The organism is Pseudomonas fuscovaginae SE-1 (assembly GCF_000364705.1).
GTDB classification, from domain to species: Bacteria; Pseudomonadota; Gammaproteobacteria; order Pseudomonadales; family Pseudomonadaceae; genus Aquipseudomonas; species Aquipseudomonas fuscovaginae_A.
Map to the genome: position 1 here is coordinate 1 of NZ_AQOH01000003.1, position 40,820 is coordinate 40,820.

The following is a 40,820-nucleotide window of genomic DNA, read 5'->3' on the forward strand; positions in this document are numbered from 1 at the left end:
GCTCCGCGTGGGAATGCATCACCCGACGCTCCGCGTCACAGGGCATGTTTTCTATGCAATGAACCGGCTCATGGCTATCATGCGTGCCTCATTGTGAGGCGAGATCTGCATGCTGACCTTGTTAAAACTCCTGAAAGACGGCCGGTTTCATTCCGGGGAGGCGCTTGGGGCGGCGTTGGGCGTTAGTCGCAGTGCCGTGTGGAAGCAGCTTCAGCAACTGGAGGCCGAACTCGGGCTGACGATCCACAAGGTCCGTGGTCGTGGCTATCAATTGGCCTCTCCCCTGGTCCTGCTCGATGAGCAGGCAATTGCCGCGACCGGGTCTGTCCCCGCCTGGCCTGTACGCATTTACGACACCATTGACTCGACCAATGCCGAGGCGCTGCGGCTGGTCGAGCAGGGTGTTCCTGCGCCTTTCATTGTTGTCGCCGAGCGGCAGACCTCCGGTCGCGGTCGCCGCGGGCGCCAGTGGGTCAGTCCGTTCGCGGAAAACATCTATTACAGCCTCCTGCTCAGGATCGATGGCGGCATGCGCCAGCTGGAGGGCTTGAGTCTTGTGGTGGGGCTGGCGGTTCTGCATGCCTTGCGTGAGCATGGGCTCCCGGGGGCGGGGCTGAAGTGGCCGAACGACGTCCTGGTGGGGCGCAAGAAGATTGCCGGCATCCTGCTGGAGCTGGTCGGTGATCCGGCGGATGTCTGCCACGTGGTGCTGGGTGTCGGTATCAACGCCAACATGCAGGTCGCGGAACAGATCGATCAGCCATGGACGTCCGTGCGGGCTGAAGTGGGGCGTCCGCTGGATCGCAATCGGTTGATCTCCTCTTTGGGTAAAAAGCTTCAGGAGTACCTGGAGCGGCATCGTGAGGCGGGGTTTGCCGCCATACAGGCGGAGTGGGAGCAGAATCACCTCTGGCAGGGCCGGGAAGTCTCCCTGGTTGCCGGCGTCAATAGCATCGATGGCACTGTGCTGGGAATCGACCGGCAGGGTGCGCTGCGTCTGTCGGTCGACGGCGTCGAGAGGGTCTTCAGTGGCGGCGAGCTCAGCCTGAGGTTGCGCGATGATTCTTGAGCTCGATTGCGGTAACAGCTTCATCAAGTGGCGCATTATCCAAACGAGTTGCCAGGATGTAATGGCCGGTGGTGTCGTTGACTCCGATCTGGCTCTGCTGCAGCGTTTGCGCGAAGTGCCTGGGCTCGCTCTGAAATGGTCTCGCCTGGTCAGTGTGCGCACCGAGGAAGAGACTCTGCGTCTGGTTGCTGCGCTTTCCGATGCCTTTGGGGTCGAGGTTGCGCGCGCGCGGCCTGCGGAGAAGATGGCGGGGCTGCGTAATGGATACAAGGAGCATGATCGGCTGGGCCTGGACCGATGGCTGGCGATGTTGGGCGGTTTCCAGCTGGCCGGTGGGCGATGCCTGGTGCTGGATCTCGGCACTGCGGTCACGGCCGACTTCATTGATGCGGATGGTTTGCATCTGGGCGGCTTCATTTGTCCTGGAATGCAGTTGATGCGTAACCAGTTGCGTACCCATACTCGACGCATCCGCTACGACGATGTGGCTGCCGAGCGTGCATTGACCAGCCTGGTTCCGGGGCGGGAAACGGTCGAGGCGGTGGAGCGTGGCTGTCTGTTGATGCTGCGTGGTTTCATTCTGACCCAGCTGCAGCAGGCCCGAGAATACTGGGGGAGTGATTTCAAGGTGTTTCTCACCGGAGGCGATGCGCCGCTGGTCAGCGAGATGGTGCCTGACGCCCACTGGGCGCCAGACCTGGTATTTGTCGGCCTGGCGATAGCCTGCCCATTGAGTTGAGGTTTCTATGCGTTGGTTGTTTCTGCTGTTGCTGGTGCTCAATGGTGTCTATTACGTCTGGCACCAGCAGGAAGCCCCCCTGAAGGCGAAGGAGGTGGCTCCCTTGTCGCTCTACCGCAGTGCCCACCAGGATATCCAGTTGCTGAGCGAGTCGGATAACGCCGCCGCCCGCAAGACAGCGGCGAAGGACCAGGAGAGTGAGTCCGAGTGCCTTTACCTGGGCGGCGTACCGCGCCAGGAGACCGCTCAGTCGATCCTGCAGCGTCTGCAGGGGATGGATATCAAGGCGCGCGTACAGCGTGTGAACGTTTCCGACGCACCTGGCTATTGGGTGCGTATCGCCCCCGAGAGCCGGCGTTCGCTGGACGATGCGCAGCTGCAGAATCTTGCTAAGGAATTCAATGAGTTAAAACATAAAATAATGTTGTGCGAGGGTATTGCAGGTGTCGAATAGTTTGCATAGAATGGCGCCCGCTCCGCAGCGAAGACCTCTTGAGGGATTAGTCACGAAGCAGCGTCAATGCAACTAACCTCATAATTTTAAATGAGAAATTGCTTGACAGAGGTTCAGCATGATGTAGAATGCGCCTCACATTGGAGGGGTTCCCGAGCGGCCAAAGGGATCAGACTGTAAATCTGACGTCTCAGACTTCGAAGGTTCGAATCCTTCTCCCTCCACCATAATTTCAGCGGAAGCAGCAGGCTCCGCGGGTATAGTTTAGTGGTAGAACCTCAGCCTTCCAAGCTGATGATGCGGGTTCGATTCCCGCTACCCGCTCCAAGTTTGCTGATTTTGCAAAGTGTTTCGCTCTTGTAGCTCAGTTGGTAGAGCACACCCTTGGTAAGGGTGAGGTCAGCGGTTCAAATCCGCTCAAGAGCTCCATACAGACAAGGCGGATATGCAAATATCCGCCTTTGTTTTAAGTGGTTGTAGTTGTTGCAATGTCTCTGTCTGGTCGGCATAATGGTCGGCCTGATTCAAGTTTTAGGTCAGTAGCTCAATTGGCAGAGCGACGGTCTCCAAAACCGTAGGTTGGGGGTTCGATTCCCTCCTGACCTGCCAGATTCACTCGATGTGTCTGGCTTTCTTCTCACAGGATCCTCGTAGATGACCACCAACACTGAAGCCCAAGGCTCTCGCTTAGATCTTCTCAAGTGGCTCGTTGTAGTCGCGCTGGTGGTTGTTGGTGTCGTGGGTAACCAGTATTACGCTGGTTCGCCAATCCTGTATCGCGTACTTGCGCTGCTCGTCATTGCTGCTGTCGCTGCCTATGTGGGTTTGCAGACTGCCAAGGGCAAGTCGTTCTTCGTATTGCTCAAGGAAGCCCGCACCGAGATTCGTAAAGTCGTATGGCCGACTCGCCAAGAAACCACGCAGACCACGCTGATTGTCGTGGCTGTGGTCCTGGTTATGGCGCTGCTGCTGTGGGGTCTCGACTCCCTGCTCGGCTGGATTGTTTCCTTGATTGTTGGCTAAGGGTGTCCCGTGGCTAAGCGTTGGTACGTTGTGCATGCTTACTCCGGTTACGAGAAGCATGTCATGCGCTCGTTGATCGAGCGAGTAAAGCTGGCAGGCATGGAAGATGGCTTCGGCGAAATTCTGGTCCCTACTGAAGAAGTAGTGGAAATGCGTAATGGCCAGAAGCGCAAGAGCGAGCGCAAGTTCTTCCCTGGCTACGTGCTGGTACAGATGGATATGAACGAGGGTACTTGGCACTTGGTCAAGGATACTCCTCGGGTGATGGGCTTCATTGGTGGTACTGCCGACAAGCCTGCGCCAATTACCGACAAAGAGGCCGAGGCCATTCTGCGTCGCGTCGCTGATGGTAGCGACAAGCCCAAGCCGAAGACGCTTTTCGAGCCGGGCGAAGTGGTGCGTGTTACCGACGGTCCGTTCGCAGATTTCAACGGTACGGTCGAAGAGGTCAACTACGAAAAGAGCCGGATTCAGGTCGCGGTGCTCATTTTCGGTCGCTCTACTCCGGTGGAGCTGGAGTTCAGCCAGGTCGAGAAGGTCTAGCTGGGCAAGCATCCCAACCCCACAGTCTTAGGCTGTGGGGTTTTGTCGTCACTGGGATAAAACGCAAGTCATCCGGGGAGCCATCTGGCGTTCGTACCCGATTTTGGAGTAGCTCATGGCTAAGAAGATTCAGGCTTACATCAAGCTGCAAGTTAAGGCCGGCCAGGCCAACCCAAGCCCACCCGTTGGTCCAGCACTGGGTCAGCATGGTGTGAACATCATGGAATTCTGCAAGGCTTTCAACGCCCGTACCCAGGGTCAGGAAGCAGGTCTGCCGACTCCAGTGATCATCACTGTCTACAGTGACCGCAGCTTCACTTTCGAAACCAAGTCCACCCCGGCTTCGGTTCTGCTGAAAAAGGCCGCCGGCCTGACCAGCGGTTCCGCTCGTCCGAACACCGTTAAGGTTGGCACCGTTACCCGTGCTCAGCTGGAAGAGATCGCGAAAACCAAAAACGCTGATCTGACTGCAGCTGACCTGGATGCAGCCGTGCGTACCATCGCCGGTTCTGCTCGTAGCATGGGCCTTAACGTGGAGGGTGTGTAATGGCTAAGCTGACCAAGCGCCAAAAGGCTATTGCCGGCAAAATCGAAGCAGGCAAGGCCTACAGCTTTGTAGACGCCGCTGCTCTGTTGACCGAGCTGTCGACTGTCAAGTTCAGCGAGTCCTTTGACGTTGCTGTAAACCTGGGCGTTGACCCACGTAAATCCGACCAGGTCGTACGTAGCGCTACCGTGCTGCCACATGGCACCGGCAAAACCGTTCGCGTTGCCGTGTTCACCCAGGGGCCGGCTGCTGAAGCCGCTCTGGCTGCCGGCGCCGACCGCGTTGGCATGGACGACCTGGCTGCCGAAATGAAAGGCGGCGACCTGAACTACGACGTGGTCATTGCCTCTCCGGATGCAATGCGCGTTGTGGGTCAGTTGGGTCAGGTTCTGGGTCCACGTGGCCTGATGCCTAACCCGAAAGTCGGTACCGTAACTCCTGACGTCGCTTCCGCCGTCAAGAACGCCAAGGCCGGTCAGGTTCGCTACCGCACCGACAAGAACGGTATCATCCACACCTCCGTTGGCAAGATCGGTTTCGACGCCGTCAAGCTGAAGGAAAACGTTGAAGCCCTGATCGCTGACCTGAAGCGTATCAAACCAGCTTCGGCGAAAGGTATCTACGTCAAGCGCGTTACCCTGAGCACCACCATGGGCCCAGGCCTGGTCATCGACCAAAGCTCGCTGGACGCGTAACACACGCGTGGGTGCAAGCGATTGCACCCATTGAAAAATTGGGGTCCCTGCCTGGCGGGGGCTATCCAAGACCGTAGGCGGCGCAAGCCTTAAACCCCAAGCCTACGCAGATGGTGCTCCCGGTTCCTTACCGAATCAGACACCAAAACGACATCAGGCTCTGGCCTGGTGAAACGGTAACAAGCAGGAGTTAAACCCGTGGCAATTAATCTCGAAGACAAGAAGGCCATCGTCGCTGAAGTCAACGAGGCTGCCAAAGTCGCTCTGTCCGCTGTCGTGGCCGATGCCCGTGGCGTAACAGTAGGCGCAATGACCGGACTCCGTAAAGAGGCTCGTGAAGCTGGCGTATACGTACGTGTCGTACGTAACACCCTGCTCAAGCGCGCCGTTGCCGACACTCAATACAGTGTCCTCAACGACGTGTTCACCGGCCCGACCCTGATCGCGTTCTCCAACGAACATCCGGGCGCTGCTGCCCGTATCTTCAAAGAGTTCGCCAAGGGTCAGGACAAGTTCGAGATCAAGGCAGCTGCGTTCGAGGGCAAGTTCCTCGCAGCCAATCAGATCGACGTACTGGCAACTCTGCCGACCCGCGACGAAGCAATCGCACAGCTGATGAGCGTGATTCAAGGCGCTACCAGCAAGCTGGCTCGTACTCTGGCGGCAATTCGCGACCAGAAGGAAGCGGCTGCAGCCTGAGGCTGAGCACTTCATCTCTCGCGTATTTTTGTTTATTTCGATGGCCTTGCAGGCTGTCCCCCAATTCAGGAATTGAGTCATGTCTCTGACTAACGAACAAATCATCGAAGCGATCGGCCAGAAATCCGTAGTGGAAATCGTTGAGCTGATCAAGGCGATGGAAGAAACCTTCGGCGTTACCGCTGCTGCCGCTGTTGCCGCTGGCCCAGCTGTTGCTGCCGCTGCTGCTGAAGAGCAAACCGAGTTCAACGTTGTCCTGGTTGAAGCTGGCGACAAGAAAGTCAACGTCATCAAGGCTGTTCGTGAACTGACCGGTCTGGGCCTGAAAGAAGCCAAAGAGAAAGTTGACGGCGCTCCTCAGGTCGTTGCTGAAGGCGTTTCGAAAGAAGCTGCTGAAGACGCCAAGAAGAAGCTGGAAGAAGCAGGCGCCAAAGTCGAGCTCAAGTAAGCTCAGACCTTGCGTCTTTGGCCCAAGCGTTAAGCGAAAGGCTGATGGCTGGTGGCTTTTGCCACCGGCCTTTTTCCGTTATTGGCGGCCGGCTCGGTCGGCGCCTCTAACGTGCTTCACCCACCCGAGGCGGTGGCGCAGACCAAGGGGTCTGCAAGATTTTCTGGCTGCTCCCGTCGGGAGAAGCCAAACAAGCAGGTGACCAAGCTGGGGAACGCTGATGGCTTACTCATATACTGAGAAAAAACGTATCCGCAAGGACTTTAGCAAGTTGCCGGACGTCATGGACGTACCGTACCTCCTGGCTATCCAGCTGGATTCGTATCGCGAATTCTTGCAGGCGGGCGCGACCAAGGACCAGTTCCGTGACGTCGGTCTGCATGCGGCCTTCAAATCCGTTTTCCCGATCATCAGCTACTCCGGCAACGCTGCTCTGGAGTACGTTGGCTATCGTTTGGGCGAACCGGCCTTTGACGTCAAGGAATGCGTATTGCGCGGTGTGACCTACGCGGTTCCGCTGCGGGTGAAAGTGCGCCTGATCATTTTCGACAAAGAATCGTCGAACAAAGCGATCAAGGACATCAAAGAGCAAGAAGTCTACATGGGTGAAATCCCCCTGATGACTGAGAACGGTACCTTCGTTATCAACGGTACCGAGCGCGTAATCGTTTCCCAGCTGCACCGTTCCCCGGGCGTGTTCTTCGACCACGACCGCGGCAAGACGCACAGCTCCGGCAAACTGCTGTACTCGGCTCGCATCATTCCTTACCGCGGTTCGTGGCTGGACTTCGAGTTCGACCCGAAAGACTGCGTGTTCGTGCGTATCGACCGTCGTCGCAAGCTGCCAGCTTCCGTGCTGCTGCGCGCGCTGGGCTACAGCACCGAAGAAGTCCTCGACGCCTTCTACACCACCAACGTCTTCCACGTTAAGGGCGAGAGCCTGAGCCTGGAGCTGGTGCCTCAGCGCCTGCGCGGTGAGATCGCTGTTCTCGACATCCAGGATGGCAACGGCAAGGTTATTGTCGAGCAGGGCCGTCGTATCACCGCTCGTCACATCAACCAGCTCGAAAAAGCCGGTGTCAAGGAGCTGGAAGTACCGCTGGACTACGTCATCGGCCGTACGACCGCCAAGGCTATCGTGCACCCGGCCACCGGTGAAATCCTGGCCGAATGCAACACCGAGCTGAGCACCGAGCTGCTGGCCAAGATGGCCAAGGCCCAGGTCGTTCGCATCGAGACGCTTTACACCAACGACATCGACTGCGGTCCGTTCATCTCCGATACCCTGAAGATCGACTCCACCAGCAACCAACTGGAAGCGCTGGTCGAGATCTATCGCATGATGCGTCCTGGCGAGCCGCCAACCAAGGATGCCGCCGAGACCCTGTTCAACAACCTGTTCTTCAGCGCCGAGCGTTACGACCTGTCCGCCGTGGGCCGCATGAAGTTCAACCGTCGTATCGGTCGCACCGAGATCGAAGGTTCGGGCGTGTTGTGCAAGGAAGATATCGTCGAGGTTCTCAAGACCCTGGTCGACATCCGTAACGGCAAAGGCATCGTCGACGACATCGATCACCTGGGTAACCGTCGCGTGCGTTGCGTCGGCGAGATGGCCGAGAACCAGTTCCGCGTTGGCCTGGTGCGTGTGGAGCGCGCGGTCAAGGAACGCCTGTCCATGGCCGAAAGCGAAGGCCTGATGCCGCAAGACCTGATCAACGCCAAGCCAGTGGCCGCGGCGGTGAAGGAGTTCTTCGGTTCCAGCCAGCTGTCGCAGTTCATGGACCAGAACAACCCGCTCTCCGAGATCACCCACAAGCGTCGTGTCTCCGCACTCGGCCCAGGTGGTCTGACCCGTGAGCGTGCTGGCTTCGAAGTTCGTGACGTACACCCGACCCACTACGGTCGCGTATGCCCGATCGAAACCCCTGAAGGTCCGAACATCGGTCTGATCAACTCCCTGGCGGCCTATGCCCGCACCAACCAGTACGGCTTCCTGGAAAGCCCGTATCGCGTGGTGAAAGAGGGTGTGGTGACCGACGATATCGTGTTCCTGTCCGCTATCGAAGAAGCCGATCACGTGATCGCGCAGGCTTCGGCGACCATGAACGAACAGAAAGTGCTGGTCGACGAGCTGGTAGCCGTTCGTCACCTGAACGAATTCACCGTCAAGGCGCCGGAAGACGTCACCCTGATGGACGTTTCGCCGAAGCAGGTAGTTTCGGTCGCTGCGTCGCTGATTCCGTTCCTCGAGCACGACGACGCCAACCGTGCGTTGATGGGTTCGAACATGCAGCGTCAGGCTGTACCTACCCTGCGTGCCGACAAGCCGCTGGTCGGTACCGGTATGGAGCGCAACGTTGCCCGTGACTCCGGCGTTTGCGTCGTGGCTCGTCGTGGCGGCGTGATCGACTCCGTCGATGCCAGCCGTATCGTGGTTCGTGTTGCCGATGACGAAGTTGAGCCGGGCGAAGCCGGTGTCGACATCTACAACCTGACCAAATACACCCGCTCGAACCAGAACACCTGCATCAACCAGCGTCCGCTGGTGAGCAAGGGTGATCGCGTTCAGCGTAGCGACATCATGGCCGACGGCCCGTCCACCGACATGGGTGAGCTGGCTCTGGGTCAGAACATGCGCATCGCCTTCATGGCGTGGAACGGCTTCAACTTCGAAGACTCCATCTGCCTGTCGGAACGCGTTGTTCAGGAAGACCGCTTCACCACGATCCACATCCAGGAACTGACCTGTGTGGCCCGTGACACCAAGCTCGGCCCAGAAGAGATCACCGCGGACATCCCGAACGTGGGTGAGGCTGCGCTGAACAAGCTGGACGAAGCCGGTATCGTCTACGTCGGTGCCGAAGTCGGCCCGGGCGACATCCTGGTCGGCAAGGTCACTCCGAAAGGCGAGACCCAGCTGACGCCGGAAGAAAAACTGCTGCGCGCGATCTTCGGTGAGAAGGCCAGCGACGTTAAGGACACCTCCCTGCGCGTGCCAACCGGCACCAAGGGTACCGTCATCGACGTCCAGGTCTTCACCCGTGATGGCGTCGAGCGCGACAGCCGTGCCCTGTCCATCGAGAAGAGCCAGCTCGACGAGATCCGCAAGGACCTCAACGAGGAGTTCCGCATCGTTGAAGGCGCGACCTTCGAGCGTCTGCGCTCCGCCCTGGTCGGCCACACCGTCGAAGGCGGCGCTGGCCTGAAGAAAGGCCAGGAGATCACCAACGAAGTCCTCGACGGTCTTGAGCACGGCCAGTGGTTCAAGCTGCGCATGACCGAAGATGCTCTGAACGAGCAGCTCGAGAAGGCCCAGGCCTACATCGTTGATCGTCGCCGTCTGCTGGACGACAAGTTCGAAGACAAGAAGCGCAAGCTGCAGCAGGGCGATGACCTGGCACCGGGCGTACTGAAGATCGTCAAGGTCTACCTGGCAATCCGTCGTCGCATCCAGCCGGGCGACAAGATGGCCGGTCGTCACGGTAACAAGGGTGTGGTCTCCGTGATCATGCCGGTCGAAGACATGCCGCACGACGCCAACGGTACTCCGGTCGACGTGGTTCTCAACCCGCTGGGCGTACCTTCGCGTATGAACGTCGGTCAGATCCTCGAAACCCACCTGGGCCTCGCGGCCAAGGGCCTGGGCGAGAAGATCAACCGCATGCTCGAAGAGCAGCGCAAGGTCGCCGACCTGCGCAAGTTCCTGCACGAGATCTACAACGAGATCGGCGGTCGCAACGAAGAGCTGGACAGCTTCTCCGACCAGGAAATCCTGGACCTGGCGAAGAACCTCAAGGGCGGCGTACCTATGGCCACCCCGGTGTTCGACGGTGCCAAGGAAGTTGAAATCAAGGCCATGCTGAAACTGGCTGACCTGCCAGAAAGCGGCCAGATGCAGCTGTTCGACGGTCGTACCGGCAACAAGTTCGAGCGTCCGGTGACCGTTGGCTACATGTACATGCTCAAACTGAACCACTTGGTAGACGACAAGATGCACGCTCGTTCTACCGGTTCGTACAGCCTGGTTACCCAGCAGCCGCTGGGTGGTAAGGCGCAGTTCGGTGGTCAGCGTTTCGGGGAGATGGAGGTCTGGGCACTGGAAGCATACGGTGCTGCCTACACTCTGCAGGAAATGCTCACAGTGAAGTCGGACGATGTGAACGGTCGGACCAAGATGTACAAGAACATCGTGGACGGCGATCACCGTATGGAGCCGGGCATGCCCGAGTCCTTCAACGTGTTGATCAAGGAAATTCGTTCCCTCGGCATCGATATCGATCTGGAAACCGAATAACACGTGACGCGATCGAGAGCGGGGCTGTATCAGCCCGCTCTCTGCTCCGCCAGGAGGAAAGGCCTTGAAAGACCTACTGAATTTGCTGAAAAACCAGGGTCAAGTCGAAGAGTTCGACGCCATCCGTATCGGATTGGCCTCGCCTGAGATGATCCGTTCGTGGTCGTTCGGTGAAGTTAAAAAGCCGGAAACCATCAACTACCGTACGTTCAAGCCTGAGCGTGACGGCCTGTTCTGCGCCAAGATCTTTGGCCCGGTCAAGGATTACGAGTGCCTGTGCGGTAAGTACAAGCGCTTGAAGCACCGCGGTGTGATCTGCGAGAAGTGCGGCGTTGAAGTCGCCCTGGCCAAGGTTCGTCGTGAGCGCATGGCGCACATCGAACTGGCTTCGCCGGTTGCCCACATCTGGTTCCTGAAGTCCCTGCCGTCCCGTATCGGCCTGCTGATGGACATGACCCTGCGTGATATCGAGCGCGTTCTCTACTTCGAGAGCTATGTCGTTATCGATCCGGGCATGACCACCCTGGAAAAAGGCCAGCTGCTGAACGACGAGCAGTACTTCGAAGCCCTCGAAGAGTTCGGTGACGACTTCGACGCCCGCATGGGTGCCGAGGCTGTTCGCGAGCTGCTGCACGCGATCGACCTGGAGCACGAGATTGGCCGTCTGCGCGAAGAAATTCCGCAAACCAACTCGGAAACCAAGATCAAGAAGCTGTCCAAGCGTCTGAAGTTGATGGAAGCCTTCCAGGGCTCCGGCAACCTGCCAGAGTGGATGGTGTTGACCGTTCTGCCGGTTCTGCCGCCAGACCTGCGTCCACTGGTTCCGCTGGATGGCGGTCGCTTCGCGACTTCCGACCTCAACGATCTGTATCGTCGGGTGATCAACCGTAACAACCGTCTCAAGCGCCTGCTGGATCTGTCCGCGCCTGACATCATCGTGCGCAACGAAAAGCGCATGCTGCAGGAAGCCGTTGACGCTCTGCTGGACAACGGTCGTCGCGGTCGCGCCATCACCGGTTCGAACAAGCGTCCTCTGAAATCCCTGGCCGACATGATCAAGGGTAAGCAAGGTCGTTTCCGTCAGAACCTGCTCGGTAAGCGCGTTGACTACTCCGGCCGTTCGGTAATTACCGTAGGTCCGACCCTGCGTCTGCACCAGTGCGGTCTGCCGAAGAAGATGGCCCTCGAGCTGTTCAAGCCGTTCATTTTCGGCAAGCTGGAAATGCGTGGTCTGGCGACCACCATCAAGGCTGCCAAGAAGATGGTCGAGCGCGAGCTGCCAGAGGTTTGGGACGTTCTCGCCGAAGTGATTCGCGAACACCCCGTACTGCTCAACCGTGCACCGACCCTTCACCGTCTGGGTATCCAGGCCTTTGAACCGGTACTGATCGAAGGTAAGGCTATCCAGCTGCACCCACTGGTCTGTGCTGCGTACAACGCCGACTTCGACGGTGACCAGATGGCCGTGCACGTGCCGCTGACGCTGGAAGCCCAGCTGGAAGCGCGCGCGCTGATGATGTCGACCAACAACATCCTGTCGCCAGCCAACGGTGAGCCGATCATCGTTCCGTCGCAGGACGTGGTACTGGGTCTGTACTACATGACCCGTGAAGCGATCAACGCCAAGGGCGAAGGTCGCGTGTTCGCCGACCTGCAGGAAGTCGACCGCGTATTCCGCGCCGGCGAAGCCGCGCTGCACGCCAAGATCAAGGTCCGTATCACTGAAACCGTGAACGACCGTGACGGCAACAGCGTCCAGAACACCCGTATCGTCGACACCACTGTCGGCCGTGCGCTGCTGTTCCAGGTGGTTCCGAAAGGCCTGTCGTTCGACGTCGTCAACCTGCCGATGAAGAAGAAGGCGATCTCCAAGCTGATCAACCAGTGCTATCGCGTGGTGGGTCTGAAAGAGACCGTGATCTTCGCTGACCAGTTGATGTACACCGGTTTTGCCTACTCGACCATCTCCGGCGTTTCCATCGGTGTTAACGACTTCGTTATCCCGGATGAAAAAGCCCGCATCATCGGTGCCGCCACCGACGAAGTGAAAGAGATCGAGAGCCAGTACGCCTCCGGCCTGGTCACCCAGGGCGAGAAGTACAACAAGGTCATCGACTTGTGGTCCAAGGCGAACGACGAAGTCTCCAAGGCGATGATGGCCAACCTCTCGAAAGAGAAAGTCGTCGACCGTCACGGTGAAACCGTCGACCAGGAATCCTTCAACTCGATGTACATGATGGCTGACTCGGGTGCGCGGGGTTCCGCCGCACAGATCCGTCAGTTGGCCGGTATGCGGGGTCTGATGGCCAAGCCGGACGGCTCCATCATCGAAACGCCGATCACCGCGAACTTCCGTGAAGGTCTGAGCGTACTCCAGTACTTCATCTCCACTCACGGTGCTCGTAAGGGTCTTGCGGATACCGCGTTGAAAACCGCCAACTCCGGTTACCTGACTCGTCGTCTGGTAGACGTGGCGCAGGACCTGGTGGTGACCGAGATCGATTGCGGCACCGAGCACGGCCTCCTGATGACTCCGCACATTGAAGGCGGCGACGTCGTGGAGCCGCTGGGTGAGCGCGTACTGGGTCGTGTCATCGCCCGTGACGTGTTCAAGCCGGGTACCGAGGACGTCATCGTTCCCGCCGGCACCCTGGTCGACGAGAAGTGGGTCGAGTTCATCGAGCTGAACAGCATCGACGAAGTGGTCGTGCGTTCGCCAATCAGTTGCGAAACCCGCTATGGCATCTGCGCCAAGTGCTACGGTCGCGACCTGGCTCGTGGTCACCAGGTGAATATCGGTGAGGCGGTTGGCGTCATCGCTGCCCAGTCCATCGGTGAGCCGGGTACCCAGCTGACCATGCGTACGTTCCACATCGGTGGTGCGGCAAGCCGGACCTCGGCTGCCGACAGCGTCCAGGTGAAGAACGGTGGTACCGTTCGTCTGCACAACCTGAAGCACGTTGAGCGTGTCGACGGTCACCTGGTGGCGGTATCCCGTTCCGGTGAACTGGCGATTGCCGACGACTTCGGTCGTGAGCGCGAGCGCTACAAGCTGCCGTACGGTGCGGTGATCTCGGTGAAGGAAGGCGACAAGGTCGATGCTGGTGCCATCGTGGCCAAGTGGGACCCGCACACTCACCCGATCGTTACCGAAATGAAAGGTACCGTGACCTACGTGGGCATGGAAGAAGGCATCACGATCAAGCGTCAGACCGACGAATTGACCGGTATGACCAACATTGAAGTCCTCGACGTCAAAGACCGTCCGGCAGCCGGCAAGGACATGCGTCCTGCGGTGAAGATGGTCGACGACAACGGCAAGGATCTGTTGCTGCCAGGCACTGACGTTATCGCTCAGTACTTCCTGCCAGCCAACGCCCTGGTCGGTGTGGCGGACGGTGCGCGGATCGCGATCGGTGATGTTATCGCCCGTATTCCGCAGGAAACTTCGAAGACCCGTGACATCACCGGTGGTCTGCCGCGTGTTGCCGACCTGTTCGAAGCCCGTCGTCCGAAAGAGGCGTCGATCCTGGCTGAAGTCAGCGGTACCATTGCATTCGGTAAAGAGACCAAGGGCAAGCGCCGTCTGGTCATCACCCCGAACGACGGTAGCGATCCGTACGAGGAACTGATTCCGAAGTGGCGCCACCTGAACGTCTTCGAAGGCGAACAGGTAAACCGCGGCGAAGTGATCTCCGACGGTCCGAGCGATCCACACGACATCCTGCGTCTGCTGGGTGTGAGCGCGCTGGCCAAGTACATCGTCAACGAGATCCAGGACGTTTACCGCCTGCAGGGCGTGAAGATCAACGACAAGCACATCGAGACCATCCTGCGTCAGATGCTGCGCAAGGTTGAGATCACCGAATCGGGCGACTCCAGCTTCATCAAGGGCGACCAGATGGAACTGACCCAGGTTCTTGTGGAAAACGAGCGTCTGGCGGCGGAAGACAAGTTTGTCTCCAAGTTCACTCGCGTCCTGCTGGGTATCACCAAGGCGTCGCTGTCGACCGAATCGTTCATCTCCGCGGCCTCCTTCCAGGAGACTACCCGCGTACTGACCGAAGCGGCCGTTACCGGCAAGCGCGACTACCTGCGCGGCCTGAAAGAGAACGTGGTCGTGGGTCGTCTGATCCCGGCCGGTACCGGTCTGGCCTACCACAGCGAGCGTAAGCGTCGTCGTGATCTGGACAAACCGCTGCGCGTAAGCGCCAGTGAAGTGGAAGCTGCACTGACCGAAGCGCTGAACTCGAGCGGTAACTGAGTTCTGCGTCAGTAACAGAGTGAGGCCCTGGTAGCTTTTTCCCGCTCGACGCGACATTTTTCGTTGCGATGAGCGGGGAGGGGAGGCCGGGGCCTCGTCTTGACTGGGGACAAGATCCTCTTTAGACTCTTGTACCCCTAAATTTGGCGGGAATCCGTTCCTGCCATTTTGCTTTCTTGAGACAATAGCGTCGCAAGACAACAGTGGAGCTAGTAGATGGCAACTATCAACCAGCTGGTACGTCAGCCGCGTAAGCGTATCGTCGAGAAATCCGACGTTCCTGCGCTGCAGAACTGCCCGCAACGTCGTGGCGTGTGCACCCGCGTGTACACCACTACGCCGAAAAAACCTAACTCGGCACTGCGTAAAGTATGCCGTGTGCGTCTGACCAACGGTTTCGAGGTTTCCTCGTATATCGGTGGTGAAGGCCACAACCTGCAAGAGCACAGCGTGGTTCTGATCCGCGGCGGTCGCGTAAAAGACTTGCCAGGTGTTCGTTACCACACCGTTCGCGGCTCTCTGGATACCTCCGGCGTCAAAGGCCGTAACCAGGGTCGTTCGAAGTACGGTACCAAGCGTCCGAAGTAATTGGTCGTTTGCAGTTTCTAAATTTATTGAGTCGATAAGAGTAAGGTCGGGCATGAACACCTTTGGGTGCGTTGTCCCGAGCTAACCTGAAGACCGTTTGAGGGCTTATCATGCCAAGACGTCGCGTAGCAGCCAAACGTGAGATTCTCGACGATCCTAAGTACGGATCGCAGATTCTCGCCAAGTTCATGAACCACGTAATGGAAAGCGGCAAGAAGGCCGTTGCCGAGCGTATCGTTTACGGTGCTCTGGATACCGTGAAGGCACGCAAGGCCGGTACCGATCCCCTGGAACTCTTCGAAAAAGCACTCGACGCCATCGCTCCGCTGGTCGAAGTGAAGTCGCGCCGCGTTGGTGGTGCTACTTACCAGGTTCCGGTAGAAGTTCGTCCTTCGCGCCGTAATGCTCTGGCAATGCGTTGGTTGGTAGACTTCGCCCGCAAGCGCGGCGAGAAGTCCATGGCTCTGCGTTTGGCTGGCGAACTGCTGGACGCTGCCGAAGGTAAAGGTGCTGCAGTTAAGAAGCGTGAAGACGTGCACCGTATGGCTGAAGCCAACAAGGCTTTCTCGCACTACCGCTTCTAATTTTAGCGTCACTAATTTTGCGAGGGCTTTATGGCTCGTACTACAGCAATCAACCGCTACCGTAACATTGGTATCTGTGCCCACGTTGACGCGGGCAAGACCACCACTACCGAGCGGATCCTGTTCTACACAGGTCTCAGCCACAAGATGGGTGAGGTTCACGACGGCGCTGCAACCACCGACTGGATGGTGCAGGAGCAGGAGCGGGGTATTACCATTACCTCCGCTGCCGTAACCACGTTCTGGAAAGGTTCGCGCGGTCAGTACGATAACTATCGTGTGAACGTGATCGACACCCCCGGCCACGTAGACTTCACCATCGAAGTAGAGCGTTCGCTGCGCGTACTCGACGGCGCTGTCGTTGTGTTCTGCGGCACTTCCGGTGTTGAGCCTCAGTCCGAAACCGTATGGCGTCAGGCCAACAAGTACGGCGTTCCACGTGTTGTCTACGTGAACAAGATGGACCGTGCCGGTGCCAACTTCCTGCGCGTTGTCGGCCAGATCAAGAACCGCCTGGGTCATACCCCGGTTCCTGTTCAGCTGGCGATCGGCTCGGAAGACAACTTCCAGGGTCAGGTCGACCTGATCAAGATGAAAGCCATCTACTGGAACGATGACGACAAGGGCACCACCTATCGCGAGGAAGAGATTCCTGCCGATATGGTCGAGCTGGCCAACGAATGGCGCAGCAACATGGTCGAGGCGGCTGCCGAGGCCAACGAAGAGCTGATGAACAAGTACCTGGAAGAAGGTGACTTGACCGTCGAAGAGATCAAGGCTGGTCTGCGCGCTCGTACTCTGGCGAGCGAGATCGTTCCTGCGGTCTGCGGTTCCTCGTTCAAGAACAAGGGCGTTCCTCTGGTTCTCGACGCCGTTATCGACTACCTGCCGGCTCCGACCGAGATCCCTGCGATCAAGGGCGTTCACCCGGACAGCACTGACGACAACGAAATCGTCGACGAGCGTCATGCGGACGACAACGAGCCGTTCTCGGCTCTGGCGTTCAAGATCGCTACCGACCCATTCGTGGGTACTCTGACCTTCGTTCGCGTCTACTCCGGTTTCCTGAGTTCCGGTGACTCCGTCATCAACTCGGTGAAAGGCAAGAAAGAGCGCGTTGGTCGTATGGTGCAGATGCACGCCAACCAGCGTGACGAAATCAAGGAAGTACGTGCGGGCGACATCGCTGCTCTGATCGGTATGAAGGACGTCACCACCGGTGACACCCTGTGCGATATCGACAAGCCGATCATCCTCGAGCGTATGGACTTCCCTGAGCCGGTGATTTCGGTGGCTGTCGAGCCGAAAACCAAGGCTGACCAGGAGAAGATGGGTATCGCTCTGGGCAAGCTGGCCCAGGAAGACCCGTCGTTCCGCGTCAAGACCGACGAAGAAACCGGCCAGACCATTATCTCCGGTATGGGTGAGCTGCACCTGGACATCCTCGTTGACCGCATGAAGCGCGAGTTCAACGTCGAGGCCAACATCGGCAAGCCGCAGGTTTCGTACCGCGAGAAGATCACCGTTGGCTGTGAGATCGAAGGCAAGTTCGTTCGCCAGTCCGGTGGCCGTGGCCAGTTCGGCCATTGCTGGATTCGCTTCGCTCCGGCTGAAGTGGATGAAAAAGGCAATATCACTGAAGGTCTGGTGTTTGCCAACGAGGTCGTCGGTGGTGTGGTTCCTAAGGAATACATCCCGGCTATCCAGAAGGGTATCGAAGAGCAGATGAAGAACGGCGTTGTTGCCGGCTATCCGCTGATCGGCCTGAAGGCTACCGTGTTCGATGGTTCCTACCATGACGTCGACTCTAACGAGATGGCGTTCAAGGTGGCTGCCTCCATGGCGACCAAGCAGCTGCGTGAGAAGGGCAAGGGCGTCGTGCTTGAGCCGATCATGAAGGTTGAAGTAGTAACCCCTGAGGACTACATGGGTGACGTGATGGGTGACCTGAACCGTCGTCGTGGTCTGATCCAGGGTATGGAAGACTCGGTCTCCGGCAAGGTCATCCGCGCTGAAGTGCCGCTGGGTGAAATGTTCGGTTATGCGACCGATGTTCGCTCCATGTCCCAGGGTCGCGCGAGCTACTCCATGGAGTTTTCCAAGTACGCCGAAGCTCCGTCGAACATCGTCGAAGCTCTCGTTAAAAAACAAGGCTAATCCAGCCCTTTAGGCAAGGAGTTAATTGTCGTGGCTAAAGAAAAATTTGATCGTTCCCTACCTCACGTCAACGTTGGCACCATCGGTCACGTTGACCACGGTAAAACCACTCTGACCGCTGCTCTGACTCGCGTTTGCTCCGAAGTTTTCGGTTCCGCGGTCGTTGAATTCGACAAGATCGACAGCGCTCCAGAAGAGAAAGCTCGCGGTATCACCATCAACACCGCGCACGTTGAGTACAACTCGAACATTCGTCACTACGCTCACGTTGACTGCCCAGGTCACGCTGACTACGTGAAGAACATGATCACCGGTGCTGCCCAGATGGACGGCGCGATCCTGGTTTGCTCGGCTGCCGATGGTCCGATGCCACAAACTCGTGAGCACATCCTGCTGTCCCGTCAGGTAGGCGTTCCTTACATCGTGGTCTTCCTGAACAAGGCTGACCTGGTTGACGACGCTGAGCTGCTGGAACTGGTCGAGATGGAAGTTCGCGACCTGCTGAGCACCTACGACTTCCCAGGTGATGACACTCCAATCATCATCGGTTCGGCTCGTATGGCGCTGGAAGGCAAAGACGACAACGAAATGGGTACTACCGCTGTCAAGAAGCTGGTGGAAACTCTGGATGCCTACATCCCTGAGCCAGTTCGTGCTATCGACCAGCCGTTCCTGATGCCAATCGAAGACGTGTTCTCGATCTCCGGTCGCGGTACCGTAGTTACCGGTCGTATCGAGCGTGGTATCGTCAAGGTTCAAGACCCACTGGAAATCGTTGGTCTGCGTGACACCACCACCACCACCTGCACCGGTGTTGAAATGTTCCGCAAACTGCTCGACGAAGGTCGTGCTGGCGAGAACTGCGGCGTTCTGCTGCGTGGTACCAAGCGTGACGACGTTGAGCGTGGCCAGGTTCTGGTCAAGCCAGGTTCGGTCAAGCCGCACACCAAGTTCACCGCGGAAGTCTACGTTCTGAGCAAGGAAGAAGGCGGTCGTCACACTCCGTTCTTCAAGGGCTACCGTCCACAGTTCTACTTCCGTACCACTGACGTGACCGGTAACTGCGAACTGCCAGAAGGCGTTGAAATGGTAATGCCAGGTGACAACATCCAGATGACTGTCACTCTGATCAAAACCATCGCAATGGAAGACGGTCTGCGTTTCGCAATCCGCGAAGGCGGCCGTACCGTTGGTGCTGGCGTTGTAGCCAAAATCATCGAGTAAGCTTCTCTTCTGAGATAGCTTCGATGCTTTGAAAAAGCCCCCGCTCAGCGGGGGCTTTTTTATTGGGTTGACACCTTATGGGGGCGTCTATAGAATTGCGCCTCCTTTTAACGGGCGTATTGCGCCCGGTGGGAATAGCAGCCGGAGTCTGAAATCCAATGCAAAATCAGCAAATCCGTATCAGGTTGAAGGCTTTTGACCATCGCCTGATCGACCAATCCACCCAGGAAATCGTGGAAACCGCGAAACGTACTGGTGCTCAAGTGCGTGGTCCAATTCCACTGCCTACTCGTAAAGAGCGGTTCACCGTTCTGGTCTCCCCGCACGTCAACAAAGACGCGCGTGACCAGTACGAGATCCGTACTCACAAGCGCGTCCTGGACATCGTCCAGCCAACGGATAAAACCGTTGACGCTCTTATGAAGCTCGATCTTGCGGCAGGTGTGGAAGTGCAGATCAGCCTCGGCTAAGACTCAGGTCTTGGTCGTGTAACGCTCTGAAATGGGCGGCCATAGCGGGTGAAAGCCCCGTACACTCATGAGGTTTACAACATGACTATTGGTGTAGTCGGTCGTAAATGCGGTATGACCCGTATTTTCACCGAAGAAGGTGTCTCCATTCCGGTCACGGTCATCGAGATCGAACCGAATCGCGTCACCCAGTTCAAAACTGAAGAGACCGATGGCTACCGTGCAGTGCAAGTCACTGTCGGCGAGCGTCGCGCTTCGCGTGTTACAGCTGCTCAAGCGGGTCACTTCGCCAAGGCGAACGTTGCCGCTGGTCGCACCGTGCTGGAATTCCGTCTTGAAGAAGGCGAATACAAGGCTGGCGATCTGATCAATGCTGAAATCTTCGCCGCTGGCCAACTGGTTGATGTAACCGGTCAGTCCAAGGGTAAAGGCTTCGCCGGTACGATCAAGCGTTGGAATTTCCGCGGGCAAGATAACACCCACGGTAACTCCGTATCCCACCGCGTTCCAGGCTCTATCGGCCAGTGCCAGACTCCTGGTCGTGTATTCAAGGGCAAGAAAATGTCCGGTCACATGGGCGCAGAGCGCGTGACCGTGCAGTCCCTGGAAGTAGTGCGCGTGGACGCTGAACGCAATCTGTTGTTGGTCAAGGGCGCTGTTCCTGGCGCTACTGGCGGCAACGTGGTTGTACGTCCAGCAGCCAAGGCTCGCGGTTAAGGGGAAGCTGACATGCAATTAAATGTAAATGGCGCTCAAGCGATCGAAGTTTCCGAACTGACATTTGGCGGCGAATTCAACGAGACGCTGGTTCACCAAGCAGTCGTGGCCTACATGGCTGGCGGCCGTCAAGGTAGCAAGCAGCAGAAGACCCGTTCCGACGTTTCCGGTGGCGGCAAGCGCCCATGGCGTCAGAAAGGTACTGGCCGTGCTCGTGCCGGTACTATCCGTAGCCCAATCTGGCGTGGCGGTGGTACCACTTTCGCAGCTCGTCCTCAGGATCACTCCCAGAAGCTGAACAAGAAGATGTATCGCGCAGCCCTGCGCTCCATCCTTGCTGAGCTGGTGCGTACTGATCGTCTGGTCGTTGTTCAGGATTTCGCTGTTGAAACCCCGAAAACCAAAGACCTGCTGAGCAAACTGACTGGCCTGAGCCTGACCGACGTTCTGATCGTGTCTGACGCTGTTGACCAGAACCTGTACCTGGCTGCTCGCAACCTGCCACACGTCGACGTTCGTGACGTGCAGGGTTCCGATCCGGTCAGTCTGATCGCATACGACAAGGTGTTGATCACCGTGTCGGCCGTGAAGAAATTCGAGGAGCTGCTGGGATGAACCAGGAACGCGTATTTAAAGTTCTGCTTGGCCCGCACGTTTCCGAGAAGGCTACGGTTCTGGCAGACAAAAAAGGCCAGTTCGTTTTCAAGGTTGCAACCGACGCAACCAAGCTGGAAATCAAGAAGGCCGTCGAAAGCCTGTTCAGCGTGAAAGTAGAGCGCGTGACTACCCTGAACGTTCTGGGTAAGAGCAAGCGTACCGCTCGCGGTCTGGGCAAGCGTAATGACTGGAAGAAGGCAGTTATCTCCCTTCAGCCAGGCCAAGATCTCGATTTCAGCAGCAGTGCTGAGTAAGGAAGGGGTGCATCATGGCAATCGTTAAATGCAAACCGACTTCCCCTGGCCGCCGTTTTGTGGTCAAGGTGGTCAACCAGGAGCTGCACAAAGGCGCTCCTCACGCACCGCTGCTCGAGAAAAAATCGAAGTCTGGTGGTCGTAACAACAATGGCCGCATCACTACTCGTCACGTAGGTGGTGGTCACAAGCAGCATTACCGTCTGGTCGACTTCCGTCGCAACGACAAGGACGGCATCGCCGCCACTGTCGAGCGTATCGAATACGATCCAAACCGTACTGCTCACATCGCTCTGCTGCTGTACGCAGACGGCGAGCGTCGCTACATCATCGCCCCTAAAGGCGTGAGTGCTGGCGACCAGCTGATCGCAGGCGCTCTGGCTCCAATCAAGCCAGGCAACACCCTGCAACTGCGCAACATCCCAGTGGGTTCGACCGTACACGGTATCGAACTGAAACCAGGCAAGGGTGCACAGATCGCTCGTTCCGCTGGTGCTTCGGCTCAGCTGATCGCTCGTGAAGGCGTGTACGTTACCCTGCGTCTGCGTTCCGGCGAAATGCGTAAAGTGCTGTCGGAATGCCGTGCAACGCTGGGCGAAGTCTCGAACTCCGAGCACAGCCTGCGTTCGCTGGGTAAAGCCGGTGCCAAACGCTGGCGTGGCGTTCGCCCAACCGTTCGTGGTGTTGCCATGAACCCGGTTGACCACCCACATGGTGGTGGTGAAGGTCGTACCTCCGGTGGTCGTCATCCGGTATCGCCATGGGGCTTCCCGACTAAGGGCGCGAAGACTCGTGGTAATAAGCGTACCGACAACATGATCGTCCGTCGTCGCAAGTAAATAGAGGGATACGACAGTGCCACGTTCTCTGAAAAAAGGTCCTTTTATCGATCTTCACCTACTGAAGAAGATCGAAGTGGCGGCGGAGAAGAACGATCGCAAACCAGTCAAGACCTGGTCGCGTCGTTCCATGATCCTGCCACAAATGGTCGGTCTGACCATCGCTGTGCATAACGGTCGTCAGCATGTCCCAGTTCTCGTGAACGAAGACATGGTCGGTCACAAACTGGGCGAATTTGCCGGTACCCGTACCTATCGTGGTCACGTGGCCGACAAGAAAGCCAAGCGTTAAGGGGTTAGGAAATGGAAGTAGCCGCTAAGTTGTCGGGCGCTCGAATCTCCGCCCAGAAAGCCCGCTTGGTCGCCGACCAGATCCGCGGGAAGAAGGTGGGCGATGCGCTCAACCTGCTGGCTTTCAGCAGTAAGAAAGCCGCCGAGATCATGAAAAAAGTGCTGGAGTCGGCCGTAGCCAACGCCGAGCATAACGAAGGCGCTGACGTTGATGACCTGAAGGTCAGCACCGTTTTCGTCAACGAAGGGCGTTCGCTGAAGCGTATCATGCCGCGTGCCAAGGGCCGTGCTGATCGCATCGTCAAGCGGTCTTGCCATATCACTGTCAAGGTTGCTGACAAGTAACGGAGTCGAAGAGATGGGTCAGAAAGTACATCCCATTGGCATTCGCCTGGGAATCGTCAAGGAGCACACCTCCGTCTGGTACGCAGACGGTCGCACTTACGCGGACTATCTGCTTGCAGATCTGAACGTGCGTGAGTACCTCCAGGACAAACTAAAAAGCGCGTCCGTAAGCCGTATCGATATCCATCGTCCGGCCCAAACCGCACGCATCACCATCCACACCGCTCGTCCAGGTATCGTTATCGGGAAGAAAGGTGAAGATGTTGAAAAACTGCGTCAGGACCTGACCAAGCAAATGGGTGTGCCTGTGCACATCAATATCGAAGAGATCCGCAAGCCGGAACTCGACGGTATGCTGGTTGCGCAGAGCGTAGCTCAGCAGCTGGAGCGTCGTGTCATGTTCCGTCGCGCCATGAAGCGCGCCGTACAGAACGCCATGCGCATTGGTGCCAAGGGCATCAAGATCCAGGTGAGCGGTCGTCTCGGCGGTGCTGAGATCGCACGTACTGAATGGTATCGCGAAGGTCGTGTGCCACTGCACACCCTGCGTGCCGATATCGACTATGCCACCTACGAAGCTCACACCACCTACGGTGTGATCGGTGTCAAGGTTTGGATCTTCAAGGGCGAAGTAATTGGTGGTCGCCAGGAAGAGCTGAAGCCGCAAGCACCAGCGCCTCGTAAAAAAGCTGCCAAGTAAGGGGTACGCCAAATGTTGCAACCAAAGCGTACGAAGTTCCGCAAGCAGATGACCGGCCACAACCGTGGTCTGGCACTGCGCGGTAGCAAAGTCAGCTTCGGCGAGTTCGCGCTGAAGTCTGTTGCTCGCGGTCGTCTCACCGCTCGTCAGATCGAGTCGGCACGTCGTGCCCTGACCCGTCACGTAAAACGTGGCGGCAAGATCTGGATCCGTGTATTCCCGGACAAGCCTATCTCCAAGAAGCCCCTCGAAGTTCGTATGGGTAAAGGTAAGGGTAACGTCGAGTACTGGGTTGCCCAGATTCAGCCAGGCAAGGTCCTGTATGAAATCGAGGGTGTTTCTGAAGAGCTGGCGCGTGAGGCTTTCGCCCTGGCTGCTGCAAAGCTGCCGCTCGCCACCTCCTTTGTTAAACGGACGGTGATGTGATGAAAGCGAATGAACTTCGTGAAAAATCCGCACAGCAGCTGAACGAGCAACTGCTCGGCCTGCTGCGCGACCAGTTCAATCTGCGCATGCAGAAAGCAACTGGCCAGTTGGGGCAGTCTCACCTGCTCTCGCAAGTTAAGCGCGATATCGCTCGTGTGAAAACTGTGCTCAACCAGCAGGCAGGTAAGTGATCATGGCTGAAGCCGAAAAGACCGTCCGTACGCTGACTGGCCGTGTTGTCAGCGACAAAATGGACAAGACCATCACCGTTCTGATCGAGCGTCGCGTCAAGCACCCGATCTACGGTAAATACGTTAAGCGTTCGACTAAGCTGCACGCGCACGACGAAACCAACCAGTGCCACATCGGCGACAAGGTCTCCATCCGTGAGACCCGTCCGCTGGCCAAGACCAAGTCTTGGGCGCTGGTCGAGGTTATCGAACGCGCTGTGGAAGTCTAAGGGCTAGGGGTCGGAGAAATTATATGATTCAGACTCAATCCATGCTCGATGTGGCCGATAACAGCGGCGCTCGTCGCGTTATGTGCATCAAGGTGCTTGGTGGCTCCCATCGTCGTTACGCAGCTATCGGTGACATCATCAAAGTTACCGTGAAGGAAGCCATTCCTCGCGGTAAGGTGAAGAAAGGCCAGGTGATGACTGCTGTTGTAGTCCGCACCCGTCACGGCGTCCGTCGTGCCGATGGTTCGATCATTCGCTTTGATGGCAACGCTGCTGTTCTGCTGAACAACAAGCAAGAGCCGATCGGCACCCGTATCTTTGGGCCAGTGACCCGTGAACTTCGCTCTGAGAAGTTCATGAAGATCGTCTCGCTCGCCCCAGAAGTGCTGTAAGGAGATCCGACATGCAAAAGATTCGTCGTGACGACGAGATCATCGTGATCGCCGGCAAAGACAAAGGTAAGCGCGGTAAGGTGCTTAAGGTTCTGGCTGACGACCGTCTGGTCGTCGGTGGCCTGAACCTGGTCAAGCGTCATACCAAGCCTAACCCGATGTCGGGCGTACAGGGCGGTATCGTCGAGAAAGAAGCGCCACTGCACGCTTCCAACGTCGCCATTTTCAACAGCGAGACCAACAAGGCTGACCGCGTTGGTTTCAAAGTAGAAGACGGCAAGAAAATTCGTGTCTTCAAGTCGACCCAAAAAGCGGTTGATGCTTGAACACTGCTAGGTAGAAGACCATGGCACGACTGAAAGAGATTTACCGGAAGGAAATCGCTCCGAAGCTTAAGGAAGAACTTAAGCTGGCGAACGTGATGGAAGTTCCGCGCATTACCAAGATCACCCTGAACATGGGTCTGGGCGAAGCGATCGGCGACAAGAAAGTCATCGAGCACGCTGTTGCTGACCTGGAAAAGATCACCGGCCAGAAAGTCGTTGTGACTCACGCTCGCAAATCCATCGCAGGCTTCAAAGTCCGCGAAGGTTGGCCGATCGGTGTCAAGGTGACCCTGCGTCGCGATCGTATGTACGAGTTCCTGGATCGTCTGCTGTCGATCTCCCTGCCTCGGGTTCGCGACTTCCGCGGCCTGAATGCCAAGTCCTTCGATGGTCGTGGCAATTACAGCATGGGCGTGAAAGAGCAGATCATCTTCCCGGAAATCGATTACGACAAGATCGATGCTCTGCGCGGTCTGGACATTACCCTGACCACCACTGCCAAGACGGATGAAGAAGGTCGCGCTCTGCTGCGTGCTTTCAAATTCCCGTTCCGCAACTGATTGGAGTAGGAAAATGGCCAAGAAGAGCATGAAGAACCGTGAGCTGAAGCGTCAGCTCACCGTTGCCAAGTACGCCACCAAGCGCGCAGCGCTCAAAGCTATCATCGTCGACCTGAACGCAAGTCCAGAAGCACGTTGGGAAGCCTCGATCGCTCTGCAGAAGCAGCCACGTGACGCCAGCGCCTCGCGCCTGCGTAACCGCTGCCGCCTGACTGGTCGTCCGCACGGCGTTTACCGCAAGTTCGGCCTGGGCCGTAACAAGCTGCGTGAAGCCGCCATGCGTGGTGACGTACCAGGCCTGGTCAAAGCCAGCTGGTAAGCCGCACTTCCTCAGTCGCCCTGGTCCGGGTCGCAAGATCCTGACCGGTGGTGGCCTGGAGTCTGAATCAAGCCCCTTTTGGGGCTTGATTCATTTCTGGCGTATGTCTAGAATGACCGGCTCGCCTGAGCCTGCACTTTTTACGTGCGGAACAGTTCGGCGACAGTTGCAGCCGCAAGGCTCATTTTTTTTGTATCAGGAGCATCTAGCCCATGAGTATGCAGGACCCGTTAGCGGACATGCTAACTCGAATCCGTAATGCCCAGATGGCTGAAAAGTCCGTCGTAAGCATGCCGTCTTCCACGCTGAAGGTGGCTGTAGCAAAAGTCCTCAAGGACGAAGGTTACATTGCGGGTTTTCAGGTAACCACCGACGCCAAGCCGTCGCTGTCCATCGAGCTGAAGTACTTCGAAGGCCGTCCGGTCATCGAGGAAGTGAAGCGCGTTAGCCGTCCAGGCCTGCGTCAGTACAAGTCCGTCGAAGAACTGCCGAAAGTACGTGGCGGTCTGGGCGTGTCTATCGTCTCCACCAACAAGGGTGTGATGACTGATCGTGCTGCGCGCGCTGCCGGTGTCGGCGGCGAAGTTCTTTGCACAGTGTTCTAAGGGGGGATAAGCATGTCTCGCGTCGCTAAGAACCCCGTTAAGCTGCCAGCTGGTGTCGAAGTCAAATTCGCCGGCCAACAGCTTTCGGTGAAGGGTGCCAAGGGCACTCTCGAACTGAATGTCCATTCGTCCGTCGAGATCGTCCAGGAAGCTGGTGAGCTGCGTTTCGCCGCTCGCAACGGCGACCAGCAGACTCGCGCAATGGCTGGTACCACGCGTGCGTTGGTCAACAACATGGTCCAGGGCGTAAGCCAAGGCTTCGAGCGCAAGCTCCAGCTGGTCGGTGTTGGTTACAAGGCACAAGCAAAAGGCTCGGTCCTGAACCTGGCCCTTGGCTTCTCGCACCCAGTGGATTACGAACTGCCGGAAGGCATCACCGCTGAAACGCCTAGCCAGACCGACATCCTGATCAAGGGTATCGACAAGCAGCTGGTAGGTCAGGTGGCCGCCGAGATCCGCGACTTCCGTCCACCAGAGCCTTACAAAGGTAAAGGTGTGCGCTACGCGGACGAAGTCGTCCGTCGTAAAGAAGCCAAGAAGAAGTAGGGCATAGCAAATGACCGACAAAAAAGTTACTCGACTGCGTCGCGCTCGCAAAGCACGCCTGAAAATGCACGAACTCGAAGTCGTGCGTCTCTGCGTGTTCCGCTCTTCGCAGCACATCTACGCCCAGGTCATTTCGGCCGACGGCAACAAGGTCCTGGCCAGCGCCTCGACTTTGGATAAAGAACTGCGTGATGGTGCCACCGGCAACATCGACGCGGCCACTAAGGTTGGCCAGCTGGTCGCTTCGCGTGCAAAAGCCGCAGGCGTCTCGCAGGTGGCTTTCGACCGCTCTGGCTTCAAGTACCACGGCCGCGTCAAGGCGCTGGCTGAGGCTGCTCGTGAAGCTGGGCTGGAGTTCTAAGTTATGTCCAATAACGACCAAAAGCGCGACGAAGGCTACATCGAGAAGCTGGTTCAAGTTAACCGCGTAGCCAAAACCGTAAAAGGTGGCCGTATCTTCACTTTCACCGCGTTGACCGTGGTAGGTGACGGTAAGGGCCGTGTAGGCTTCGGCCGTGGCAAGTCGCGTGAAGTGCCTGCTGCGATCCAGAAGGCCATGGAAGCTGCTCGCCGCAACATGATCCAGGTGGACCTGAACGGCACCACTCTGCAGTACGCCACGAAGTCCGCCCACGGCGCTTCGAAGGTCTACATGCAGCCTGCATCTGAAGGTACCGGTATCATCGCTGGCGGCGCTATGCGTGCTGTCCTCGAAGTGGCTGGCGTTCAGAACGTTCTGGCCAAGTGCTACGGCTCGACCAACCCGGTAAACGTGGTTCACGCCACTTTCAAGGGTCTGAAAGCCATGCAATCCCCTGAGTCCATTGCTGCCAAGCGCGGCAAAACTGCAGCGGAGATCCTGTGATCATGGCAACCGTAAAAGTAACGCTGATCAAAAGCACCAGCGGCCGTATCCCTAGCCACAAACTGTGCGTCAAGGGTCTGGGTCTGCGTCGCATCGGTCACACTGTAGAAGTCCAGGATACTCCCGAGAATCGCGGGATGATCAACAAGGCTTACTACATGCTGCGTGTCGAGGGTTAATCGATGAAACTCAATGATCTGAGTCCAGCGCCGGGTTCCCGTCGCGAAAAGCATCGTCCGGGCCGTGGTATCGGTAGCGGTTTGGGTAAGACTGGTGGCCGTGGTCACAAAGGTCAGACCTCCCGTTCCGGTGGCACCATCGCTCCAGGCTTTGAAGGCGGTCAACAGCCGCTGCATCGTCGCCTGCCGAAGTTCGGTTTCGTTTCCCTGAAGGCCATGGACCGCGCTGAAGTGCGTCTGTCCGAGCTGGCCAAGGTGGAAGGCGACGTCGTAACCGTGCAGTCCCTGAAAGATGCCAACGTGATCAACCAGAACGTTCAGCGTGTGAAAATCATGCTGTCGGGCGAAGTGACTCGCGCTGTAACCATCAAGGGTATCGCCGCCACCAAGGGTGCGCGTGCGGCTATCGAAGCAGCTGGCGGCAAGTTCGAGGAATAAATGGCTAAGCAAGGTGCTCTCTCAGCGCTCAGCAAAGGCGGGTTGTCCGAGCTCTGGGCTCGTCTGCGTTTCCTGTTCCTGGCGATTATCGTCTATCGGATCGGTGCGCATATCCCAGTTCCAGGTATCAACCCGGACCGGCTGGCGGACCTGTTTCGACAGAATGAGGGGACCATTCTTAGCTTGTTCAACATGTTTTCCGGCGGCGCGCTGGAGCGGATGAGTATCTTTGCACTGGGGATCATGCCGTACATCTCGGCATCGATCATCATGCAATTGATGACCGCCATCAGCCCGCAGCTGGAGCAGTTGAAGAAGGAAGGTGAGGCTGGTCGTCGCAAGATCAGCCAGTACACCCGCTATGGCACCGTCGTCCTGGCCCTCGTTCAAGCCATTGGCATGTCCATTGGCCTGGCTGGTCAGGGCGTAGCTTTTGCTGCTGATTTCGGCTTCCATTTCGTTGCGGTGTCCACGTTCGTGGCCGGCGCGATGTTCATGATGTGGCTGGGTGAGCAGATTACGGAGCGCGGTGTTGGCAACGGTATCTCGATGCTGATTTTTTCGGGTATCGTCGCCGGTCTTCCGAGAGCGATCGGGCAGTCTTTCGAGTCTGCGCGTCAGGGTGATATCAACATTTTCGCCCTGGTTGCCATCGGTTTGCTGGCAGTAGCGATTATCGGTTTCGTGGTGTTCATTGAGCGTGGCCAGCGTCGTATTGCTGTTCACTACGCCAAGCGTCAGCAGGGCCGCAAGGTCTTTGCTGCGCAGACCAGCCACCTGCCGCTGAAAGTGAATATGGCCGGTGTGATTCCAGCTATCTTCGCGAGCAGCATCTTGCTGTTTCCGGCTTCGTTGGGTGCCTGGTTCGGTCAGTCTGAAGGTATGGGCTGGTTGCAGGACATCTCGCAGTCGATCGCTCCTGGTCAGCCGTTGAATATTCTGCTGTTTAGTGCAGGGATTATTTTCTTCTGCTTCTTCTATACGGCGTTGATGTTCAATCCGAAAGACGTAGCGGAAAACCTGAAGAAGTCCGGTGCCTTTATTCCGGGTATCCGTCCGGGCGAGCAGTCGGCGCGCTACATTGATGGCGTTCTGACCCGTTTGACCATGTTCGGTGCTCTATATATGACGGCCGTGTGCCTGTTGCCCCAGTTCCTGGTGGTTGCAGCAAACGTTCCGTTCTACCTTGGCGGGACCTCGTTGCTGATCGTGGTCGTGGTTGTGATGGACTTCATGTCCCAAGTGCAATCTCACCTCGTTTCGCACCAGTACGAATCCCTGATGAAGAAAGCCAACCTGAAGGGCTACGGCAGCGGCATGCTGCGCTGAAGCACCCATAAGGTTCGAGGAGTTGGTGATGAAAGTTCGTGCATCGGTGAAAAAGCTGTGCCGTAACTGCAAGATTATTCGCCGCGAAGGTGTGGTTCGAGTAATTTGCAGCGCGGAACCGCGTCACAAACAGCGCCAAGGCTGAGTGTGATCTGCTTGAAGCCCAGCAGCTAGTGCGCTGCTGGGTTGATTATTTGTTATTACAGCGATATTATCTCGCGCCCTATTTCTTGGCTTCCGGGGCGTAGGTAGCTGTCAATTGGAGTCCCACTGAATGGCCCGTATTGCAGGCGTTAACATTCCAGATAACAAGCACACTGTTATCTCGCTGACCTACATCTATGGTGTTGGTCGCACTACTGCACAGCAGATCTGTGCAGTGACTGGGGTCAACCCAGCCGCGAAGATCAAGGATCTGAGCGACGAGCAGATTGAACAGCTGCGTGGCGAAGTGGCGAAGTTCACCACTGAAGGTGACCTGCGTCGCGAAATCAACATGAAAATCAAGCGCTTGATGGACCTGGGCTGCTACCGCGGTCTGCGTCATCGTAAAGGTCTGCCAGTGCGCGGTCAGCGTACCAAGACCAACGCGCGTACTCGCAAAGGTCCGCGTAAGCCGATCCGCAAGTAATCGCACCAGCGAATCGACAGGAATTTAGTCATGGCAAAACCTGCTGCTCGTCCTCGTAAGAAAATCAAAAAGACAGTGGTTGATGGCATCGCCCACATCCACGCGTCTTTCAACAACACCATCGTGACCATCACCGACCGTCAAGGTAACGCTCTGTCCTGGGCTACCTCCGGTGGTTCGGGTTTCCGCGGTTCCCGTAAGTCCACCCCGTTCGCTGCTCAGGTAGCGGCTGAACGTGCTGGCCAAGCTGCGCTGGAATATGGCCTGAAGAACCTCGACGTCAACGTCAAGGGTCCAGGTCCAGGTCGTGAGTCCGCTGTCCGTGCTCTGAACGGCTGTGGCTATAAGATCGCCAGCATCACCGACGTGACGCCAATCCCGCACAACGGGTGCCGTCCGCCGAAGAAGCGCCGCGTGTAATCCAGGAGATTGTAAAGAATGGCTCGTTACATTGGTCCAAAATGCAAACTGGCTCGTCGCGAAGGCACCGACCTCTTCCTGAAGAGTGGCGTGCGCGCTATCGAATCCAAGTGCAACATCGAAGCAGCTCCTGGTATCCACGGCCAGCGTCGCGGTCGTCAGTCCGACTACGGCACCCAGCTGCGTGAGAAGCAAAAAGTTCGTCGTATCTACGGCGTACTCGAGCGTCAGTTCAGCGGCTACTATAAGCAAGCTGCTGGCAAGAAAGGTGCAACCGGTGAAAACCTGCTGCAACTGCTCGAGTGCCGTCTGGACAACGTCGTATACCGTATGGGCTTCGGCTCGACTCGTGCCGAATCGCGCCAGTTGGTATCGCACAAGTCCATCAGCGTTAACGGCAAGACCGTAAACGTTCCGTCCTACCAGGTTCGTGCTGGTGACGTGGTTGCTGTTCGCGAAAAAGCGAAGAACCAACTGCGTATCGTCCAGGCCCTGGAACTGTGTGCTCAGCGTGGCCGCGTAGAATGGGTAGATGTGGACACTGACAAGAAGTCGGGCGTTTTCAAAAGCGTTCCTGCTCGCAGTGACCTCTCCGCCGACATCAACGAAAGCCTGATTGTCGAGCTCTACTCCAAGTAAGGGCTAGAAAATAGGTGCATCCATGCAGATTTCGGTAAATGAGTTCCTGACACCCCGTCACATCGACGTGCAGGTTGTCAGTCCAACCCGCGCTAAGATCACTCTCGAGCCTCTCGAGCGTGGTTTTGGCCACACCCTGGGCAACGCGCTGCGCCGCATCCTGTTGTCCTCAATGCCAGGCTGTGCAGTAGTCGAGGCCGAGATTGACGGTGTGCTCCACGAGTACAGCGCCATCGAAGGTGTACAGGAAGACGTCATTGAAATCCTGTTGAACCTTAAAGGTCTGGCTATCAAGCTGCACGGCCGTGACGAAGTTACGCTGACCTTGTCGAAGAAGGGTTCGGGGGTGGTTACCGCTGCCGATATTCAGCTGGATCATGATGTCGAGATCGTTAACCCCGATCACGTAATCGCCAACCTGGCGTCCAATGGCGCCTTGAACATGAAGCTCACCGTAGCTCGTGGCCGTGGCTATGAACCAGCAGACTCGCGTCAGAGCGATGAAGACGAAAGCCGCAGCATCGGTCGCTTGCAGCTTGACGCTTCGTTCAGTCCGGTTCGCCGTATCGCCTACGTGGTGGAAAACGCCCGTGTCGAACAGCGTACCAACCTGGACAAACTGGTTATTGATCTGGAAACCAACGGTACCCTGGATCCTGAAGAGGCCATCCGTCGTGCTGCAACCATCCTGCAACAGCAGTTGGCTGCGTTCGTCGACCTCAAGGGTGACAGTGAGCCAGTGGTTGTCGAACAGGAAGACGAGATCGATCCGATCCTGCTTCGCCCGGTTGACGATCTGGAACTGACTGTACGTTCGGCCAACTGCCTTAAGGCGGAAAACATCTACTACATCGGCGACCTGATTCAGCGTACCGAAGTAGAGCTGTTGAAGACTCCGAACCTGGGCAAGAAATCCCTGACCGAAATCAAGGATGTTCTGGCCTCCCGCGGTCTGTCCCTCGGCATGCGCCTCGATAACTGGCCGCCTGCAAGTCTTAAGAAGGACGACAAGGCGACTGCCTGATCGTCGTAATCACCGAACGTAGTGTTTGGTAAGGAATGAACCATGCGTCATCGTAAAAGTGGACGTCACCTGAGCCGCACCAGCTCGCACCGCAAGGCCATGTTCCAGAACATGGCTGTGTCGCTGTTCGAGCACGAGCTGATCAAAACCACTCTGCCAAAAGCCAAGGAACTGCGCCGCGTTGCCGAGCCGCTGATCACTCTGGCTAAAGTAGACAGCGTTGCTAACCGCCGTCTGGCTTTCGACCGTACCCGTTCGAAAGCTATCGTCGGTAAGCTCTTCAACGACCTGGGCAAGCGCTACGCTACCCGTCAGGGTGGCTACCTGCGCATCCTGAAGTGCGGTTTCCGCGCTGGCGACAACGCTCCTATGGCGTACGTCGAGTTGGTTGATCGTGCTACTGCTGGCGATGCTGTATCTGCCGAGTAAGACATCGGTCTGAAACAAAGAACCGGGCCCAGCGCCCGGTTTTTTGTGCCTGCTATAAACGTACGGGTTGTTAATAGTTGTTAACTATCGCTTTAGATGGATTAATGCATTTGTTCCTGTAACCTTCCTGGTCAATACTTCCTCTCAGCCGATTAGCCGGCAGCACCAAGACCCAGAGAGGAAGGATGAGTATGAGCCAGAACAAAACGCTGACGACCGCCAGCGGCGCTCCCGTCGCAGATAACCAGAATTCCCGTTCCGCTGGCCCTCGTGGCCCGCTGCTGCTCGACGACTTTCATCTGATCGAGAAGCTTGCCCACTTCAACCGTGAAAACATCCCCGAGCGCCGTGTACATGCCAAAGGCTCGGGAGCCTACGGAACCTTCACCGTAACCCGGGACATCACCCAATACACCAGCGCCAAGCTGTTCGAGGCGGTCGGCAAGAAGACCGAGACGTTCCTGCGTTTCTCCACCGTGGGCGGTGAACGTGGCTCGGCTGACACCGAACGTGATCCACGTGGTTTTGCCCTGAAGTTCTACACCGAGGAAGGCAACTGGGACATCGTTGGCAACAACACCCCGGTGTTCTTCATTCGCGACCCGCTGAAATTCCCGGACTTCATCCATACCCAGAAGCGTCTGCCGCAAAGCAACCTGAAAAGTGCACAGATGATGTGGGACTTCTGGTCGCACTCGCCCGAGGCGCTGCACCAGATCACCATCCTGTTCTCCGATCGCGGGATCCCGGATGGCTACCGTCATATGCACGGTTTTGGCAGCCACACCTACAGCCTGATCAATGCCAAGGGCGAGCGTCATTGGGTGAAATGGCACTACAAGACCAAGCAGGGCATCAAGAATCTGGCGCCGGCCGAGGCGGCGCGCCTGGCGGGTACCGACCCGGATTACGCCCAGCGTGACCTGTTCAATGCGATCGAGCGCGGCGACTTCCCGAAATGGAGTGTGTGCATCCAGATCATGACCGAGGCCCAGGCCGCGGCACATTATGAGAACCCGTTCGACGTGACCAAGACCTGGTCGCAGAAAGAGTTCCCTTTGATCGAAGTCGGCGAACTGGAATTGAACCGCAACCCGCTGAACTACTTCGCCGAAGTCGAGCAGGCGGCGTTCGGTCCGAGCAACATGGTGCCGGGTGTGGGCCTGTCACCCGACCGCATGCTCCAGGGGCGGGTGTTCGCCTACGCCGACGCCCACCGCTACCGTGTCGGTACCAACCACCAGCAACTGCCGGTGAACGCGCCCCGCAGCCCGGTCAACAGCTACCAGCGCGACGGTGCCATGGCCTTCGGCAGCAACGGTGGTGCAGCGCCGAACTACGAGCCGAACAGCTACGCCGATGCGCCGAAACAGGCTCCTCGTTACGCTGAGCCGCCACTGGCCCTGAGCGGTGCCGCCGATCGCTACGATCATCGTGAAGACACCGACTACTTCAGCCACGCCGGTGCGCTGTTCCGCCTGATGAACGACGAGCAGAAGGCACTGTTGATCAGCAACATCGCCGGTGCGATGGCCGGTGTGTCCGATGACGTCGTTCAGCGCCAACTGCAGTATTTCTTCAAGGCCGACCCGGCTTACGGCGAAGGCGTCGCGAAGGCGCTCGGAGTAGTCGTGAAGTAAGTCTAAACGAGAAGCAGAACCGCCCTCATTTGGGCGGTTTTTCGCTTCAGATCGGCGGTTTTTCTCTGCTATTTCTCACTTTTCTACTGTTTTTGCCGTGACCTTCCGGTCAGCTTGGTTCAAAATACAGACTTTCAAGCAGGGAGATGTAGGGCGATGCAAGGTCACCCGGATGTTATCGATTACCTCAACACGTTGCTGACCGGTGAACTGGCAGCCCGTGATCAATATCTGATCCATTCGCGGATGTACGAGGACTGGGGCTTCAGCAAGCTCTACGAGCGCATCAATCACGAAAGTGAAGAAGAGGCGCAACACGCCGATGCGCTGATCCGTCGAATCCTGATGCTCGAAGGCACCCCGCGCATGCGTCCGGACGATCTGGACGTCGGCACCACCGTGCCGGACATGTTCGCCGCCGACCTGCGTCTGGAGTACAAGGTGCGCGCCGCGCTGTGCAAGGGCATCGAGCTTTGCGAACAGCATAAGGACTACATCTCCCGCGATATCCTGCGCCAGCAACTGGCCGATACCGAGGAAGATCACACCTACTGGCTGGAGAAGCAGTTGGGGTTGATCAAGTCCATCGGGCTGGAAAACTACCTGCAGTCGCAGTGCTGAGGTGAATGGCCGGTGCTGTGCACCGGTTCGCCGGCAAGCCGGGCCTCCTACAGGATCGCGTCGTGCCCCGATGCCGGATACGCCGCTCCCCTCTGTAGGAGCCTGGCTTGCCAGCGAAAGCGATCTCAATTTCACAAAAAAGCCCCTGCCATCGCACGATGACAGGGGCTTTTTCATGCCCGCCGATTACGCCCGATCGCGAATCAGCAACGGCTTCAGGTAGTGCCCGGTATGCGACTGTGGCATCTCCGCCACCTGCTCCGGCGTGCCCACCGCGATGATCTGGCCGCCCTTGGAACCACCCTCGGGCCCCAGGTCCACCAGCCAGTCGGCGGTCTTGATCACATCGAGGTTGTGCTCGATCACCACCACGGTGTTGCCGTGGTCACGCAGCCGATGCAGCACGTCCAGCAACTGCTGGATATCCGCGAAGTGCAGGCCGGTGGTCGGCTCGTCGAGGATATACAGGGTCTTGCCGGTATCGCGCTTGGACAGCTCGCGGGACAGCTTTACCCGCTGCGCCTCGCCACCGGACAGGGTGGTCGCCGACTGCCCCAGCTTGATATACGAGAGCCCGACGTCCATCAGCGTCTGCAGCTTGCGCGCCAGTGCCGGCACCGCATCGAAAAACTCCCGGGCGTCCTCGATGGTCATCTCCAGCACTTCGTGGATGTTCTTGCCCTTGTACTTGATCTCCAAGGTCTCGCGGTTGTAGCGCTTGCTCTTGCACACGTCGCACGGCACATAGATATCCGGCAGGAAGTGCATCTCCACCTTGATCAGGCCGTCGCCCTGGCAGGCCTCGCAACGGCCGCCCTTGACGTTGAACGAGAAGCGCCCCGGACCATAGCCCCGGGAGCGGGCCTCCGGCACGCCGGAAAACAGCTCACGGATCGGCGTGAACAGACCGGTGTAGGTCGCCGGGTTGGAGCGCGGCGTCCGACCGATCGGGCTTTGGTCGATATCCACCACCTTGTCCAGGTGCTGCAGGCCGTTGATGCTGTCATGGGCCGCCGCTTCCAGGGTCGTGGCGCCGTTGAGCGCAGTGGCACTGAGCGGGAACAGGGTGTTGTTGATCAGGGTCGACTTGCCCGAGCCGGACACGCCGGTCACGCAGGTCAGCAGGCCGATCGGAATCTCCAGATCGACGTTGCGCAGGTTGTTGCCGCGCGCGCCCTTGAGGGTCAGCGACAGCTTCTTGTTGCGTGGCGTGCGTTTGGCCGGGACCTCGATCTTCACCCGGCCCGACAGGTACTTGCCGGTGAGCGAGTCCGGGTGCGCCATGACCTCGGCCGCGGTGCCCTGGGCGACGATGCTGCCGCCATGCACGCCGGCGCCGGGGCCGATATCCACCACGTAGTCGGCCAGGCGGATCGCGTCCTCGTCGTGCTCAACGACGATCACCGTGTTGCCGATGTCACGCAGATGCTTCAACGTGCCGAGCAGGCGATCGTTGTCGCGCTGGTGCAGGCCGATGGACGGCTCGTCAAGGATGTACATCACCCCGACCAGGCCGGCGCCGATCTGGCTGGCCAGGCGGATGCGCTGGGCCTCGCCGCCGGACAGGGTGTCGGCACTGCGGTCCAGGGTGAGGTAGTCGAGGCCGACGTTGACCAGAAATTGCAGGCGTTCGCAGATCTCCTTGAGGATCTTGTCGGCGATTTCACCGCGCCGTCCGGTCAGCTTCAGGCCGGAGAAGTAGCCGGCGGCATCGCCGATCGGCAGGTTGGTCACGGCCGGCAGGGTTTTCTCACCCACCCACACATGCCGCGCCTCACGGCGCAGGCGGGTGCCACGGCAGTCCGGGCAGGGCTGGGTGCTGAGGAACTTGGCCAGCTCCTCGCGCACGGTAGCCGACTCGGTCTCGCGGTAGCGCCGTTCCAGGTTCGGCACGATGCCCTCGAACGGGTGCGAGCGCTTGACGATATCGCCGCGGTCGTTAAGGTACTTGAAATCGACGTTCTGGCTGCCGCTGCCGTTGAGGATGACCTTCTGCTGGTCCGCCGGCAGGCTGTTGAATGGCACTTCCAGGCTGAAGCCATAGTGCGCGGCCAGCGAGCCGAGCATCTGGAAGTAGTAGACGTTGCGTCGGTCCCAGCCGCGTATCGCGCCCTCGGCCAGAGTCAGTTCGCCATTGACCAGGCGCTTGACGTCGAAGAACTGCTTCACCCCCAGGCCGTCACAGGTGGGGCAGGCACCGGCCGGGTTGTTGAAGGAGAACAGCTTGGGTTCCAGTTCGCTGATGGCGTGACCGCAGACCGGGCAGGCGAAGCGTGCGGAGAAGATCATCTCCTCGCCCGGCTCGTCGTCCATGGGGGCGACCAGGGCAATGCCGTCGGCCAGCTTCAAGGCGGTCTCGAAGGATTCCGCCAGGCGCTGCTGCAGGTCGGCGCGGACCTTGAAGCGGTCGACCACCACATCGATCGTGTGTTTCTTCTGCTTGTCGAGCTTGGGCACTTCGTCCAGCTCGTACAGCTTGCCGTCGACCCGCGCCCGGACGAAGCCTTGCGCCCGCAGCTCCTCGAACACCGACAGGTGCTCGCCCTTGCGTTCGCGGATCACCGGCGCCAGCAGCATCAGCTTGGCGCCTTCGGGCTGAGCCAGGACCAGGTCGACCATCTGGCTGACGGTCTGCGCCTCCAGCGGGATGTCGTGGTCCGGGCAGCGCGGCGTGCCCACGCGGGCATACAGCAGGCGCAGGTAGTCGTAGATCTCGGTAATGGTGCCGACCGTCGAGCGCGGGTTGTGGGAGGTCGATTTCTGTTCGATGGAAATGGCCGGGGAGAGGCCCTCGATGGTGTCGACGTCGGGCTTTTCCATCATTGACAGGAACTGCCGGGCATAGGCCGACAGCGATTCGACGTAGCGGCGCTGGCCCTCGGCATACAGCGTATCGAACGCCAGGGACGACTTGCCGGACCCGGACAGGCCGGTGATGACGATCAGCTTGTCCCGGGGCAGGGTCAGGTCGATGTTCTTCAGGTTGTGGGTTCGGGCCCCACGAATCAGGATCTTGTCCAAAGTGGCCTCGCACGGCGGGCGGTAAAGGCAGGAGTATAAGGCTAAATACTGGATGGATGCACACTATCGCGACACGGCATGGCAGCCTTGCATGACAGGATGCTGAACGAGTGAGCGACAAAGCGTCACCCTATACCCGCTCAAACGATGGGACTGATAGAATCGCCGCCGGTTCACACGAGGTTTTTCCATGCACGATCCCCACAGCGAACGCATGAGTGGCGGCGAGACCCGCGCGGCAAGCGGCCTGGCCCTGGTGTTCGCGTTCCGTATGCTTGGCATGTTCATGGTGTTGCCGGTCCTGGCGACCTACGGGATGGATCTGGCAGGCGCGACCCCCGCGCTGATCGGCCTGGCCATCGGTGCCTACGGTCTCACCCAGGCTCTGTTCCAGATCCCGTTCGGGATCATCTCCGACCGTATCGGCCGTCGCCCGGTGATCTACCTGGGCCTGATCGTCTTTGCCCTCGGCAGCCTGCTGGCGGCCCAGGCCGACTCGATCTGGGGCGTGATCGCCGGACGGATCCTGCAGGGCGCCGGGGCGATTTCCGCGGCGGTCATGGCATTGCTCTCGGACCTGACCCGCGAACAGCACCGTACCAAGGCCATGGCCATGATCGGCATGACCATCGGTCTGTCGTTCGCCGTGGCGATGGTGGTCGGGCCGCTGCTGACCCGTGCTTTCGGCCTGTCCGGGCTGTTCCTGGCGACGGGCGGCATGGCCCTGGTCGGTATCCTGATCATCGCCCTGATGGTGCCCAGGGCCACCAGCCCGCTGCAGCACCGCGAGTCCGGCGTGGCCCGCCAGGCGCTGCTGCCGACGCTCAAGCACCCGGACCTGCTGCGCCTGGACCTGGGCATCTTCGTTCTGCACGCGATGCTGATGTCGAGCTTCGTCGCCTTGCCGCTGGCCTTCGTGGAAAAGGCCGGCCTGCCCAAGGAACAGCACTGGTGGGTGTACCTGACCGCCTTGCTGATCTCCTTCTTCGCCATGATCCCGTTCATCATCTACGGCGAGAAGAAACGCAAAATGAAACGAGTTTTACTCGGCGCGGTGACGACGCTGATGCTCACTGAGCTATTCTTCTGGGAGTTCGGTGATGGTTTGCGGGCCCTGGTGATCGGTACGGTGGTGTTCTTCACCGCCTTCAACCTGCTGGAGGCTTCGCTGCCGTCGCTGATCAGCAAGGTTTCACCGGCCGGTGGCAAGGGCACGGCGATGGGGGTGTATTCCACCAGTCAGTTCCTCGGCTCGGCACTCGGCGGTATTCTGGGCGGCTGGATGTTTCAGCATGGCGGTCTGTCGGCGGTATTCCTCGGATGCGCCGCACTGGCTGCCCTCTGGCTGGCCTTTGCTGTTACCATGCGTGAACCTCCCTATGTGACGAGCCTGCGCTTGCCGTTATCGCCCGAGGCGATCCGCGAAGCGGGTCTGGTCGAGCGCCTGAAAGCCGTCGTAGGGGTAACCGATGCAGTCGTCGTAGCCGAAGAGGCCGCCATCTACATCAAACTGGACACCGAATTGTTGGATCGCACCACCCTCGAGCGCCTGGTCAATGAACCGGCCTCGCAAGCGTGCGAAGCCTAGGAGAACGTTATGGCCCGTGGGGTTAACAAAGTCATATTGGTCGGCACTTGCGGCCAGGATCCCGAAGTTCGCTACCTGCCCAACGGCAACGCCGTGACCAACCTGAGTCTGGCCACCAGCGAACAGTGGACCGACAAGCAGACTGGCCAGAAAGTCGAGAAGACCGAATGGCACCGTGTCTCGATGTTCGGCAAGGTGGCCGAGATCGCCGGCGAATACCTGCGCAAGGGTTCGCAGGTCTATATCGAAGGCAAGCTGCAGACTCGCGAGTGGGAAAAGGACGGTATCAAGCGCTACACCACCGAGATCATCGTCGACATGCAGGGCACCATGCAACTGCTGGGCGGCCGTCCACAACAGGGCGACCAACAGGGCGGTGGCAACAACTACCAGCAGTCCGCTCCTCGCCAACAGGCACCGCGCCCACAGCAGGCGCCCCAGCGTCCAGCTCCGCAGCAGGCCGCCCCGCAGCCGGCTCCGGACTTCGACAGCTTCGATGACGATATCCCGTTCTGAAGTGTAGCTTTTTCAGAACCGTAAACATTAGAAGCGAAGCCATTGATTAGGCTTCGCTTTTTTATTGTTTACAGATTTTTGCGGAGTAAGGGCTACATTGTAGTGGATGAACTGATCCCGGACACCTCGATAGGTAATTTCGGCACCATCGCCCGCTCGTAAGCAGACGGCAGCAAATATCCCAGTTTCGAGTGCCGACGTTGGGTTACATGACGACAGCGTTGGCCGAGCAGGACATCGGCCGC

Annotated in this window: 48 protein-coding genes and 4 tRNA genes; 51 read left to right on the plus strand and 1 reads right to left on the minus strand. The window is 58.2% G+C overall.

The genetic code is table 11. The annotated features are described in order from the left end of the window. Positions 1-109: 109 nt before the first annotated feature. From birA to bfr, 49 genes are all read left to right on the plus strand, one after another. Complete coding sequence (birA, locus tag K675_RS0100260; RefSeq protein WP_017901520.1) at positions 110-1,069, plus strand: bifunctional biotin--[acetyl-CoA-carboxylase] ligase/biotin operon repressor BirA; 960 nt, start codon at positions 110-112, stop codon at positions 1,067-1,069. Then, the gene (locus K675_RS0100265) at positions 1,059-1,808 is read left to right on the plus strand and encodes a pantothenate kinase (protein WP_026144790.1); all 750 of its coding nucleotides are present in this window, start codon (positions 1,059-1,061) and stop codon (positions 1,806-1,808) included. Before birA ends, K675_RS0100265 begins: the two co-directional genes overlap by 11 nt. Before the next feature lie 7 nt (positions 1,809-1,815). Next, positions 1,816-2,262: an SPOR domain-containing protein gene (locus tag K675_RS0100270; protein ID WP_017901522.1), complete on the plus strand. Its 447-nt coding sequence runs from the start codon at positions 1,816-1,818 to the stop codon at positions 2,260-2,262. Between the two features lie 142 nt (positions 2,263-2,404). Then, positions 2,405-2,489: transfer RNA gene (locus K675_RS0100275), tRNA-Tyr, on the plus strand. Positions 2,490-2,515: 26 nt separating this feature from the next. Further along, positions 2,516-2,589 (plus strand) — tRNA-Gly (locus K675_RS0100280). 26 nt (positions 2,590-2,615) lie between these two features. Continuing rightward, a tRNA-Thr gene (locus K675_RS0100285) sits at positions 2,616-2,691 on the plus strand. 104 nt (positions 2,692-2,795) lie between these two features. Then, positions 2,796-2,871, plus strand: a tRNA-Trp gene (locus K675_RS0100290). A 45-nt stretch (positions 2,872-2,916) separates the two neighbouring features. After that, the gene (gene secE, locus K675_RS0100295; protein WP_010443973.1) at positions 2,917-3,285 is read left to right on the plus strand and encodes a preprotein translocase subunit SecE; all 369 of its coding nucleotides are present in this window, start codon (positions 2,917-2,919) and stop codon (positions 3,283-3,285) included. A gap of 9 nt (positions 3,286-3,294) precedes the next feature. After that, positions 3,295-3,828: a transcription termination/antitermination protein NusG gene (nusG, locus tag K675_RS0100300; RefSeq protein WP_010443972.1), complete on the plus strand. Its 534-nt coding sequence runs from the start codon at positions 3,295-3,297 to the stop codon at positions 3,826-3,828. A 115-nt stretch (positions 3,829-3,943) separates the two neighbouring features. After that, positions 3,944-4,375: a 50S ribosomal protein L11 gene (gene rplK, locus K675_RS0100305; RefSeq protein WP_017901523.1), complete on the plus strand. Its 432-nt coding sequence runs from the start codon at positions 3,944-3,946 to the stop codon at positions 4,373-4,375. Next, on the plus strand, positions 4,375-5,070 hold the full coding sequence (rplA, locus tag K675_RS0100310; RefSeq protein WP_017901524.1) for a 50S ribosomal protein L1: 696 nt from the start codon (positions 4,375-4,377) through the stop codon (positions 5,068-5,070). Before rplK ends, rplA begins: the two co-directional genes overlap by 1 nt. A 198-nt stretch (positions 5,071-5,268) precedes the next feature. Further along, positions 5,269-5,769: a 50S ribosomal protein L10 gene (gene rplJ, locus K675_RS0100315; protein ID WP_017901525.1), complete on the plus strand. Its 501-nt coding sequence runs from the start codon at positions 5,269-5,271 to the stop codon at positions 5,767-5,769. A gap of 79 nt (positions 5,770-5,848) precedes the next feature. Beyond that, entirely contained in the window at positions 5,849-6,217 is a 369-nt protein-coding gene (gene rplL, locus K675_RS0100320; RefSeq protein ID WP_017901526.1) for a 50S ribosomal protein L7/L12, read from the plus strand. A gap of 220 nt (positions 6,218-6,437) precedes the next feature. After that, positions 6,438-10,511 carry a DNA-directed RNA polymerase subunit beta gene (gene rpoB, locus K675_RS0100325; RefSeq protein WP_026144791.1) on the plus strand — a complete coding sequence of 1,358 codons (4,074 nt, stop codon included), beginning with the start codon at positions 6,438-6,440 and terminating at the stop codon, positions 10,509-10,511. 64 nt (positions 10,512-10,575) lie between these two features. After that, a complete protein-coding gene (gene rpoC / locus K675_RS0100330; protein WP_017901528.1) occupies positions 10,576-14,775 on the plus strand; it encodes a DNA-directed RNA polymerase subunit beta' in 4,200 nt (1,399 codons plus the stop codon). Between the two features lie 216 nt (positions 14,776-14,991). Then, positions 14,992-15,363 carry a 30S ribosomal protein S12 gene (rpsL, locus tag K675_RS0100335; protein ID WP_003186084.1) on the plus strand — a complete coding sequence of 124 codons (372 nt, stop codon included), beginning with the start codon at positions 14,992-14,994 and terminating at the stop codon, positions 15,361-15,363. A gap of 110 nt (positions 15,364-15,473) precedes the next feature. Continuing rightward, positions 15,474-15,947, plus strand: coding sequence for a 30S ribosomal protein S7 (gene rpsG, locus K675_RS0100340; RefSeq protein WP_007970418.1), 474 nt, complete (start codon positions 15,474-15,476; stop codon positions 15,945-15,947). Between the two features lie 30 nt (positions 15,948-15,977). Continuing rightward, the gene (gene fusA / locus K675_RS0100345) at positions 15,978-18,104 is read left to right on the plus strand and encodes an elongation factor G (protein ID WP_026144792.1); all 2,127 of its coding nucleotides are present in this window, start codon (positions 15,978-15,980) and stop codon (positions 18,102-18,104) included. 30 nt (positions 18,105-18,134) lie between these two features. Continuing rightward, a complete protein-coding gene (gene tuf / locus K675_RS0100350; RefSeq protein WP_026144793.1) occupies positions 18,135-19,328 on the plus strand; it encodes an elongation factor Tu in 1,194 nt (397 codons plus the stop codon). Positions 19,329-19,486: 158 nt separating this feature from the next. Further along, positions 19,487-19,798, plus strand: a complete 312-nt coding sequence (gene rpsJ, locus K675_RS0100355) for a 30S ribosomal protein S10 (RefSeq protein ID WP_003186070.1) — start codon at positions 19,487-19,489, stop codon at positions 19,796-19,798. 81 nt (positions 19,799-19,879) lie between these two features. Next, positions 19,880-20,515, plus strand: a complete 636-nt coding sequence (rplC, locus tag K675_RS0100360; RefSeq protein WP_010443950.1) for a 50S ribosomal protein L3 — start codon at positions 19,880-19,882, stop codon at positions 20,513-20,515. 12 nt (positions 20,516-20,527) lie between these two features. After that, positions 20,528-21,130: a 50S ribosomal protein L4 gene (gene rplD, locus K675_RS0100365; RefSeq protein WP_017901531.1), complete on the plus strand. Its 603-nt coding sequence runs from the start codon at positions 20,528-20,530 to the stop codon at positions 21,128-21,130. Next, positions 21,127-21,426: a 50S ribosomal protein L23 gene (gene rplW, locus K675_RS0100370; RefSeq protein WP_002555488.1), complete on the plus strand. Its 300-nt coding sequence runs from the start codon at positions 21,127-21,129 to the stop codon at positions 21,424-21,426. Before rplD ends, rplW begins: the two co-directional genes overlap by 4 nt. Positions 21,427-21,440: 14 nt before the next feature. Further along, positions 21,441-22,265: a 50S ribosomal protein L2 gene (gene rplB / locus K675_RS0100375; protein ID WP_017901532.1), complete on the plus strand. Its 825-nt coding sequence runs from the start codon at positions 21,441-21,443 to the stop codon at positions 22,263-22,265. A gap of 16 nt (positions 22,266-22,281) precedes the next feature. After that, positions 22,282-22,557, plus strand: a complete 276-nt coding sequence (gene rpsS / locus K675_RS0100380; RefSeq protein ID WP_002555486.1) for a 30S ribosomal protein S19 — start codon at positions 22,282-22,284, stop codon at positions 22,555-22,557. Positions 22,558-22,568: 11 nt separating this feature from the next. Then, positions 22,569-22,901: a 50S ribosomal protein L22 gene (gene rplV / locus K675_RS0100385; protein WP_003304070.1), complete on the plus strand. Its 333-nt coding sequence runs from the start codon at positions 22,569-22,571 to the stop codon at positions 22,899-22,901. A gap of 13 nt (positions 22,902-22,914) precedes the next feature. Next, positions 22,915-23,601, plus strand: coding sequence for a 30S ribosomal protein S3 (rpsC, locus tag K675_RS0100390; RefSeq protein ID WP_007924192.1), 687 nt, complete (start codon positions 22,915-22,917; stop codon positions 23,599-23,601). Between the two features lie 12 nt (positions 23,602-23,613). After that, on the plus strand, positions 23,614-24,027 hold the full coding sequence (rplP, locus tag K675_RS0100395; RefSeq protein WP_003228729.1) for a 50S ribosomal protein L16: 414 nt from the start codon (positions 23,614-23,616) through the stop codon (positions 24,025-24,027). Then, positions 24,027-24,218 carry a 50S ribosomal protein L29 gene (gene rpmC, locus K675_RS0100400; RefSeq protein ID WP_002555481.1) on the plus strand — a complete coding sequence of 64 codons (192 nt, stop codon included), beginning with the start codon at positions 24,027-24,029 and terminating at the stop codon, positions 24,216-24,218. Before rplP ends, rpmC begins: the two co-directional genes overlap by 1 nt. A 2-nt stretch (positions 24,219-24,220) precedes the next feature. Continuing rightward, positions 24,221-24,487 carry a 30S ribosomal protein S17 gene (gene rpsQ / locus K675_RS0100405; protein WP_026144794.1) on the plus strand — a complete coding sequence of 89 codons (267 nt, stop codon included), beginning with the start codon at positions 24,221-24,223 and terminating at the stop codon, positions 24,485-24,487. 23 nt (positions 24,488-24,510) lie between these two features. Further along, positions 24,511-24,879, plus strand: coding sequence for a 50S ribosomal protein L14 (gene rplN, locus K675_RS0100410; RefSeq protein ID WP_009397502.1), 369 nt, complete (start codon positions 24,511-24,513; stop codon positions 24,877-24,879). Positions 24,880-24,890: 11 nt separating this feature from the next. Beyond that, a complete protein-coding gene (rplX, locus tag K675_RS0100415) occupies positions 24,891-25,205 on the plus strand; it encodes a 50S ribosomal protein L24 (protein WP_010443924.1) in 315 nt (104 codons plus the stop codon). Between the two features lie 20 nt (positions 25,206-25,225). Continuing rightward, a complete protein-coding gene (gene rplE / locus K675_RS0100420; protein WP_010443923.1) occupies positions 25,226-25,765 on the plus strand; it encodes a 50S ribosomal protein L5 in 540 nt (179 codons plus the stop codon). Between the two features lie 13 nt (positions 25,766-25,778). Then, positions 25,779-26,084: a 30S ribosomal protein S14 gene (gene rpsN / locus K675_RS0100425; protein ID WP_017901535.1), complete on the plus strand. Its 306-nt coding sequence runs from the start codon at positions 25,779-25,781 to the stop codon at positions 26,082-26,084. A gap of 212 nt (positions 26,085-26,296) precedes the next feature. Further along, entirely contained in the window at positions 26,297-26,689 is a 393-nt protein-coding gene (gene rpsH / locus K675_RS0100430) for a 30S ribosomal protein S8 (protein ID WP_017901536.1), read from the plus strand. A 12-nt stretch (positions 26,690-26,701) separates the two neighbouring features. Then, the gene (rplF, locus tag K675_RS0100435; RefSeq protein WP_017901537.1) at positions 26,702-27,235 is read left to right on the plus strand and encodes a 50S ribosomal protein L6; all 534 of its coding nucleotides are present in this window, start codon (positions 26,702-26,704) and stop codon (positions 27,233-27,235) included. 10 nt (positions 27,236-27,245) lie between these two features. Beyond that, positions 27,246-27,596 (plus strand): 50S ribosomal protein L18, encoded by a 351-nt coding sequence (rplR, locus tag K675_RS0100440; protein WP_017901538.1) that lies wholly within the window; start codon positions 27,246-27,248, stop codon positions 27,594-27,596. 3 nt (positions 27,597-27,599) lie between these two features. Further along, positions 27,600-28,100 carry a 30S ribosomal protein S5 gene (gene rpsE, locus K675_RS0100445; protein WP_017901539.1) on the plus strand — a complete coding sequence of 167 codons (501 nt, stop codon included), beginning with the start codon at positions 27,600-27,602 and terminating at the stop codon, positions 28,098-28,100. A gap of 2 nt (positions 28,101-28,102) precedes the next feature. Further along, entirely contained in the window at positions 28,103-28,279 is a 177-nt protein-coding gene (gene rpmD, locus K675_RS0100450; protein ID WP_026144795.1) for a 50S ribosomal protein L30, read from the plus strand. Between the two features lie 3 nt (positions 28,280-28,282). Continuing rightward, positions 28,283-28,717, plus strand: coding sequence for a 50S ribosomal protein L15 (rplO, locus tag K675_RS0100455; RefSeq protein WP_010220318.1), 435 nt, complete (start codon positions 28,283-28,285; stop codon positions 28,715-28,717). Continuing rightward, positions 28,718-30,046, plus strand: a complete 1,329-nt coding sequence (secY, locus tag K675_RS0100460) for a preprotein translocase subunit SecY (protein ID WP_017901541.1) — start codon at positions 28,718-28,720, stop codon at positions 30,044-30,046. Between the two features lie 28 nt (positions 30,047-30,074). Next, positions 30,075-30,191: a 50S ribosomal protein L36 gene (rpmJ, locus tag K675_RS31970; protein WP_002555468.1), complete on the plus strand. Its 117-nt coding sequence runs from the start codon at positions 30,075-30,077 to the stop codon at positions 30,189-30,191. 129 nt (positions 30,192-30,320) lie between these two features. Continuing rightward, the gene (rpsM, locus tag K675_RS0100465; protein WP_017901542.1) at positions 30,321-30,677 is read left to right on the plus strand and encodes a 30S ribosomal protein S13; all 357 of its coding nucleotides are present in this window, start codon (positions 30,321-30,323) and stop codon (positions 30,675-30,677) included. A gap of 30 nt (positions 30,678-30,707) precedes the next feature. Next, positions 30,708-31,097 (plus strand): 30S ribosomal protein S11, encoded by a 390-nt coding sequence (gene rpsK, locus K675_RS0100470; protein ID WP_007924177.1) that lies wholly within the window; start codon positions 30,708-30,710, stop codon positions 31,095-31,097. An 18-nt stretch (positions 31,098-31,115) separates the two neighbouring features. Next, positions 31,116-31,736, plus strand: a complete 621-nt coding sequence (rpsD, locus tag K675_RS0100475) for a 30S ribosomal protein S4 (protein WP_017901543.1) — start codon at positions 31,116-31,118, stop codon at positions 31,734-31,736. Positions 31,737-31,758: 22 nt separating this feature from the next. After that, positions 31,759-32,760 carry a DNA-directed RNA polymerase subunit alpha gene (locus tag K675_RS0100480; RefSeq protein WP_017901544.1) on the plus strand — a complete coding sequence of 334 codons (1,002 nt, stop codon included), beginning with the start codon at positions 31,759-31,761 and terminating at the stop codon, positions 32,758-32,760. Positions 32,761-32,802: 42 nt separating this feature from the next. After that, positions 32,803-33,189: a 50S ribosomal protein L17 gene (gene rplQ, locus K675_RS0100485; protein ID WP_017901545.1), complete on the plus strand. Its 387-nt coding sequence runs from the start codon at positions 32,803-32,805 to the stop codon at positions 33,187-33,189. A 191-nt stretch (positions 33,190-33,380) separates the two neighbouring features. After that, on the plus strand, positions 33,381-34,829 hold the full coding sequence (locus K675_RS0100490) for a catalase (RefSeq protein WP_017901546.1): 1,449 nt from the start codon (positions 33,381-33,383) through the stop codon (positions 34,827-34,829). A 156-nt stretch (positions 34,830-34,985) separates the two neighbouring features. Further along, on the plus strand, positions 34,986-35,450 hold the full coding sequence (bfr, locus tag K675_RS0100495) for a bacterioferritin (RefSeq protein ID WP_017901547.1): 465 nt from the start codon (positions 34,986-34,988) through the stop codon (positions 35,448-35,450). A gap of 186 nt (positions 35,451-35,636) precedes the next feature. Here bfr and uvrA read toward each other — a convergent pair whose 3' ends face one another. Beyond that, complete coding sequence (gene uvrA, locus K675_RS0100500) at positions 35,637-38,471, minus strand: excinuclease ABC subunit UvrA (protein WP_017901548.1); 2,835 nt, start codon at positions 38,469-38,471, stop codon at positions 35,637-35,639. Between the two features lie 190 nt (positions 38,472-38,661). Here uvrA and K675_RS0100505 point away from each other — a divergent pair, with 190 nt between their 5' ends. Together K675_RS0100505 and K675_RS0100510 are read left to right on the plus strand one after the other, a co-directional pair. Further along, positions 38,662-40,059 carry an MFS transporter gene (locus K675_RS0100505; RefSeq protein WP_017901549.1) on the plus strand — a complete coding sequence of 466 codons (1,398 nt, stop codon included), beginning with the start codon at positions 38,662-38,664 and terminating at the stop codon, positions 40,057-40,059. 9 nt (positions 40,060-40,068) lie between these two features. After that, entirely contained in the window at positions 40,069-40,575 is a 507-nt protein-coding gene (locus tag K675_RS0100510; RefSeq protein WP_017901550.1) for a single-stranded DNA-binding protein, read from the plus strand. The last annotated feature ends 245 nt before the right edge of the window (positions 40,576-40,820 follow it).

Coding starts and splice junctions, on each gene's coding strand:
- birA (WP_017901520.1), top strand. CDS start 110: ATGCTGACCTTGTTAAAACTCCTGAAAGACGGCCGGTTTCATTCCGGG.
- K675_RS0100265 (WP_026144790.1), top strand. CDS start 1,059: ATGATTCTTGAGCTCGATTGCGGTAACAGCTTCATCAAGTGGCGCATT.
- K675_RS0100270 (WP_017901522.1), top strand. CDS start 1,816: ATGCGTTGGTTGTTTCTGCTGTTGCTGGTGCTCAATGGTGTCTATTAC.
- secE (WP_010443973.1), top strand. CDS start 2,917: ATGACCACCAACACTGAAGCCCAAGGCTCTCGCTTAGATCTTCTCAAG.
- rplK (WP_017901523.1), top strand. CDS start 3,944: ATGGCTAAGAAGATTCAGGCTTACATCAAGCTGCAAGTTAAGGCCGGC.
- rplA (WP_017901524.1), top strand. CDS start 4,375: ATGGCTAAGCTGACCAAGCGCCAAAAGGCTATTGCCGGCAAAATCGAA.
- rplL (WP_017901526.1), top strand. CDS start 5,849: ATGTCTCTGACTAACGAACAAATCATCGAAGCGATCGGCCAGAAATCC.
- rpoB (WP_026144791.1), top strand. CDS start 6,438: ATGGCTTACTCATATACTGAGAAAAAACGTATCCGCAAGGACTTTAGC.
- rpsL (WP_003186084.1), top strand. CDS start 14,992: ATGGCAACTATCAACCAGCTGGTACGTCAGCCGCGTAAGCGTATCGTC.
- rpsG (WP_007970418.1), top strand. CDS start 15,474: ATGCCAAGACGTCGCGTAGCAGCCAAACGTGAGATTCTCGACGATCCT.
- fusA (WP_026144792.1), top strand. CDS start 15,978: ATGGCTCGTACTACAGCAATCAACCGCTACCGTAACATTGGTATCTGT.
- rpsJ (WP_003186070.1), top strand. CDS start 19,487: ATGCAAAATCAGCAAATCCGTATCAGGTTGAAGGCTTTTGACCATCGC.
- rplC (WP_010443950.1), top strand. CDS start 19,880: ATGACTATTGGTGTAGTCGGTCGTAAATGCGGTATGACCCGTATTTTC.
- rplD (WP_017901531.1), top strand. CDS start 20,528: ATGCAATTAAATGTAAATGGCGCTCAAGCGATCGAAGTTTCCGAACTG.
- rplW (WP_002555488.1), top strand. CDS start 21,127: ATGAACCAGGAACGCGTATTTAAAGTTCTGCTTGGCCCGCACGTTTCC.
- rplB (WP_017901532.1), top strand. CDS start 21,441: ATGGCAATCGTTAAATGCAAACCGACTTCCCCTGGCCGCCGTTTTGTG.
- rplV (WP_003304070.1), top strand. CDS start 22,569: ATGGAAGTAGCCGCTAAGTTGTCGGGCGCTCGAATCTCCGCCCAGAAA.
- rpsC (WP_007924192.1), top strand. CDS start 22,915: ATGGGTCAGAAAGTACATCCCATTGGCATTCGCCTGGGAATCGTCAAG.
- rplP (WP_003228729.1), top strand. CDS start 23,614: ATGTTGCAACCAAAGCGTACGAAGTTCCGCAAGCAGATGACCGGCCAC.
- rpmC (WP_002555481.1), top strand. CDS start 24,027: ATGAAAGCGAATGAACTTCGTGAAAAATCCGCACAGCAGCTGAACGAG.
- rpsQ (WP_026144794.1), top strand. CDS start 24,221: ATGGCTGAAGCCGAAAAGACCGTCCGTACGCTGACTGGCCGTGTTGTC.
- rplN (WP_009397502.1), top strand. CDS start 24,511: ATGATTCAGACTCAATCCATGCTCGATGTGGCCGATAACAGCGGCGCT.
- rplX (WP_010443924.1), top strand. CDS start 24,891: ATGCAAAAGATTCGTCGTGACGACGAGATCATCGTGATCGCCGGCAAA.
- rplE (WP_010443923.1), top strand. CDS start 25,226: ATGGCACGACTGAAAGAGATTTACCGGAAGGAAATCGCTCCGAAGCTT.
- rpsN (WP_017901535.1), top strand. CDS start 25,779: ATGGCCAAGAAGAGCATGAAGAACCGTGAGCTGAAGCGTCAGCTCACC.
- rpsH (WP_017901536.1), top strand. CDS start 26,297: ATGAGTATGCAGGACCCGTTAGCGGACATGCTAACTCGAATCCGTAAT.
- rplF (WP_017901537.1), top strand. CDS start 26,702: ATGTCTCGCGTCGCTAAGAACCCCGTTAAGCTGCCAGCTGGTGTCGAA.
- rplR (WP_017901538.1), top strand. CDS start 27,246: ATGACCGACAAAAAAGTTACTCGACTGCGTCGCGCTCGCAAAGCACGC.
- rpsE (WP_017901539.1), top strand. CDS start 27,600: ATGTCCAATAACGACCAAAAGCGCGACGAAGGCTACATCGAGAAGCTG.
- rpmD (WP_026144795.1), top strand. CDS start 28,103: ATGGCAACCGTAAAAGTAACGCTGATCAAAAGCACCAGCGGCCGTATC.
- rplO (WP_010220318.1), top strand. CDS start 28,283: ATGAAACTCAATGATCTGAGTCCAGCGCCGGGTTCCCGTCGCGAAAAG.
- secY (WP_017901541.1), top strand. CDS start 28,718: ATGGCTAAGCAAGGTGCTCTCTCAGCGCTCAGCAAAGGCGGGTTGTCC.
- rpmJ (WP_002555468.1), top strand. CDS start 30,075: ATGAAAGTTCGTGCATCGGTGAAAAAGCTGTGCCGTAACTGCAAGATT.
- rpsM (WP_017901542.1), top strand. CDS start 30,321: ATGGCCCGTATTGCAGGCGTTAACATTCCAGATAACAAGCACACTGTT.
- rpsK (WP_007924177.1), top strand. CDS start 30,708: ATGGCAAAACCTGCTGCTCGTCCTCGTAAGAAAATCAAAAAGACAGTG.
- rpsD (WP_017901543.1), top strand. CDS start 31,116: ATGGCTCGTTACATTGGTCCAAAATGCAAACTGGCTCGTCGCGAAGGC.
- K675_RS0100480 (WP_017901544.1), top strand. CDS start 31,759: ATGCAGATTTCGGTAAATGAGTTCCTGACACCCCGTCACATCGACGTG.
- rplQ (WP_017901545.1), top strand. CDS start 32,803: ATGCGTCATCGTAAAAGTGGACGTCACCTGAGCCGCACCAGCTCGCAC.
- K675_RS0100490 (WP_017901546.1), top strand. CDS start 33,381: ATGAGCCAGAACAAAACGCTGACGACCGCCAGCGGCGCTCCCGTCGCA.
- bfr (WP_017901547.1), top strand. CDS start 34,986: ATGCAAGGTCACCCGGATGTTATCGATTACCTCAACACGTTGCTGACC.
- K675_RS0100505 (WP_017901549.1), top strand. CDS start 38,662: ATGCACGATCCCCACAGCGAACGCATGAGTGGCGGCGAGACCCGCGCG.
- K675_RS0100510 (WP_017901550.1), top strand. CDS start 40,069: ATGGCCCGTGGGGTTAACAAAGTCATATTGGTCGGCACTTGCGGCCAG.